The organism is Pseudogemmobacter sonorensis, assembly GCF_042762395.1.
In the GTDB taxonomy this organism is placed as follows: domain Bacteria; phylum Pseudomonadota; class Alphaproteobacteria; order Rhodobacterales; family Rhodobacteraceae; genus Pseudogemmobacter; species Pseudogemmobacter sonorensis.
Map to the genome: position 1 here is coordinate 1 of NZ_JBEFZE010000012.1, position 57671 is coordinate 57671.

The 57671-nt window shown below is 61.8% G+C and carries 48 protein-coding genes and 3 pseudogenes (1 of these 51 running past the window's edge); 34 read left to right on the forward strand and 17 right to left on the reverse strand.

The window, feature by feature from the left end; genetic code table 11:
• Nucleotides 1–191 (forward strand): hypothetical protein (locus ABNX41_RS10790; RefSeq protein WP_438669825.1); only part of this gene is annotated, 191 nt, incomplete at its 5' end.
• Here ABNX41_RS10790 and ABNX41_RS10795 read toward each other — a convergent pair.
• The 7 genes and pseudogenes from ABNX41_RS10795 to ABNX41_RS10825 all read right to left on the reverse strand — a co-directional run.
• A pseudogene (locus tag ABNX41_RS10795) lies at nucleotides 133–321 on the reverse strand (hypothetical protein); the annotation flags it as partial. The gene ABNX41_RS10790 and the pseudogene ABNX41_RS10795 sit on opposite strands and share 59 nt — an antisense overlap.
• A gap of 342 nt (nucleotides 322–663) precedes the next feature.
• A complete protein-coding gene (locus tag ABNX41_RS10800) occupies nucleotides 664–2139 on the reverse strand; it encodes a TniQ family protein (protein WP_438669738.1) in 1476 nt (491 codons plus the stop codon).
• Nucleotides 2136–3101 (reverse strand): AAA family ATPase, encoded by a 966-nt coding sequence (locus ABNX41_RS10805; RefSeq protein WP_438669739.1) that lies wholly within the window; start codon nucleotides 3099–3101, stop codon nucleotides 2136–2138. Before ABNX41_RS10805 ends, ABNX41_RS10800 begins: the two co-directional genes overlap by 4 nt.
• A gap of 2 nt (nucleotides 3102–3103) precedes the next feature.
• Nucleotides 3104–5284 carry a TnsB C-terminal domain-containing protein gene (locus ABNX41_RS10810; protein ID WP_438669740.1) on the reverse strand — a complete coding sequence of 727 codons (2181 nt, stop codon included), beginning with the start codon at nucleotides 5282–5284 and terminating at the stop codon, nucleotides 3104–3106.
• Nucleotides 5285–6067, reverse strand: coding sequence for a hypothetical protein (locus ABNX41_RS10815; protein ID WP_438669741.1), 783 nt, complete (start codon nucleotides 6065–6067; stop codon nucleotides 5285–5287).
• 246 nt (nucleotides 6068–6313) lie between these two features.
• The gene (locus ABNX41_RS10820) at nucleotides 6314–6904 is read right to left on the reverse strand and encodes a transposase (protein ID WP_438669742.1); all 591 of its coding nucleotides are present in this window, start codon (nucleotides 6902–6904) and stop codon (nucleotides 6314–6316) included.
• A gap of 95 nt (nucleotides 6905–6999) precedes the next feature.
• The gene (locus ABNX41_RS10825) at nucleotides 7000–8157 is read right to left on the reverse strand and encodes an AAA family ATPase (RefSeq protein ID WP_438669743.1); all 1158 of its coding nucleotides are present in this window, start codon (nucleotides 8155–8157) and stop codon (nucleotides 7000–7002) included.
• 856 nt (nucleotides 8158–9013) lie between these two features.
• Between ABNX41_RS10825 and ABNX41_RS10830 the strand changes: the two genes are divergently transcribed.
• The 4 genes from ABNX41_RS10830 (at nucleotide 9014) to ABNX41_RS10845 (ending at nucleotide 19220) form a co-directional block, all read left to right on the forward strand.
• On the forward strand, nucleotides 9014–11884 hold the full coding sequence (locus ABNX41_RS10830) for an SNF2-related protein (RefSeq protein WP_438669744.1): 2871 nt from the start codon (nucleotides 9014–9016) through the stop codon (nucleotides 11882–11884).
• Nucleotides 11884–13587, forward strand: a complete 1704-nt coding sequence (locus tag ABNX41_RS10835) for a site-specific DNA-methyltransferase (protein ID WP_438669745.1) — start codon at nucleotides 11884–11886, stop codon at nucleotides 13585–13587. The genes ABNX41_RS10830 and ABNX41_RS10835 overlap by 1 nt, the downstream gene beginning before the upstream one ends.
• A complete protein-coding gene (locus ABNX41_RS10840) occupies nucleotides 13584–16406 on the forward strand; it encodes a DEAD/DEAH box helicase family protein (protein ID WP_438669746.1) in 2823 nt (940 codons plus the stop codon). The genes ABNX41_RS10835 and ABNX41_RS10840 overlap by 4 nt, the downstream gene beginning before the upstream one ends.
• Before the next feature lie 174 nt (nucleotides 16407–16580).
• Complete coding sequence (locus tag ABNX41_RS10845) at nucleotides 16581–19220, forward strand: S1 RNA-binding domain-containing protein (RefSeq protein WP_438669747.1); 2640 nt, start codon at nucleotides 16581–16583, stop codon at nucleotides 19218–19220.
• Nucleotides 19221–19682: 462 nt separating this feature from the next.
• Here ABNX41_RS10845 and ABNX41_RS10850 read toward each other — a convergent pair whose 3' ends face one another.
• From ABNX41_RS10850 to ABNX41_RS10860, 3 genes are read right to left on the reverse strand one after another with little or no spacing between them, the layout of a single operon-like run.
• A complete protein-coding gene (locus ABNX41_RS10850; RefSeq protein WP_438669748.1) occupies nucleotides 19683–20468 on the reverse strand; it encodes an ImmA/IrrE family metallo-endopeptidase in 786 nt (261 codons plus the stop codon).
• Nucleotides 20468–20908, reverse strand: a complete 441-nt coding sequence (locus tag ABNX41_RS10855) for a hypothetical protein (protein WP_438669749.1) — start codon at nucleotides 20906–20908, stop codon at nucleotides 20468–20470. The genes ABNX41_RS10850 and ABNX41_RS10855 overlap by 1 nt, the downstream gene beginning before the upstream one ends.
• Entirely contained in the window at nucleotides 20905–21477 is a 573-nt protein-coding gene (locus ABNX41_RS10860; RefSeq protein WP_438669821.1) for a sigma-70 RNA polymerase sigma factor region 4 domain-containing protein, read from the reverse strand. Before ABNX41_RS10860 ends, ABNX41_RS10855 begins: the two co-directional genes overlap by 4 nt.
• Before the next feature lie 157 nt (nucleotides 21478–21634).
• Here ABNX41_RS10860 and ABNX41_RS10865 point away from each other — a divergent pair, with 157 nt between their 5' ends.
• From ABNX41_RS10865 to ABNX41_RS10895, 7 genes are all read left to right on the forward strand, one after another.
• Nucleotides 21635–21913, forward strand: coding sequence for a hypothetical protein (locus tag ABNX41_RS10865; RefSeq protein WP_438669750.1), 279 nt, complete (start codon nucleotides 21635–21637; stop codon nucleotides 21911–21913).
• 17 nt (nucleotides 21914–21930) lie between these two features.
• Complete coding sequence (locus ABNX41_RS10870) at nucleotides 21931–22188, forward strand: hypothetical protein (RefSeq protein ID WP_438669751.1); 258 nt, start codon at nucleotides 21931–21933, stop codon at nucleotides 22186–22188.
• Between the two features lie 121 nt (nucleotides 22189–22309).
• Nucleotides 22310–22447, forward strand: coding sequence for a hypothetical protein (locus tag ABNX41_RS10875; protein WP_438669752.1), 138 nt, complete (start codon nucleotides 22310–22312; stop codon nucleotides 22445–22447).
• Entirely contained in the window at nucleotides 22437–23678 is a 1242-nt protein-coding gene (locus tag ABNX41_RS10880) for a nucleotidyltransferase domain-containing protein (RefSeq protein WP_438669753.1), read from the forward strand. The genes ABNX41_RS10875 and ABNX41_RS10880 overlap by 11 nt, the downstream gene beginning before the upstream one ends.
• 44 nt (nucleotides 23679–23722) lie before the next feature.
• On the forward strand, nucleotides 23723–24172 hold the full coding sequence (locus ABNX41_RS10885; RefSeq protein ID WP_497883251.1) for a type II CBASS E2 protein: 450 nt from the start codon (nucleotides 23723–23725) through the stop codon (nucleotides 24170–24172).
• Nucleotides 24156–25319 carry an SAVED domain-containing protein gene (locus ABNX41_RS10890; RefSeq protein ID WP_438669755.1) on the forward strand — a complete coding sequence of 388 codons (1164 nt, stop codon included), beginning with the start codon at nucleotides 24156–24158 and terminating at the stop codon, nucleotides 25317–25319. Before ABNX41_RS10885 ends, ABNX41_RS10890 begins: the two co-directional genes overlap by 17 nt.
• 192 nt (nucleotides 25320–25511) lie before the next feature.
• Nucleotides 25512–26951, forward strand: coding sequence for an IS1182 family transposase (locus ABNX41_RS10895; RefSeq protein WP_438669756.1), 1440 nt, complete (start codon nucleotides 25512–25514; stop codon nucleotides 26949–26951).
• A 426-nt stretch (nucleotides 26952–27377) separates the two neighbouring features.
• Here ABNX41_RS10895 and ABNX41_RS10900 read toward each other — a convergent pair whose 3' ends face one another.
• Complete coding sequence (locus tag ABNX41_RS10900; protein ID WP_438669822.1) at nucleotides 27378–27689, reverse strand: ETC complex I subunit; 312 nt, start codon at nucleotides 27687–27689, stop codon at nucleotides 27378–27380.
• Between the two features lie 148 nt (nucleotides 27690–27837).
• Here ABNX41_RS10900 and uvrB point away from each other — a divergent pair, with 148 nt between their 5' ends.
• The 4 genes and pseudogenes from uvrB to ABNX41_RS10920 all read left to right on the forward strand — a co-directional run bounded on the left by uvrB (nucleotide 27838) and on the right by ABNX41_RS10920 (nucleotide 32693).
• Nucleotides 27838–30030, forward strand: coding sequence for an excinuclease ABC subunit UvrB (gene uvrB / locus ABNX41_RS10905; RefSeq protein ID WP_438669757.1), 2193 nt, complete (start codon nucleotides 27838–27840; stop codon nucleotides 30028–30030).
• Between the two features lie 244 nt (nucleotides 30031–30274).
• Nucleotides 30275–30618 (forward strand): annotated as a pseudogene (locus tag ABNX41_RS10910) (transposase); the annotation flags it as partial.
• 109 nt (nucleotides 30619–30727) lie between these two features.
• A complete protein-coding gene (locus ABNX41_RS10915) occupies nucleotides 30728–31369 on the forward strand; it encodes an NIPSNAP family protein (RefSeq protein ID WP_438669758.1) in 642 nt (213 codons plus the stop codon).
• Nucleotides 31370–31484: 115 nt separating this feature from the next.
• Nucleotides 31485–32693 (forward strand): urate hydroxylase PuuD, encoded by a 1209-nt coding sequence (locus ABNX41_RS10920; RefSeq protein ID WP_438669759.1) that lies wholly within the window; start codon nucleotides 31485–31487, stop codon nucleotides 32691–32693.
• Here ABNX41_RS10920 and ABNX41_RS10925 read toward each other — a convergent pair.
• A complete protein-coding gene (locus ABNX41_RS10925) occupies nucleotides 32675–33391 on the reverse strand; it encodes an aspartate/glutamate racemase family protein (protein WP_438669760.1) in 717 nt (238 codons plus the stop codon). The two genes, ABNX41_RS10920 and ABNX41_RS10925, sit on opposite strands and share 19 nt — an antisense overlap.
• Before the next feature lie 326 nt (nucleotides 33392–33717).
• Here ABNX41_RS10925 and ABNX41_RS10930 point away from each other — a divergent pair, with 326 nt between their 5' ends.
• The 11 genes and pseudogenes from ABNX41_RS10930 to ABNX41_RS10980 all read left to right on the forward strand — a co-directional run bounded on the left by ABNX41_RS10930 (nucleotide 33718) and on the right by ABNX41_RS10980 (nucleotide 47074).
• Nucleotides 33718–34407 (forward strand): GntR family transcriptional regulator, encoded by a 690-nt coding sequence (locus tag ABNX41_RS10930; RefSeq protein ID WP_438669761.1) that lies wholly within the window; start codon nucleotides 33718–33720, stop codon nucleotides 34405–34407.
• A gap of 233 nt (nucleotides 34408–34640) precedes the next feature.
• On the forward strand, nucleotides 34641–36086 hold the full coding sequence (xdhA, locus tag ABNX41_RS10935) for a xanthine dehydrogenase small subunit (protein ID WP_438669762.1): 1446 nt from the start codon (nucleotides 34641–34643) through the stop codon (nucleotides 36084–36086).
• A complete protein-coding gene (gene xdhB, locus ABNX41_RS10940; RefSeq protein WP_438669763.1) occupies nucleotides 36079–38463 on the forward strand; it encodes a xanthine dehydrogenase molybdopterin binding subunit in 2385 nt (794 codons plus the stop codon). The genes xdhA and xdhB overlap by 8 nt, the downstream gene beginning before the upstream one ends.
• A 390-nt stretch (nucleotides 38464–38853) precedes the next feature.
• Nucleotides 38854–39870, forward strand: coding sequence for an extracellular solute-binding protein (locus ABNX41_RS10945; RefSeq protein ID WP_438669764.1), 1017 nt, complete (start codon nucleotides 38854–38856; stop codon nucleotides 39868–39870).
• Nucleotides 39870–40955, forward strand: coding sequence for an ABC transporter ATP-binding protein (locus tag ABNX41_RS10950; protein ID WP_438669765.1), 1086 nt, complete (start codon nucleotides 39870–39872; stop codon nucleotides 40953–40955). The genes ABNX41_RS10945 and ABNX41_RS10950 overlap by 1 nt, the downstream gene beginning before the upstream one ends.
• A gap of 37 nt (nucleotides 40956–40992) precedes the next feature.
• Nucleotides 40993–41844 carry an ABC transporter permease gene (locus ABNX41_RS10955; RefSeq protein ID WP_438669766.1) on the forward strand — a complete coding sequence of 284 codons (852 nt, stop codon included), beginning with the start codon at nucleotides 40993–40995 and terminating at the stop codon, nucleotides 41842–41844.
• The gene (locus ABNX41_RS10960; protein WP_438669767.1) at nucleotides 41841–42686 is read left to right on the forward strand and encodes an ABC transporter permease; all 846 of its coding nucleotides are present in this window, start codon (nucleotides 41841–41843) and stop codon (nucleotides 42684–42686) included. The genes ABNX41_RS10955 and ABNX41_RS10960 overlap by 4 nt, the downstream gene beginning before the upstream one ends.
• Before the next feature lie 106 nt (nucleotides 42687–42792).
• Entirely contained in the window at nucleotides 42793–44112 is a 1320-nt protein-coding gene (locus tag ABNX41_RS10965) for an LLM class flavin-dependent oxidoreductase (protein ID WP_438669768.1), read from the forward strand.
• A gap of 150 nt (nucleotides 44113–44262) precedes the next feature.
• Nucleotides 44263–45723, forward strand: a complete 1461-nt coding sequence (hydA, locus tag ABNX41_RS10970; protein ID WP_438669769.1) for a dihydropyrimidinase — start codon at nucleotides 44263–44265, stop codon at nucleotides 45721–45723.
• Nucleotides 45720–46220, forward strand: coding sequence for a flavin reductase family protein (locus ABNX41_RS10975; protein ID WP_438669770.1), 501 nt, complete (start codon nucleotides 45720–45722; stop codon nucleotides 46218–46220). The genes hydA and ABNX41_RS10975 overlap by 4 nt, the downstream gene beginning before the upstream one ends.
• A 69-nt stretch (nucleotides 46221–46289) precedes the next feature.
• A pseudogene (locus tag ABNX41_RS10980) lies at nucleotides 46290–47074 on the forward strand (MFS transporter).
• On the opposite strand, the gene ABNX41_RS10985 reads toward ABNX41_RS10980, so the two are convergent.
• Both ABNX41_RS10985 and ABNX41_RS10990 read right to left on the reverse strand, forming a co-directional pair.
• Complete coding sequence (locus ABNX41_RS10985; protein WP_438669771.1) at nucleotides 47004–47684, reverse strand: SDR family NAD(P)-dependent oxidoreductase; 681 nt, start codon at nucleotides 47682–47684, stop codon at nucleotides 47004–47006. The pseudogene ABNX41_RS10980 and the gene ABNX41_RS10985 overlap by 71 nt on opposite strands.
• Before the next feature lie 16 nt (nucleotides 47685–47700).
• On the reverse strand, nucleotides 47701–48378 hold the full coding sequence (locus ABNX41_RS10990) for an SDR family oxidoreductase (RefSeq protein WP_438669772.1): 678 nt from the start codon (nucleotides 48376–48378) through the stop codon (nucleotides 47701–47703).
• A 403-nt stretch (nucleotides 48379–48781) separates the two neighbouring features.
• Between ABNX41_RS10990 and ABNX41_RS10995 the strand changes: the two genes are divergently transcribed.
• Entirely contained in the window at nucleotides 48782–49711 is a 930-nt protein-coding gene (locus tag ABNX41_RS10995) for a dihydrodipicolinate synthase family protein (protein ID WP_438669773.1), read from the forward strand.
• Nucleotides 49712–49768: 57 nt separating this feature from the next.
• On the opposite strand, the gene ABNX41_RS11000 is transcribed toward ABNX41_RS10995, so the two are convergent.
• A complete protein-coding gene (locus ABNX41_RS11000; protein ID WP_438669774.1) occupies nucleotides 49769–51181 on the reverse strand; it encodes an MFS transporter in 1413 nt (470 codons plus the stop codon).
• A gap of 250 nt (nucleotides 51182–51431) precedes the next feature.
• Here ABNX41_RS11000 and ABNX41_RS11005 point away from each other — a divergent pair, with 250 nt between their 5' ends.
• Nucleotides 51432–52451, forward strand: coding sequence for a nitrilase-related carbon-nitrogen hydrolase (locus ABNX41_RS11005; protein WP_438669775.1), 1020 nt, complete (start codon nucleotides 51432–51434; stop codon nucleotides 52449–52451).
• A 130-nt stretch (nucleotides 52452–52581) separates the two neighbouring features.
• On the opposite strand, the gene ABNX41_RS11010 is transcribed toward ABNX41_RS11005, so the two are convergent.
• Nucleotides 52582–52764 carry a hypothetical protein gene (locus ABNX41_RS11010; RefSeq protein WP_438669776.1) on the reverse strand — a complete coding sequence of 61 codons (183 nt, stop codon included), beginning with the start codon at nucleotides 52762–52764 and terminating at the stop codon, nucleotides 52582–52584.
• Between ABNX41_RS11010 and ABNX41_RS11015 the strand changes: the two genes are divergently transcribed.
• The 5 genes from ABNX41_RS11015 (at nucleotide 52763) to ABNX41_RS11035 (ending at nucleotide 56601) form a co-directional block, all read left to right on the forward strand.
• Nucleotides 52763–53746: an ABC transporter substrate-binding protein gene (locus ABNX41_RS11015; RefSeq protein ID WP_438669777.1), complete on the forward strand. Its 984-nt coding sequence runs from the start codon at nucleotides 52763–52765 to the stop codon at nucleotides 53744–53746. The genes ABNX41_RS11010 and ABNX41_RS11015 overlap by 2 nt on opposite strands.
• Before the next feature lie 89 nt (nucleotides 53747–53835).
• Nucleotides 53836–54624 carry an SDR family oxidoreductase gene (locus tag ABNX41_RS11020; protein WP_438669778.1) on the forward strand — a complete coding sequence of 263 codons (789 nt, stop codon included), beginning with the start codon at nucleotides 53836–53838 and terminating at the stop codon, nucleotides 54622–54624.
• A 72-nt stretch (nucleotides 54625–54696) separates the two neighbouring features.
• Entirely contained in the window at nucleotides 54697–55506 is an 810-nt protein-coding gene (locus tag ABNX41_RS11025; RefSeq protein WP_438669779.1) for an ABC transporter ATP-binding protein, read from the forward strand.
• A gap of 14 nt (nucleotides 55507–55520) precedes the next feature.
• Nucleotides 55521–56336, forward strand: coding sequence for an ABC transporter permease (locus ABNX41_RS11030; protein ID WP_438669780.1), 816 nt, complete (start codon nucleotides 55521–55523; stop codon nucleotides 56334–56336).
• Nucleotides 56337–56355: 19 nt separating this feature from the next.
• Entirely contained in the window at nucleotides 56356–56601 is a 246-nt protein-coding gene (locus ABNX41_RS11035; RefSeq protein WP_438669781.1) for a hypothetical protein, read from the forward strand.
• A gap of 200 nt (nucleotides 56602–56801) precedes the next feature.
• Here ABNX41_RS11035 and ABNX41_RS11040 read toward each other — a convergent pair whose 3' ends face one another.
• Nucleotides 56802–57671, reverse strand: partial view of a PDR/VanB family oxidoreductase gene (locus ABNX41_RS11040; RefSeq protein ID WP_438669782.1) — the 3' portion only. Its footprint extends 129 nt past the window's final position; 870 of the gene's 999 nt are visible here — the last part of the coding sequence; the start codon falls outside the window, past its right edge; it ends in the stop codon at nucleotides 56802–56804.

Sequence of the window (57671 nt, forward strand, 5' to 3'; positions counted from 1 at the left end):
CCCCGCTCGGTGATCTGAGCGACCGCGTCACGCTTGAAGTCGTCGCTGAAAAAGCCTGTGCCCATCATGGCCTCCTTGCCTCAAAATTAGCAAAAAAGGCGGCCAAAAAACATGGGGCTATTAAAACTAGGCGGCCGGTTTGCCGGGCCAGTCGAAATGTTCAATCGCCCAATGAACGAAGTCGCGTTTGAAGGCTTTGGTCGTGGTGAGGCCGATACTGCCGTGTTCAAGGCCTTAATCGAGCGTCGACTTCGCCGCCCGCAGCAGGGGCGACAAGGCGAGGCCGGGATGATCATCGGGCAGGATGCGGAACTCTATCATGGCCCCGAATGTAAGCTGGAACTCAACATCCGTGCCAGAGAGGAGTCAGGCTCCCAAAGGGGTTCAGAGCGGCGAAACGAACACTTGGCGAAACCTTTGCCCCAGTTCCGGCGAAACCAGTCCGGAGCCGACGATAACTATGCCCGATTTACAACTGAAAATCCGGATCAAGTTAGGGCGAACATGCTGATAAACTAAAGCGATATCAGTGGGTTGAAAACACCCATTTTGAACGCGGGATCAAGATCCAGCGAAATCCGGCACAAGATGCGGCGGAACTGGGGACCGGGCAAAGGAAAAGCCCGCCGAGGCGGGCTGGATCAGGATGGTCTTTGTGCAGGATCAGGCCGGGAGAGGGCCGCCCAGAACATCGTCAAGTCGGACGATCAAAGCCTCGATTCCGCGCTTTCCGGGATCGCGGTGGCACGGAATATCGCCTGACATGATCTTGGGAAAAACGGTCTCGAACGGTCCCGCGCCGCGTTGGCAGGCATGGGGGGCTGAGTGATATTTGTCCCGATCGGCGTCGAGGACGGTGGGAAGGGCGGCAATCTTCGCGAGCAACTCATCAAGATGATCACGCGCGAACACGACGTTGCGGACGGCCCCGGCTGAGACCATGGGCACCAGAGGTCTTAGCAGGCCTGCCCTGTAAAGCGTCTCGATCTGCCGCCTGCTCGCTCCGAGGTATTCGGGTAGGTCATGAAGGCGGATCGCGGATTGAAAAGCCTCGATCAGCGGGAGCGTCTCGGCCGCATCGAAGATCAGGTTGCCACTCTCTCGGTCCGTCGCCCCCGAGGGAACCTTTCCGATCTTCTGCAGCAACCGCGACAGCCGTCTGCGATCCATGCGGAGTTCGTCGCTCAGGCTCTGCAGGGTATAGGACGTCCGGACGGTGACCTCCTCCCCCAGGACTTTTGTGCCTGGCTCGATGGCGAAATGCTTCACAATATGAGCGCGCAGGATGTCCCGGATCGGACCGGGATCGATGGCGTTGCTTCGACGATCCAGCCAGTCGAACAGGCGACCATAATAGGCCAGCGGACCTGCCTGCACCGCAGCAGCCTTCGAGGCGCCATGGATGGTGTCGAGAGCTTCGGTCACCGCCTCCGGCCCCTCGCGATAGATGGAAAAGCCGATGTCGGTCGCCTGCTCGTCGGTCGTGGGCGGCAACTTCGTTACCCGCACATCGTGGCCATGCTCGAGAATAGCCCCCAGCATTTCCGAGGCGTTGAGCACCTGCTCCAGGGTCTGGCCTTTCAGCCAGTCGTCATCGGGCAACGGCTCGCCCTCGAGACGCGCCCTGAGCCAGCTCAGGTATTCGGGATGCGGGTCACCGACCTCGGCGTGCTGCGCGATCCCCTCTGGCGCCAGAACTGCATGCAAGCTCGTTGCCGATGCATCCGCGGTGGGGGTCAACCAGAGAGCATGACGGTCGCACCGATGGACATGTCGGAAACCCCAGATCAGGCGGTGGCGCCAAGATCCCACGTCGCCGTCCTCGGCAAGGCAGGCGCGACAATAGCGCGCGGCACGCGGGGAGAGGAACGCCTTGGCCAGGCGCTCGCCCCGGAACCAGCTGTGTGTCTGCCTGACGTCGATGCGGTTCGCGAGCAGCCCATCCGGCGGGATGGCCGCAGCGGCGGCCAGGGCAGCGGTTTCGGCCGAGCGCCCGGAAACCAGGCCTGGCATGTCAATCTTGAGATCGCGGAGCAGCCGCTGCATTCCGCGCCCCGTGTGCAGGACCGCAAGCCGGCTGGCAAAGGAAAGCGTGGTTTCCTCCGGGTCGAAGGGAAGATGGGGCTGCAGGACGATCATCGTGCCCACCCCATTGCGGTCAACTCGGCTTTCACCGTGCTCCAGTCCCCGGGGTGGAACGGGGTCATCGGCTTGAACCCGGTGTTCTTCAGGAAGAGACGCTCGGCATCCGCCAGGCTCAAGTGGGACCGCTTCTGCACCAGGGCTTGGCGGAGGGTATCTTTGGCCAGTTTCACGGCGCGACCGGCCTCTCCCTGATCGGCGAACAGGAAACGCTCCGCAAAGGCCTCATCCGGATCCATCTCGACACCGATGGCCCGGGCCGAGGATGCCAGGCAGCGCGCAAACACCTCTGCCTCGTGGGAACCGGCAGCGATCCGCGGCAGGTAGAATTCATCGAACCGCCGGTAGGTTTCGCCCGACTTTTCCTTCAGTATGGCGTCCCGCAGGTCGGGTACGCCGATGATGATCAGGGCCACGGCATGGTCGGACTGAAGCATGTGCTTGAGGGCCTGAATGGCGCCAGGGATATCCCGCCCGGGGCCAGGCCGGAAAATGTGATGGCACTCGTCGATGATCAGGGTCTTGATGCCCTTCAGGACGAGACGATGGCGGGCGATTTCCCAACGCTCGGCGGCGCCGGCGCGACTGTCGAACTTGGGATAGCCGGTGGCGGTGGCGATCTCCTCGGCAAGGCTCTTGATCGTTGCCTCGGGGGGCACCTCGATGAACAGCGTGTTGCCGCCTTCGATCTCGCGGGCATCGGTAAGCGCAGGCAGCATGCGGAGAGCACGCCGCATGGCGGCGGATTTGCCACTGCCGGAATCGGCTAGAAGCATCAGCCCGCGGGTCTCGCCGGTAAGGCTGTCGCGACGGGGGCAACCCGTCATTTGTCCATCGTCGTCGACCTCATACAGGTCTGCCAGCGCCTCCTCGAAGCGTGTATCATGGCCGAATTTCCAATACCGGCCCTCAAGCCATTCGAGCTTCTCGGTCAAGGTGGTCAGGGTCGTTCTGGTCATGGTCACTCCATCAGATCATCGTCCGAGACCGTGGGCGCGGTCTTCGGTTGGGCCGGGTTGGGCTGAGACAGCGCGAGCGCCTCGTCCGCCGCATCGACGTCAGCCAGAATGTCGCGGTACTCTCCGAAGCTGCGCCGGCGCTCGGCCGTATCGGTGTGGCGCGAGAAGCGAACGACGTCGCGCTCGAGTTCCTCCTCCGTGCGCGGCAGGGAGATCAGGCCCGCGAGCTTCTTGAGCCGATAAGCCTCGGTATTGGCATCGATGACGAAATCCCTGCGCGCCCGGGCTTCTTCCGCGTCCTCGATCTGGCGGTGGGCCAGCCAGATATCGAGATCGACATCGGTCTTGCCGATCCACCGGGGATCTGTCGCCGTCACGTTGATCCAGGGGCCATCACCTGCACGAAGCCCGATCGTGCCGATGTCCCCATGCCAGCGCAGAACTTCGACATCCTTGACGCCTGGCAGGTTTTTCAGGGCGATGGCGGCATCGTTCTGATAGTCGATATGCTTTACCCGAACGCCATGGACGCCGATCCTCCTCCCGGTCCGCACCCCGAATGCCTCGCGCATTTCGGCGCTGGTCAGCGATCGCGGGCGGCATTCGCTGATGGCCTTCTTCCATGCCTGGTTTGGCGACATGCCGAGGGCGCTGTGGTGCTTGTTGTGATAGGCATCCACTGTCCAGCGCACGAGCCAGGTGAGAAAGGCCTCCAGTGTCAGCGTGGCGCGTTGCTCCGGATCGTTGTCGCCCTTCTTTTCAACGCTGCCGAAGGTGCGACCGGAGAACCGCAGGAGAAGATCTTCGTGAATTATGCGAAAGACGCGCTCGATGAATGGCTTGAGCCATGGCTTGCCGGCCGGCGCCCCCATGTTCGTGATGCCCAGCGATGCGAGCACCGCATAGGCCTCATCCGTGATGTATTTGCTCCCGCGATCAAGAACGATCATCTCGGGGGCACCGCCCTGCTCCCAGGCAAAACGACATCTGGCGGCGTCCGAGATCGGCACCTTGTTCATATAGATCATCTCGATCGTGTCGCGCAGCGGGCTCGTATGCGCCTGAGGAACGATCTGAAGCGCCAGAAGGCATCGCGTATGAACATCGATGGCCGCCGAAAGCGTAACCCGGCAGGGCTTTCCGTCGAGGCCGATAAAGGCCTTCACCGACGGCGGGAGATGATCGAACAAACCCGTGTCACGCATCAGGACCATCAGGTCAACGGTGTACTCATCGACCTCGACGCGCTCGAGCGCCCGAGACGTTTCCACGCCGAGACCGAGGGAGTGCAGGTCCTTGTAAGCGTTGTCCCAGCCTTTCTTGCGAATGGCATGGTCGATCGGAGCCCGCTCCATGACGAGCTTGCGTACGTAGTCGTAGCCAACCAGCGGGAGCTTCTCTTCCGGAATTGGCAGCCGTTCCCGGCGCTCGTTCTCCGCGCTGATAATGCTGCTCACCGACTCGTGGTAGGCCTTGAGCGTCGGGCGCTCTTCATCAAGCAGTTTATCGATGATGGCGCCGACATAGGCCTCAACCTGGTCTGAATACCGTGAATGACCGCCGCATTTGCGGTAATCATCGAGCAGACCGTCTTCGCCATAAGCACGCCACTGTTCGTACCATTTCCAGAAGGTGCGGCCGTTTCGGACACCCTGACTGAACTCGAACTCGCTGTTGCGCTCGACCGTGGTTTTCCTGATCCTGGCCCCTGCGCGCTTTGGGGCACGAATAGCCTTTGCGGCGAGGAATTCTTCATATCGTGCCTTGCCCCGAGCAAGGATCTTGACGACCCTGGCTTCGAAATCTTCACGAACAAGCTTGAGATCACCGGCATCGAGCATACCTTGGATCGCGAGTACGTATTGCTTGCGGAACTGCGCTCGGGCGATTTCGACAGCCACCCGTTCGGAGCGGCGAATTCGGTCGCGCTGGCATGGCTTGGCTAGCGGACGATGCAGGACTACGAGCTTGCCGTGGTTGTTCTCGGTCAGAACCGCACTGAACGAGATGACTCCCGCAGTGCTTTCGTGGTATTCGCCGGTCTGTTCATCGGTCCAGGGCTCCCAGAAGGCGAAGTATCCCTCGGCACGAAGCTCGAGCACCTTTCCCTTGCGGACGCCGATCTGGAACTCGCAATCCTTTTCCAACAGGATTGGTACGGTTTTGTTCAGCCGGACCGCCATTTACGCAGCCTTCGCCGTGATCAGGGTGTTGGACGTGATCTTCTCCAGCCCCAACAGCACGGCGTGACCGAACCGGATCGCCCGGGCCATGCCGAAGAAGCCTGCACCGCCGAGACCGATGCCGGCGAGGAATTCGCAGATCGGGGTCGGCCCTGTGCAATCACGAAGCCCTCTCTCGATCAGCGCGTCGATTTCGGGCTGGGGATCCCGCGCGGCATGGAAGAGCTTGGCGTTGTGCAAGACGACAGGATCTCGGTGGCGCTCCGTGACGGTGATCGCCGCATCGCAAATGTTGCCGATCGCCGCGCGCTTCACGCATTCGAACATTGCCCGATAATCGGCCCTTTCGGCGATCCGCTCCGGCTTGACCGAGATGCAGATGCGGCGGCCGCTCGTCTGCGTCAGGCGAAAATCGAAGAAATGGTGGCTCGGTTTCCCGTTGGGCCTGCTAAAGGTGAGCGCGGCCAGTTGCTCCTCGAGATCCGCGAAGTCGGGCCGATAGATCAGGCAGAGTGCCGTATCGTGCTCGCCCTTGCTGCCGAAGCCCAACCGCTGCGGCTGGTTGCCACGATTGAAGACGAGTTCGCCGACGAAATGTCCCTTGGACGATTTCGGGATGCGGCGGACCGCGCGGCTCGTGGCGGGCGTTTTCCGCAGACGGGGCCTTCCTCCGTCAAGGGTGATGCGGTCGGTTGTCGGGTATTGAGGTGACCTTGATGGTTGGATCGGGGGGACCGGATCGCCGCCTTTTTGCGCGGCTTTCGTGCCGTGGGTTTCAAACATGACTTCTCCATTCGCTGGATTCCAGGAATCCCGCGGTCATTGGCCCGGGCCGGCTCTTGCGGCGTCAGGTTGTGTTTCGATTGAGGGCTAATGCCCTGATTTTCTGAACATCTGCGCGGGATGCTCGACTAGTCTCACCGCTGGTGTCCACGTTCGCTGGCTCAGCGTGAACGGGAGATGTCTCCAGGCTCGCCAAATACCAAGGGCAGCACAGCAACATGCATGTGTACAGAATAGGACTGATTTTCAGCAGCGCCGCGAAACCGCGTGAGCCGCGGCTTCTGCCAACAGCCATGCCTTGAACTCGACGGTGCCCGGCGGCGCGGCATCCGGCCATTGCGGCAGCCGTGTCAGAACCAGACCTGCGAGAAAGCAATGCCCTCCGTCCCGGCGCAGGTCATTGAAGACCTTCCTCCGCAGCCGGCCTGCGGCCTTCCGCTCCAGCTTGGTCAGCACCACGAATTCGCTTACCGATGGCATGAGATCGTGTACGAAAACAGGCGTATGCCGGATCATGTGCTCGGTCGCCAGGAACCATGGCCGGAGTTCCAGGTTCGTGCTCTTCAGCACTGTTTCCGACGTGTAGGAGAATTGCCGACGGCACTCTCGGCATTGCCACACTTTGTGCACCCTCAGCCAGAGCAGATTCTGGCAGAGACATCGCGGACAAGTCACGCCTGCCGCCCACCGGACTGTGATCATGCGGGACAGGCAGCTTTCCTCGTTAGGAAATGCCTTGGCCACCTCAACCTCAGGCAGGTGCGACCTGAGCCAGTCCCAATAAGCACGTTCCCGCTCGAAGTCGATTTTATCCGTCGCCCAGGTTTTCCGTGGCATGTCCCGGCCCCCATTTCGGGTACGGAACCACGTGAACACGGGCTTGTGAAGCCGCAGGCAGGGTCGAAACCTCGCCAAAATCGGGAAAAGAACACTCATTGCCGGATCGGCTCCGCTTCGAGGCGCTCGGCGAGATCGAGCATCCGGATCACCGACCGCAGACTCAGTCGGTGCACGTGGCGCGACATCTGAAGCAGCGCCTCGGCCACCGCCTCGACCGAAGGCGCCGACAAGCCGCGTTTCTGCCCTTCGCGCCGGGCAAAGTCGATCAGTTGCTCCAGGGTCGGATCAGGCAAGCGGATCGGGGGGCAACGGCTGATGAGCGGGTCGGGTAGCTTGCGCCAGTCGTTCGATGTCAGCACCCAGCAGATCCAGCCCATGTCGAAGCCGATCTCGTAAAACGGGCAGGTCCAGTGCCCGGCCGTTGCCGGCTCCAGCAACGGCAGGAGCGATGAGGCGAGATCAAAGCTGCGGCCCTTGTTCGACTCGGCCGTGCCGGCCTTTTCGACCTCGTCGACGATAACGACCGGGTTCCCGACCCTTTCCTGCAAGATGGTCTGCAGCAGACGACCCGGTGCCGCATTGCTCCAGCCGCGCTGTGAGCCAACCAGACCGAAGCTCGCATTCTCGCTGGTGGCCTCGAAGACCATCGACGCCGTCCCGATCAACCCGCCGAGCCGCCTGGCCCAAACGGATTTGCCGATGCCAGGATTACCATCGAGGAGCAGGGGTGGCAGCCGCAGGCCGGGCCAGCCCTCGCGCACAGAGCGGCGCATCGCATGCCAGACCACCTCTGTCGCCGCGCCAAGCCATCGGAACTCGTCGTGCAGCTCCGCCGCCAACTCGTCGGCCCGATGCTCCGACGGGATCACCGCGAGCCGGACGCCGTCCTTCAGCACCTCCAACCGCTCTCGATCCTCCTTCTTCAAATGACTGAGGCCTGTCGCGGCCATTCGCGCCTTATGCAGACGTGCCGCGCGGCGGTTGATCCGCTGGCTGTCCCGGCTCGTCAGCTCGGCCCGGGCGCGCAGATCTATCTTGAGGTCGAAAGCGTCCATATCGGAATCGGTGTCCGGATCGTCCTCCGCTTCGCCTGCCTCCTCCGGCGCCTCCTCGGCCGGACGCGCGGCCTCCTGCTGACGCAGCGCCTCGACGCGCAGGTTACGGAGATGGTCGCGCAGGCGGTGGACGAGCGCGCTCTCGGTCTCGGACGGAGCCGGGAAGCGGGCGTGGATGAACGGGATGCGGGACATCGGTTTCCTTCAAGCATGGCTCCGCCATTCGAAGAAACAGGGTTTCTCCGTCGGCGGTTTGTTTCGATTTCATCTGTGCCAGGGCGGGACGATCATCGCCGCCGGTCCTGACGACCTGAGCCATTCATTTTCGGTTGAGGGTGGTCAACAGCGCAGTTTCCGGCCATCTGTAACGCCCAGACGGGAAAAACAAAGGACTCCTGTTTTTTCCCGTCGCGGCCCTCGTCGATTACTCCACGCAGGAAGGCGGAGCGCCGTATTCCCAATTTTTCACATAACTACCAATTTCATGCAAAAATGATCCAGGTCAACTATTCTGCTCAACACTGTTTTTCCTGTACCGAGGAAATCAGTTCAAATTTCGCGCTGGATAGGGGAATAAGGTCGTGGAGATGCCCCAACTAGTGCATGTGCATTTCCGAATCGCTCCTCATTGACGATCTTCAGATTGAAGATCCGAAGGTTGACAGGAGCGGGTGGTAAACCGTCTTTCGGCACCATCAGACAGGACCAGGGGGACCCTTCGTTTGTGATCTCCCGCGATCTCCATTGGGAAAATGGATCAACGGTTTGTTTTTCCCGCTGGCCACCTGTAGCTTCCGATCTTGGCCGGCATCAGCGCTGTATCAGTAAAATTGGCACCCGCTCATGACACGGGTGCATTCTCATAGAAATCATGAACGGTCACTCATTTTTTCTGTCGAATCAAGGCGCCTATACTTGGCAATTATTTCGTTTCTCCCGCCGGGCTTCTCGAACCAGCAGCGCCGAGCTGACGCGATCACGCATTTTCGCTCAAGGTCCCGCTCCGCACCTTTCCTCTGGACGTCTTTACTGCCGCTGCTAGAAAAGACCCATGGCAGAACCATCCTACTCCGCGCATCAGTCCAAATACTTCGCCCATTTTCTGACCCGTGAAGGCATCAGCGAAAACGACGCTCTGACTCAGTCCTTGTCGTCTGCCCGCGTCGACCTCAACCCGCATCAGGTCGATGCGGCGATGTTCGCCCTGCGTTCACCGCTCTCGAAAGGCGTGTTGCTGGCAGACGAGGTTGGTCTGGGCAAGACGATCGAGGCCGCGCTGATCCTGAGCCAGCGGTGGTGGGAGCAACAGCGCAATCTGCTCCTCATCGTTCCCGCTTCGCTCAGGAAGCAATGGGCGACCGAGCTCCGCGAGAAGTTTTCGCTGTCCTCCGTCATCCTGGACGCCAAGAAGCTCAAGGATATTGTGGCGGCAGGTCAATCCAACCCGATCGGCAGGCGGGAAGGCATCATCATCCTGTCCTATGAGTTTGCTGCGCGTATCGCCGATACGCTACGCGCCGTGCGTTGGGACCTCGTCGTGTTCGACGAAGCGCATAAGCTGCGGAATGTCTACAAGGCGGCGGAAAACTCCCGCGCTGCCGTCCTGCGCGACGCCTTGGCCGGGCGCCAGAAACTGCTGCTGACCGCCACGCCGCTCCAGAACAACCTGATGGAACTCTACGGCCTCGTCACCATCATCGACCAGACCTACTTCGGATCGGAACAGGCTTTTCGGGCAGAGTTCGGCGGGCGCGAGGATGTAGCTGCGCGTGCCTTGCTGGCCCGGCGTCTCGATCCGATCTGCAAGCGGACCCTGCGGCGGCAGGTGCAGAAGGCTGGCCTGATCAACTACACCAACCGCCTGCCGAAGACCTTCGATTTCACTCCAGACCGGCTGGAGGTCGATCTCTACAACTCGGTTTCCGCCTACCTGCAGAACCCCGACACCATCGCCCTGGGTCAGAACGGGCGGCATCTCGTCACCCTGATGCTGCGCAAGATCCTGGGATCCTCATCCTTCGCCATCGCGCAGACGCTCGACAAGATGGTCCATCGCCTTGAGGGAAAGCTAATCGTCGACGACGAGACGCTTGATGACATCGATGGCTTCGCGGAAGAGGCCGAAGAATGGCGGGATTCAGGGACCGGAGCGGGTGCCGAGGCCGACGCCGTCGAGGATCATTCCGACGACGCCATCGAACAGATCGATCCCAGGAAACTGCGGGCCGAGATCGAAGAGTTGACGCGATATCGCGATCTGGCCCGATCGATCGGTGACAATGCCAAGGGCAAGGCGCTTCTCGACTGCCTCCCCGTCGTCTTGACCGAGATCGAGGGCAAGGGTGGCCAGCGCAAGGCGGTGGTCTTCACCGAATCCGTGCGCACCCAAACCTACCTGCGCGATCTGCTGGAGGCGAACGGCTTCGCTGGGCAGACCGTCATCCTGAACGGATCCAATTCGGACAAGGACAGCGCCGCGCTCTACAAGGACTGGATCGCGAAACATCGCGGCACCGAGGCCGTGTCCGGCTCCAAGACCGCCGACATGAAGGCCGCCATCGTCGATGCCTTCCGCAACGACCGCAGCATCCTCATCGCCACCGAATCCGGCGCCGAGGGCATCAACCTTCAGTTCTGTTCGCTACTCATCAACTACGACCTGCCGTGGAACCCGCAGCGGGTCGAGCAGCGGATCGGCCGCTGCCACCGCTACGGCCAGAAGATCGATGTCACCGTCATCAACTTCCTGAATCGCAAGAACCAGGCCGAGGAGCGCATCCACCAGTTGCTCGAACAGAAGTTCAAGCTGTTCGACGGGGTCTTCGGCTCGTCCGACGAGGTTCTGGGCGCCATCGAATCCGGCGTCGACATCGAGCGCCGCATCCTGGAGATCGTCCAGCAAAGCCGCAGCGATGCCGAGATCAACGCCGCCTTCGACCGCCTGCAGGAGGAATTCAGCGTCGAAATCGACGAGGCCAAGCAGGATGCCCGCAACAAGCTTCTGGCCGAGATGGACGACAAGGTCATCGAACGCCTGCTGGGCCGCAAGGAAAGCGTGAACTCCGCCATCGGCGAGTTCAAACGCGCGCTCCTCGGTCTGGCACGGGCCGAACTGCCCGCGGCGCGGTTCCATGAAGACCACGCCCAACGGTTCGATCACGCGGGCGAAACCTGGTCCACCGAATGGCCCGAGGCCGACGAGCGGGGCTGGCGGTTCTTCCGGTTGGCCGATGACGGGCTGGCGGATCGGCTTGTCGAACAGGCCAAGGCGCGCCACCTGCCCCCCGCCGCGCTCGAATTCGACTATCCCGCCTATGACGGCAACCTTGGCGATGTCGCCCTGCTTCGGGGGCGGTCGGGCTGGATGCGTGTCGCGCGGCTGACGCTGGAAACCCCGGCGCGCACCTGGGATGAGATCATCTGCGCGGCCTTCACCGATGACGGCGCGCCGGTCGATCCTGGAACGGCGGAACGGATGTTGCAGGTGCCGGCGCGGGTGGCCGGCGCCATCACCGGCCTGCCCGACGCCGATCTGGCGGTGATCGTCTCGGAACGGCAGACCGCGCTTGTCGGCATCGCGCAGGAGCGGCTGGGGGAATTCCTCAACGAGGAGGAAGACCGGCTCGACGCCTGGCGCAACGATGCGCGGGTGGCCTATGACCAGCAGATGAAGGCGCTGAACAAGGAAGCCGCCGAGAAGAACAAGCTGGCCCGCGCCACGGTCAATCTGCAAACCAAACTCGAGTTGCAGCGCGAGGCCAAGGCGCTGAAGCGGCAGGTCGACGATCTGCAACACCAGCTCTATACCCGGCTGCGCGAGATCGACGAGGAGCGCGAGCGGATGCTCGACGCCATCGCCGAGCAGTTGAATTTGACACCACAGGTCGAAGACCTGTTCACGATACGATGGAGCCTGATCTGATGGCCGGAAAGACCAAGCTGGAACTGACCTGGATCGGCAAGGACATCCGCCCCCGGCTGGAACCGCGCATCCTGATCGAAGACCCGGAGTTTTCGCATCACGCCGAGACCCGGCGCGAGGGGGACATCTTCGACAACGTGCTGATCCATGGCGACAACCTGCTGGCGCTGAAGGCGCTGGAGACCGACCCGAATGTGCGGGGCAAGGTGAAATGCGTGTTCATCGATCCACCGTATAATACGGGATCGGCTTTCGAACATTACGACGACGGGCTTGAGCATTCTCTTTGGCTGGGGATGATGCGAGATCGGCTGGAAATTTTGCGGAATTTGTTGTCGGAAGATGGGTCGATCTGGATTACCGTCGACGACAATGAATCCCACTATTTGAAGGTTGTGTGTGATGGCGTTTTTGGGCGAACGAATTTCGTTGCAAACGCCGTCTGGCAGAAAAAGTATACCGTCGCAAATGACGCTAAATGGCTGTCTGATAATCATGATCATGTTTTAATATACGCACTTGACAAGCCGTCATGGCGCCCAAATAGACTGGATCGAAGCGCGGAAATGGACGCGCGCTATAGAAATCCCGACAATCACCCCAAGGGGCCTTGGAAGGCAACGCCGCTGCATGCAAAAAGTGGATCGGCCAAAGCAGAGAAGTTCACCTACACCTTCAAGAACGGAAGAACTTGGTCCCCGCCACCAGGAACCTATCCAAGGTTTTCCCCCGAGACATTAGAAAGACTCGACCAAGATGACGCTATCTGGTTTGGAGTGAATGGCGATGCTGCGCCGTCAAGGAAGACATTCCTGTCCGAATTGACCACGTCTGGCCCTCCGTCGCCAACTGTCTGGCTTCATTCAGATGCAGGAAACAATCATGAGGCGCGTGAAGAGGTTAAGAAATTCAACCCGGCTGACCCATTTGCAACCCCAAAACCTGAACGGTTAATTTCTCGCATTATTGACCTCGCCACCAACCCCGGCGATCTCGTCCTCGACTCCTTCGCCGGCTCCGGCACCACCGGCGCCGTGGCCCACAAGATGGGCCGCCGCTGGATCATGGTGGAACTGGGCGAGCACGCCAAAACCCATATCGTGCCCCGGATGACCAAGGTCATCGATGGGCAGGACAAGGGCGGCGTGACCGAAGCGGCAGGCTGGAAGGGCGGCGGCGGCTATCGCTTCTTCCGCCTGGCGCCCTCGCTGCTGGAAAAGGACCAATGGGACAACTGGGTCATCCGCAAGGAATACAACCCCGCCATGCTGGCCGAGGCGATGTGCAAGCATTTCGGCTACATCTACGCCCCCTCGGCCGAGCATTACTGGATGCACGGCCAGTCCTCGGAAACCTCGTTCATCTATGTCACCACCAACAGCCTGACCTTCGACCAGCTTCGCGCGATTTCCGACGAGGTGGGCGAGACCCGCAGCCTGCTGATCTGCTGCACGGCTTACGAATCCGGCGCCGACCGTCTGGCCAACCTGACCGTCCGCAAGATCCCGCAGGCGGTGCTGGCGGCCTGCGAATGGGGCAAGGACGACTATTCGCTGAAGATCGAATCCCTGCCGATGATGGCGGAGGATGAGGAAGACGACCTTCCCGCGACGAAAGCCTCGGGCAAGGCTCGGCGGGACGATGCCACCCCCGACCTCTTCGCCCCCGATCCCTCTGATGACGACGGGGAGGCGCAGGAATGAAGGCCTTCGATCCGAAACGCGCCGTCACCCAGATCACGCAACGCCTTTCTCTGCGCAAACCCCAGGCCGAGGCTCTGCGGCGGCTCGACGACATCGTGGACCTGATCGCCCCGACCAAGGATACCGATGTCGAGGCTGCACGCGATGCTGTGCGCGCGGCCTATGGCAATCTGCCCGACGCGGCCTTCGAGGATTTCGAACGCGATTTCCCCTCGGTCTGCTTCGCGCTGGCCACCGGCGTCGGCAAGACCCGGCTGATGGGGGCCTTCATCAGCTACCTCTACATGATCGGCAAAAGCCGGAACTTCTTTGTCCTGGCGCCGAACCTGACGATCTATGAAAAGCTGCTGTCCGATTTCCAGCCGAACAGCCCGAAATACGTCTTCCGGGGCATCGAGGCCTTTGCCCATAACGCGCCGCTGATCGTCAATGCCGAGAACTATGAAGAAGGGCGCGGTGTGCGCGGAACCGATTTCTTCGGCCGCGAAGGCGCGATCGTCAACATCTTCAACATCTCGAAGATCAATTCCGAGGTGCGAGGCGGGAAGTCTCCCCGGATCAAACGGTTGCAGGAATATATCGGCGACAGCTACTTCACCTATCTGTCGGAACTGGATGATCTGGTCCTGCTGATGGACGAGGCGCACCGCTATCGCGGTTCCGCCGGCGCGAAGGCGATTGCCGAACTGAAGCCGATCCTGGGGCTGGAGGTCACGGCCACCCCGAAGACCGTCGGCGCGCGGTCGCAGGAGTTCAGGAACGTCGTCTACCGCTACGACCTGCCTGATGCGATGGAAGACGGCTACGTCAAGGAACCCGCCGTCGGCACGAGGGCCAACTTCAACCCGAAGTCGGTGGATGAGGCCGCGCTTGAACGGATCAAGCTGGAAGACGGCATCAACTACCACGAGCATGTGAAGGTCGCGCTGGAAACCTATGCCCGGCAGCACGATGTACGGGTTGTGCGGCCCTTCATGCTGGTGGTGACCCAGGACACCACCCATGCCCGGCAGGTGCGGGATTTCATCGAATCCGAGGCGTTCTTCGACGGCCGTTACAAGGGCCGCGTGATTGAGATCCACTCGAGGCTGACCGGCGAGGAAAGCGACGAGAACGCACAACGCCTGCTGAATATTGAAAAGGGCGGCGACACGGATATCGTCATCCACGTCAACAAGCTGAAAGAGGGTTGGGACGTTTCCAACCTGTTCACCATCGTGCCGCTACGCGCCTCGGCCTCGGACATCCTGACCGAGCAGACCCTCGGACGCGGTCTGCGGCTACCCTATGGCAAGCGCACCGGCGTTGCGGTGGTGGATCAGTTGACCGTCATCGCTCACGACCGCTTCAACGATCTGATCGAGCGGGCGAAAGAGGACAACGGGGTCACCCGCAAGCTGAAGACGGTCATGATAGGCGATGGTGGCGATATTCCGGCCTCGAAGCCTGTGGTCGTGGTCGCTCCTTCCGTGATTGAGCAAATGATCCTTCAGGCCGAGGCTCAGGCGGGCGTCGCGCCAGCGGCGGATACCCCTGCGGGAGGCTATGAACAGCCTGCTGCGGCCACCGGCGCAGGGTTCGCGGCTCCGGCCGCCCCGCCATTTCGCTTCAACAAGCCCGAAGAGGTCAATCTGGCCAAGACCGTGTTGAGCGTCGTGATGCCGGAGGTGAGCAGGCAGGTCTCGTCGATCAGGGATCTGCAGGACCCCAAGGTCGTGCAGCGCATCACGGAAACTGCCCTTGCCGCCCAGAAGATGCAGGATGGGCTCTTCCCTTCGGTGACGCCGGAACAGGCGGTCGCGGTCGTGGAAGAGGTCTGCAAGCAGATCGCCGAGCGGACCATCGCCATTCCCACCCTGACTATTACGCCCAGGGATCAGGTGTCGTTCGGCTTCAGGGCGTTCCAGCTTGACCTGAAGACCTGGAACTATCAGCCCCTGTCCCGCGAGTTGCTGATCCAGGTCCTGCGCACGGAGAAGCGGGACATCATCTCCGGCGAATCCGATCACGAAATGCCCGCGCGGCTGGAAGACTACCTCGTCGCCAAGTTGATGGACTTTCCGGAGGTCGATTACGACGCCCATGCCGCGACCCTCTATGACCTGGCCGGCCAGGTCGTGACCCACTTCCAGGAAAAATACCCGGACGAGGAAAAGTTGCGCGCGGTCATCCAGGGCCATGCGCGTGCGATGGCCGATGCGATCTTTGCCCAGATGAAGCAGAACATGTGGCGCGGACAAACCAGCTACCGCGTCACGGTCAACTCCGCGTTCGACCCGCTGCGGCCGCAGACCTTCGACGGCAGCAACAAAGGCGCCATACGGGATTACCGCAATCCGCCCGATCAGCTGAACCAAATCAGGCGCTTCATCTTCACAGGATTCCAGAAGGGCTGTTACCAGCTGGCGAAGTTCGATTCTGACACCGAACGGAAGATGGCCGTTCTCCTTGAGCGGGATCCGACGGTCCGCCTATGGATGAAGCCCGGTCCCAACCAGTTCAAGATCTTCGACACTGACGGCAATCCTTACCAGCCGGACTTTGTGGTGGAGACCGCAACCGAGAAGCTGATCGTCGAAACCAAGCGCGCGAGCGACATGAGCGATCCGGTCGTCCTACGAAAGGCCGAGGCCGCCGCTCTCTGGGCGTTCATCGCCACCCAAGCGCAGGCTAACCAGCTGGGCGAGAAGCCTTGGTCGTACCTTCTGGTCCCCGAAACCGCAGTCATCGAAAACGCGACGGTCGTCGGCTTGGCGTCAGCGCATGCACGTATCGCGGACACGGATCTGCGGGGGAGATACGAACTGGGGAAGGCGTAGGGGCGGAGAGCGGACGCTCGCTTCACCCGCCGGGTGTGACGGCCCAAGACTAAAGCGGACACTGAAGGTGTTGCAAACGCAGAGCTTACCACTCATCGTGAGGTCGGGACGAGTAGCGGGGGATGCTTCGTATGCGACCAAAGCCTACGTAGGCGTATGGAGCAAGGCAGAGATATGATTATTGATCCTAGCATGTTGTTGAACGAAAGTGATGTCGAGCAAAAGCTCCTAATGCCTCTTATGACTGCCAACACGCCCTACGGGCTCATGCTACCGCCAAGCAATATTTACACAAAGCAAAGCATCCGCTCGGTGACGATAGATAAGGGCGGTAGCAAGAAGAACTATTATCCTGACTACCTCTACGTGCATCGCGGTATACCAATTATGGCGGTTGAGGCCAAGACGCCGGGGGAAGACCTCGTGGAGGCGCTGCGCGAAGCCCGGTTGTACGCGTCGGAAATTAATTCCAAGCACTCAGGGGATGTCGATCCAGTCAAGTTCGTGGTGGCCTGTGATGGCACACGACTCCTGGCGGGATACAACAACGATGAAACCCCTCTTTTTGATATTCTAGCAGAGAACTTCAGTAGCGAGAACGTAGATTTCTCCAAGTTCATTACTCAGTTTGGCTTTGCTTCCTTGGATCGTTGGGGGGAGAAGATAGTCAAAAAACTGCGTCCAATCCGGTATTTCAAACCACGAAAGATGGTGGGCGGTGGCGCTGCGCAGAGCGAAGAAATAGGGCTCAATTCCTTCGGATCGACTATAAAGACGGACTTCAGGGGCCTGTTTGATCCAGGGAATATCGCAGAACGCGACGTTATCGCTGCCGAGTGCTATATTCCATCGAAACGCCGGAATAGATACGTAGATTCGATTGACAGAACCTTTGCGGCAATCATTTCACCATCAGAGAAGATTGCATCGCAGCTTGATGACAGTAGTAATCCACTCCCCATCATCAAGAAACTTAGACAGGGTCAAACCCTCGCCAACCAGGTGATGCTTCTGATTGGCTCCGCCGGTGCCGGGAAGACGACCTTCGTTGACCATCTAAGAGTTTCGGCGCTGCCGACTGACGTTCGCCGCAGTACTCGGTGGCTGCACATCAATTTAAATGTAGCGCCTGTCTCGCGCGATGAAATATATAAGTGGCTCAGGAAGGAAATTATAGCTGGTGTCAAGGCGCAACTCCCCAAAGTTGACTTCGAAGAGCTGGAGACAATTAAGCAAATTTTCCGCGCGGACGTTGAAAGCTATAGGAAGGGAACCGGCAGGCTGCATGAGGGCAACAAAGACAAGTGGAACGAAAAACTTGCGGATAAGTTGGACGAGAGCCTCGCAAACGAGCACAAAGTCGCAACCTGCTACTGCAAGTACCTGTCGAGCCGCGAGTCTGCACTTATCGTAATTGTGCTGGACAACTGCGACAAGAGGGAGCTAACTGAGCAACTCCTAATGTTCGAAGCTGCTCAGTGGTTGCGAACCGAATTTGATGCCATGATCTTCCTCCCTATACGGGAAGAGACATACGATAAGAACCATGATCGTCCGCCACTTGACACTGCGCTTAAAGACTTGGCGTTTCGGATAGAGCCACCAAGGTTTGACCTCATTCTCAAGAAACGCGTTGATGTGGCCGTCGCGCGGCTCAAGGAGAACCCAACTCAGCGTTTTTCCTATGACCTTCCGAACTCAATGAAGGCAACCTATACGGCCTCTGACAAGGTTTCCTATCTTACGTCTATTCTGCGTTCGGTGTTTGACAGCGAGGAACATATTCGTCGACTATTGATTGGGCTAGCCGGGAGAAATATGCGACGTGCGATGGAGATTTTTCTGGAGTTTTGCTCTAGTGGACACATTTCAGAAGATCACATCCTCAAAATGGTTTCTTCGGGAGGCAGCTATGCGTTGCCGTTGGAACTTGTCAGTAGGGTCATCCTTCGCCCCAAACGTCGGTACTATGACAGCGATCACTCATACGTTGTCAATCTCATGGCAGCGGACATCGCCGACAAGAAGCCGTCGTTTTTTTGTCGCGTGGCTATCCTTCGGTCACTTGCTGGTATCGCACATGACGGGCAGAGCGCGCGGAAGGATGGCTACATGCGTGGTGAGGACATGCTCCCACAGCTCGAGAAATTTGGCATAACTCAGGACATCCTGCTTCGAGAAATCAACTATCTCGTGGGGAAGCACTGTGTAGTTAGCGAAGACTTCAGCTTGTCTGGGATTGAGCTGAACACACTTATCGCGATTTCACCAGCAGGACGGACGCATCTGTTCCTACTCAATAATCCGCACTATGTTTCTGCGATGGCTGAGGATACGTGGTTTCGTCAAGAGGCAGTCGCAAATGCGATTAAAGAGCGCATCAAGAATCCGGCCATTCACTTTGAAAACCGTTCCGCGTTGATGAACGCGAAGAATTTAGTCAGCTTCCTGGAGCGCGAGCGCGCTTTGGCGCTAGAGGACTACAACATGGTCTTCCCTGACAGCGATGGTCCCGAGCTAATCTCGGTGAGCTCACTTCGCAAGACGGTCGATCTTCGTGAAAAGCAGATGGTAGGAAACTGGGCGGGCGTCGATGAGGTGTTCCCTGTTGGTAAGAAAGTCTCTGGTATCGTCTCTGCGGTGAAAGGTTTCGGCATCTTTGTAAAGTTTGAAAATGAAGTGTCAGGACTACTTCATGCAAATCAAGCGAGCGCCGCTGATCTGACCAAGAAGAGTGGCGATGCTATCGAGGTGATAGTGACTAATGTTGATCAATACAACGAGAAGCTAGGGCTGAAGAGTATTCCCACATAGTGAAGTGACGCTGCTCGCCATCCTCGGTGAAGCTACAACGCTGCACCACTCCCTGCGATGAAAGTCCGCTTTGGGGCGAAAAAGCCTTGTCGATGTCCGCCCCATTGCTTCGGAGACCGAGTTAATATGCAAACGAGACAAAGGGATTCTCTGGTTCGGTCCGAGTTTGTGTCGGTCCCTTACTTCTTCGGTTTCATCTGCGACCGATTGGTCTCTGCCTTCTCCTTGTCGCTCTTGAAGTCAGCGATCAACGTCTCGAGCTCGGCAAGATGGGTAGCGAATGCCGTGGGCGTAGGCACCGGCACAGTACCAGCAGCCGGATTGTCGTGGCTACCGGAGAGCCAGCCGCACAACTATGGCTGCGAATTGATTCGTTCTTGTCAGCAAGCAGCAGCGTCTCATGATGTGCCACGATGAAGCAGGAGCCACCAAGCCCCCGAAAAATCAATTTTTATGAGCCGGTTATCGACTATACCGTCGAATATCCGGATCTTCAAGCATGCGCTCGTCACAAAATGCCAACAGAGTCAGAGTCTCGTTGGGGCCGGTCCGAATGGTCTGCTCCTGAATCTCAAAGTGGTCTGCGCCTGCACGGTCGAACCAGGCATCCGCCCCAATTTTCCGAAGGAGCGGGCCATCCGGCTCGGCACCAAACTGGATACCAAAGGCGTAGCTCTCCGCGTCTAGATTATCCTGCGGGAACCACCGATCAGGCACGCTGCGGGATCGAACGAACCATTTCCGACCTTGCGGCTCATGGCAAACCAGCATCGCCGGGGCGAAGTCGGCTTCGACCAAGCGGATGGCTGTTGCCGTCTGGCTAGCATTGAAAGCGTCGGCAAGAGCCTTGATCGAAGCAAAGTTCAGATTCTTCTGTGCCTTGGCCAACGGGCGGAACAGATAGTTCGGCAAGAGAAGATCGGCCGCGTACCCGTCAGCGGTTCGTTCGGGAGAAACCGCAGATCGCGGGCGATACTCATCTACCCGGCAGGCAAGGCAACGTCCCCTATGGTGGTGCCAGTGACCCAGTTCATGCGCGATCGAGAATCGTTTTCGGCGCCACTGACTGTTAGAGTTTACGGTGATGATGGCGCGATCCGCCGTCCCGACGATCCGGGCCTCACAACCATCGAGAGGCCGGTATCGGACATGTGCATGCACATGATAGGCGATTGCCTCAAGGTCGATCTCGGCCGGGTCAGTTACACCCAGTTCCTGAAGGAGTAATTCGGCAGGAGACAGCCGCATTAGGATTTTCCGGCATCATCGTTGTCTTCCAGCAGGCCCAGTTCGGCCAGCTCTTCCAGCATCCCCAGAACATCAGCATCCGAAAGCTCGTTCTCCTTGCGCGCTGCCAAAGTCAGGCCAGGAATAGTATCAGCGCGTGCTAAAACGGCTCGAAGGCGCGTTCGCGCATCTGCAATATTCACGACGTTTGCGGTCTGCTCCTTTGGAACGTGACGGCTTGTGGCAGCCCCAGCCTTCGCAGATGCCATCCGGGCTTTATTCACCGTAAGCAGGCTCTTCTCGAACAACGCCCGCATCTCCACCGCATTCTGATCTGGGTCTCCACCGTCCTCTCGGAACTCGGCAAGAATCTGCTCGTCAGACACGTTGAAAATGTCCTCGGCGAGAGAATCTGCCAGCCGACCGAGCGGCCGGGCGGCCTTGTCGTTCTTACCGGTCATGGCTGCCATCCTTCAGGGTATCTCTTGTCGATCCGGCGGCGGATCAGTTTCCGTTTGGAATCGTAGGTGGTCCTGTCGAGACCAGTCAGCTCTCGCAGTTCCTCCGCCGTCATGCCCTCCATAGTGCCTTCCACAATGTCCTTCGCGGCCGGATCGTCTGCGAAAAGCGCGAGCACATCTGCGCGCATTCGCGCGTCCTGCTCCGCATGCACGATCCGGTCCTCCACGCCCGGCTCGGGGTCCGGGCAATTCATGGCCGCCGCGCCGCTGCTTCCGCCCTCGATGGAAACGAGGGCCGGGCGGCGCGAGGCCTTTTCCCGTTCGCCGTCGGAAATGCTGCGCACGGCCTCTGCCAGAAACCGCACCGCATCCACATGGGCCGGGCAGACCCGGCTGCCATCGAGCGCGCGGGCGAACGCCTCCTGCAGCAGGTCTTGGGCCGGAACGGCGGGGCGCGCATAGTAGGCGGCGACCTTTTTCAGCCGCACCCAATCGGCGACCGAAAGGCCTCGGATCGCCTCGACGATCTCGGCTCTGCTCTTGGCGGTCGCGGCTTCCTGCAAACTCACACCTTCCGTTCCCCTTCGCTCTCCTATGCGGGAGAGCGGCCCCTGCGCGGACATGAGACGGTGGATGTCCGAGACGCCCCTCGATGTCCGCATAGGGAGTCGAGGCGCATCAGGGCCGGTTTCCGGTCCGCGTCGCGACACAGACAGGAGAACAAAAATGATCTACGCGATCAACTACGACCTGAAGCGGCCGGGTCAGAATTACGACGAGCTGCACAAGGCCATCAAGAACCTCGGGGACTGGTGGCACTACCTCGGATCGACCTGGCTGGTCGATACCAATCTGAACGCCAAGGGCGTCTGGGACCGGCTGGCCCCCCACGTCGACAAGAACGACCGCGTCCTCGTGATCGGCGTTACCCGCGACTATTCGGGCTGGCTGACCCACGAGGCCTGGGAATGGATCAACAGCCGCCTCAACAGGCTGGCGGCCTGAGAGAAGGAGCGAGGCAGATGCGTGTGCAAGGTGCGGTGATCCGCGAGCAGGGTCAGACCTTCGCCGTCGTGGTGGTGAAACCCCATGTGGTGCAGAACAGCGGGGCGGCCGCCGACGCGATCCGGGGCTTCGCCCCGGTCTTCGGCGTGCCAGTCGTGCTGATGGCGCAGGACGGGCGCGGCCGGCCGACCTATTACGGCCGGCCGGACATCGCCCGCTTCATGTCGCGGGTGCCGCTGCGGTCGATCCCCTGGCGGGAGTATACGATCAACTGAGAAGTGCCCTGCACTGTCGGCAAACAAGCGTGCGGATGTTTGTTCGTCGTACTCGTAGTGAACAGGCTCGTGGCAGAGCGGAGAGGCTCCCCTGCCGTCACCACGAAGTCGAGAAGATAGAATGGATCAAATCAAGAACAAAAAACAAGGCATGGTGTTGATCGATGATATCGATGCCTATATATTGACGTACGGCGCGGCGATTGAGGGAGGCAGTCGAACGAGCTCGGCAACAGGAGGAGTTCTCGATGCCCCTTGATACAACCGCACCCGGACTGGACGCCCTGCTTCTTGCCACGGTTCTCGAAATGGAGCTTAGCCCACGCGACCATCAAGTCGCGGGCAAACGCTACCAGTTGATCCCCGAGTTTCTACAGAGGCCCACGGGCCGGATGCGCTTCCACCTCGAAACTGCCTTGGTCTACCCCCAAGGATCTCGAGCGATTGGCGCTACCATCGTCCATGGTGCGGAGGACGACCGGTTCGATCTCGATGCCATTCTGGAATTCGGCACACCGTTTGGGTGGACGCCCCGGAAGGTCCTAGATGAGCTTCACGAAGCGTTCCAAGGCTTTCCAGACGTCCGCAAGATCGAACGTTGCACCCGCTGCATCCAACTTCAGTTTGCGTTCATGCACCTTGATGTGACCCCGATGGACCCGGCGAAGGCCCCTCGCGCCGAGCGCGTCGGCGACATCTATCACAGCCCTGATGATGGACCAGATGCAAGATTTGCCGTGAACCCCTACGGTTTTGGAGGCTGGTTCCGGAGGCGGGTCTCGATGCCGACGATTGTATTCCGGAATCAGGTCAGTGATCTGCGCGCTCGTCTACAGATCAAGGATCGATTGGTGTCGGGTACCGTCATGATGGCCGCAGAAATAGACGAGCTGCCCGAGCCCATTGATCCGATCCGCGATGCACCGCAGGTTATCGCGCTCAAGCTGATGAAGCGCTACTTGAACCTGCGATACGCCAATCGGGATATGAGGCGTCCGGTCTCGATTTATCTCTCCAAGATTGCCGTCGAAGTGCCCCCGAGCGCTTTTGGAGTTTGCGCTCAGCTAGAGGCGTTTGCTCAAGAGCTTGATCGCCGGATGGCTATTGCCTTGGAAACTGGCCGCAGACCCGAAGAGCGTAACCCGGTATTCTTGGAAGAGAACTTCAACGATCGCTGGCCCAAATCTGATCACGAAATGAGGGTATTCCGCACTGATCTCCAGCATCTTCTGGCAGAGTTGGCAAAAGCCAGGAGTTCCGAACTTGCCGATATTCGGAAAATCTTTGACGGGCTGTTCGGCGAAAAGGTAAGCGAACAGGCAGTTCGCTCCTACATCGATAGTTTGCCGACCATTGCTGCCCCAGGCGCATATGAACGCGGCAAGGGGTTCGTCGCCACACCTGCTCTTCTGGCACCGACTGCAACGAAGGCCGCAGAGGTATCGAGAGCGCCAGCTCACCATTTTCACCCGGGCCGGTTGAAGCGATGATCAAGCGCACGAAGCCTAGGTCAGTCCAATCTCAGCTTGGACGGATGGAGAAACGGTGGCCTGAACTCAGGCCACGTCTCGCCCATAGCAATCAGCTCCTTGCCTGGGTTGGGCCGCTTCGTGGTTTCCAGATGAGCTACACAGTACAGATCCAGTGGGAATGGCAGAATTCCAAGGCTGTTCCCCTCGCCTTCATCTGTGAGCCGAAGCTGCGGCCGCGCGAAGGGGAGGACTTCATCGACCTCCCGCATCTTCGCTACAATAGCGACAAGCCTGAGGACTCCGCGCTCTGCCTGTACGACCCTGATACCGGGGAATGGAAAAACACCATGCTGATCGCTGATACCACAGTCCCATGGGTCTCAGAATGGCTCCATCACTACGAAATCTGGCACTTGGACGGAACTTGGCATGGAGCTAATGCACCAGGCCCTATTTCTATTCGCGAAATGATGGCACTTGAACTGGACGAGACTGATGACGCGAGGACGTAGCCCTTCACCGGTCACACGGATGGTTGTTTGGGGGCGCGCTGCTGGTAGGTGCCAGTATCCCGGCTGTGGAAAACGCCTCGACGGTGATCTGATTACGGGGGATCTCAACAAGAACCACGCTTACCTCGCGCACATTATTGCATCCGACCCGGCGTTTTTGCGGGGGGATCCGGTTCTTTCCCATCAGTTTTCAGACGATCCTGACAATCTGATGCTGATATGTGATACTCACCACAAAGAGATCGATGACCCCAGAAAAATCCACCGATACACGGTCGCAGCCTTGCGTGAGATGAAGCGGGCTCATGAAGAACATGTTCATCGCCTTATGTCGAATCCAACGGCTTCGGCCGCACACATACTTCGCATCAGCGCTGCGATTGGTGACAACGAGACTGCTGTACCTCTCAAGGCTTGCATTGAAGCAATAACGCCTGACTTTGTGTTGGCAGATCGGCACCCGATCGACATCAAGATCAGGGGGATGGATCACAAGGATAGTGACCCAGCATACTACCCAACCGAGATCAATAACCTCAGGACAAGATTTGAACGTGAAATCCGAGGCCGTTATCGGGAGGGTGATCTTGAGCATCTCGCAATTTTTGGGTTCGCACCGATCCCGATCCTGATGGAGTTAGGTCGCCTGCTTTCAGACCTTTCGGAGGCCACTGTCTACGGGCGGCATCGTGAACCAAAGCCTGGCTGGGCCTGGCCAAACGATGTCAAACAGCTCAGCTTTGACCGGACCGCTGGACGATCAGGTCCGAAGAAGGTGGCGCTCAAGTTGTCTGTTACCGCCAAAATTTCTGATGACCGTGTTCTCGCAGCATTTCCTGGACAGGACGTATCGATCTGGGAGATTCATAGTAGCCGTTTTGGTGCGAATGAACTGCGGAATCAGGCCGATTTGACAGGATATCGGATACTGTTAGGAAGGGTATTTGATGAAATACAGATCCAGCATGGATCAGATGTCGACCTTGCTATTTTTCCGGCGGTACCGACGACTTGCGCCATTGAGTTCGGTCGTGTCTGGCAACCCAAAGCGCATCCAGCCTTCGATATCTATGATCAGACCCAGGCTCAAGGCTTTGTTCTCCGGCACAGAGTAGGGATGGAACGGGAAGCTCTCACAATAACATGATTGCCAGAAACTAACCGATTGAGGCGCGTTTCAAGCGAAGTAATCGAATACCCTATATATATTATTGCTGCGCACAAGTTGAACGGCGGCTTTGGAGCGGGCTGCCTCGCAGCATCGACCGTCCGGTAAGGGCCGAGGCTGTGTGGAAACTCTGCTCTATGGTAGAGTTTGTCATAGCTGCGGGGGATCGAGATGTCGGGTTTCATCGAAGGCGTTGCGCGCGGGCAGACGGTCCTGTTTCCCGATCGCCTTGAGGACTGGATCCATGAGGATCATCTGGTTCGGGTGGTCGATCTCTTTGTAGATGAGCTGGATCTGGCGGGCCTTGGTTTCGTGCGCTCGGCAGCGGCACGCACGGGCCGCCCCGGCTATCATCCTGCTGTTATGCTCAAGCTGTTCATCTACGGCTATTTGAACCGCATTCCGTCGAGCCGCAGGTTGGAACGGGAGGCTGGACGAAATGTCGAACTGATGTGGCTGACCGGCCGCCTCGTTCCCGATCACAAGACCATCGCCGACTTCCGCCGCGACAATGGGCCCGGCATCCACCGCACCTGCGCCCAGTTTGTGGAACTGTGCCGCCGCATCGGTGTTCTGAAGGGCACATGCGTAGCGATCGACGGCAGCAAATTTCGGGCGGTGAACTCCCGTGACCGAAACTTCACCAAGGGCAAGATCGCGAACCGCATCGCCCATCTGGAGGCAGACGTCGAGCGCTACATCGCCGAGATGGTCCGCGTCGATCGGCAGGAGGACGGCGAGGTTCGGGCCGAGAAGGTTGCGCACCTGGCCAAGCGTTACGGGCTGGTCCGGCAGCACATCCAGTATCTGCAAGCGATGGATCGGGCGCTGGCCGATGCGCCGGACGGACAGATCTCCCTGACCGATCCCGATGCTCGCGCTATGGCGACCAGCGCCCGCAACAGCGGCATGGTCGGCTACAACGTCCAGACTGTCGTCGATACCGAAACGCATCTGATCGTCGCGCATGATGTCACCAATCAGAGCCATGACCGCGATCTGCTGGTGCCGATGGCTCTGGCTGCGCAGGAAGCGCTTCATCGTGACACGATGCACGTGCTGGCCGACAAAGGCTACTTCAGCGGGCGGCAGATCCTGACCTGCGACGCGGCGGGCATCACCACCACGATCCCGCGCCCCGAGACATCAGGCAACCGGATCAAGGGCATGTATGTGAAGCCCGACTTCGCCTTTGAGGCCGAAGCGGACATCTACCGCTGCCCGACCGGGGAGGCGTTGACCTACCGCTACACCACCGAGGAAGACGGGCTGGAACTACGCCGCTACTGGACCGGGGAATGCGGCGGATGCCCCATGAAGGCCCGCTGCACAACCGGCAAGGAACGCCGGATCACCCGGTGGGCGCACGAGCATCTGATCGAGGCGGCGCGGGCCAGGCTGATCGGACCAGCTGAGCCGATGACGATCCGCCGCGGCACGGTCGAACATCCCTTCGGCACCATCAAGGCCTGGATGGGCACGACCCACTTCCTGACCCGCAGGCTGAGGAACGTGAGGACCGAGATTGCGCTGAACGTCCTCGCCTACAACATCAAGCGGATGGTGGCGCTGATCGGGATCCGCGGCATGATGGAGGCAGTGAGGGCCTGAAAGAGAGCGTCGAACCACGTCCTGTCGAAATCCGCCCCGCAGCGGGTCATCCACATCCTCGACGCAGTGTGAAAGGTCATCGACGATGAGTTTCCACACAGCCTCGGCCGAGTTCGACGATGGCGCCCCTTTGTGGTTGCCGCTCCCGGCTGCCTCATGGCTGCGGGAGGCGGCCATAGGTCCTAAGAGGCGAAACGCGGCAAATTGGTTTTGGTGTCTGGCACATATCCCGGCGCCGAGGTCAGGAATGTTTTGAGTTGCCTGACTTCGCTGCGGTCGCTGGCAGGCTCGGCGAGCACCACGGCGGCGCAAATCAAAATGTAGAGATGGCGCCCGATCAAAGCCCTACACGTTGATCCTTGGAAGGGCTTCGCCGGATCTTGACTCCGATTCCGCCCTAACTTGATCCCGATTTACAACAACGGCCTAATGCGTCCAGGCCCCCCTGCGGCCATTGGCGAAATTCTCGCCATAGCCGCCGGGGCGGATGTTGGGCTTGCGGGCCTGCGGTTCGACCACGGTGAAGTCGATGCCCCTGGCCTTCGCATAGGCCTCGGCCTCTTCGCGGGTCTCGAAGCGCAACCGCACCTGGGTCTGCGTCTCGCCGGTCGAGGTCCAGCCCATCAGCGGATCGACCTCGCGCGCCGAGGTCTGGGGAAATTCCAGCACCCAATGGTGGGTCTTGGCGGTTCCCGATTGCATCGCGGTCTTGGCGGGCTGATAGATGCGGGCGGGCATGGCGTTCTCCGGGAAGCTTGCCTTTTCCATATCGGACAATCCGCCCGGCGTTGCAAGCGCGGGAATGCCGCGCCGGCCCCCGCCGCACAGCCCCCCTTGAACCGGAACAAAAAAGGATCAAATCTGCCCCTGCCGCAGGAGAGCCTTCATGCACAACAACGCGCCCGACCAACTGCCCGACATCTCGCATATCCAGCGCGCGCGCCGCGAAAAGCTGGAGGGCGGGCGGCGTTTCGTCATGCAGACGCCGTTCACGGCGGCGGGCGACCAGCCCACCGCCATCGCCGAGCTGACGCAGGGCGTGCTGGCGGGCGAGCACGACCAGGTGCTTCTGGGCGCCACCGGCACCGGCAAGACCTTCACCATGGCCAAGGTGATCGAAGAGACGCAGCGCCCCGCGATCATCCTTGCCCCCAACAAGACCCTGGCCGCGCAGCTTTACGGCGAGTTCAAGGGCTTCTTCCCGGAAAACGCCGTCGAATATTTCGTAAGCTATTACGATTACTACCAGCCCGAGGCCTATGTGCCGCGCTCGGACACCTATATTGAGAAGGAAAGCCAGATCAACGAGGCCATCGACCGCATGCGCCACTCGGCCACGCGCGCGCTTCTGGAGCGCGACGACGTAATCATCGTGGCCTCGGTCTCCTGCATCTACGGCATCGGCTCGGTCGAGACCTATTCGGCGATGACCCAGGATCTGGTCACCGGCCAGCTTTACGACCAGCGCAAGGTGATCAACGAATTGGTCGCCCAGCAATACCGCCGCATGGAGGCGAGCTTCCAGCGCGGCTCGTTCCGGGTGAAGGGCGATGTGGTCGATGTCTGGCCCGCCCACCTGGAAGACCGGGCCTGGCGGTTTTCCTTCTTCGGGGAAGAGCTTGAAAGCATCATCGAATTCGATCCGCTGACCGGCGCCAGGACCGACACGTTCAAGCAGATCCGCATCTATGCCAACAGCCATTACGTCACGCCGCGCCCGACCATGGCCCAGGCCATCAAGGGCATCCGCGAGGAATTGTTCCAGCGCCTCAAGCAGTTCAACGCCGAGGGCAAGCTTCTGGAGGCGCAGCGGCTGGAGCAGCGCACCAATTTCGACCTTGAGATGCTGGAGGCGACCGGCGTCTGCAACGGGATCGAGAATTACTCGCGCTATCTGACCGGCCGCGCCCCGGGCGAGCCGCCGCCGACGCTTTTCGAATTCATCCCCGACAATGCCATCGTCTTCGCCGATGAATCCCATGTCTCGGTGCCGCAGATCGGCGGCATGTATCGCGGCGACTTCCGGCGCAAGTCCGTGCTGGCCGAACACGGCTTCCGGCTGCCCTCATGCATGGACAACCGGCCGCTGAAGTTCGAGGAATGGGACGCGATGCGGCCGCAATCCGTCTTCGTCTCGGCGACCCCCGCGGCCTGGGAGATGGAACAGGCGGGCGGCGTCTTCGCCGAACAGGTCATCCGCCCCACCGGCCTTCTGGACCCCGTGATCGAGATCCGCCCGGTCGAGATGCAGGTCGACGACCTTCTCGACGAGGTGCGCCGCGTGGCGGCGGCGGGGCTGCGGGTGCTGGTCACCACGCTGACCAAGCGCATGGCCGAGGATCTGACCGAATATCTGCACGAGCAGGGCATCCGCATCCGTTACATGCATTCCGACATCGACACGATCGAACGGATCGAGATCCTGCGCGACCTGCGGCTTGGCGCCTTCGACGTGCTGGTGGGCATCAACCTCTTGCGCGAGGGGCTGGACATTCCCGAATGCGGGCTGGTCGCGATCCTGGACGCCGACAAGGAGGGGTTCCTGCGCTCGGAAACCTCGCTGATCCAGACCATCGGGCGGGCGGCCCGCAATGCCGACGGCCGGGTGATCATGTATGCCGACCGCATCACCGGCAGCATGGCCCGCGCCATGGCCGAGACCGAGCGGCGGCGCGAGAAACAGATCGCCTACAACCGCGAACACGGCATCACGCCCCAGACGGTCAGGAAGAATGTCGAGGATGTGCTGGCGGGCCTGTGGCAGGGCGACACCGACCAGAGCCGCGTCATGGCCAAGGTCGAAAAGGCCAATGTCGGCCAGAACCTTGCCGCCCATCTTGAGGCCCTGCGCGCGCAGATGCGCAAGGCGGCGGAGAACCTGGAATTCGAAGAGGCCGCGCGGCTGCGCGACGAGGTGAAGCGGCTTGAGGCCGTGGAGCTCGCGGTTTCCGACGATCCCCTCGCGCGTCAGGCCGCCGTCGAGGAGGCGGTCGAGGATGCGGTCAAGGCCTCGGGCCGTTCGACCGCCGGGCGCGCGGGCCAGCGCGGCGGCAACAAGAAAAGCAAGCGCCGCAGATAGGCCGGGCCTGCGGGGGGCGAACGGGGTTTGTGACCTTCGGGCGTATCCGACCCTCCGTGTTCCATGCCTCCTGAGAGGCGCGAGGGCGAACCAATTCGAAGGTCCGCTGGACGAGCTGCCAGGGTCAGGACCCATTGATTGCGTTTCGTTGTGGTGATTCAGGACGGGCACGGAGACCCTTCTGATGAGCGATCCTTTCTGGCTGACAGATGCGCAGATGGAGCGGCTCCAGCCCGATTTTCCCAAGACCCATGCCGATGCGCAAGGCCGCCCGATCACCCTGTTCGTCACTGCGGGCCCTGTCCGCGATTGCAGCGAAGCCGCCGCCCTCTTGCGCGGCCTTCGAAGGGCAGGCCGGGTGCTGGCGGATCGGGATGGGACGCCGACTGGTTCAGGGATGCGTTGAAAGACAATAGGATAAAGGCCTGCGTCCCCGGTCGGAAGAGCCGCAGGAAAGCTGTCAGGCATGACAAGCGGCAACCGCATCGAGATCATTTTCGGCAGGTTCAAGGACTGGCGGCGCGTTGCTGCCCGATCCGACAGGCACCCTAGGTCTTCCTCTCGGCAACCGCCCTCTTCCGGCTTTGAAGGTTAATGAGGCTGGAGCCCGGTGCGCCAACGCCATTTCGTCTTGCCAACCCTGGCCAGCTATGGAACACTGATTGCATGCCAATCGTGTGCATATTGTGTTTATCATATGCGCCAAACCACTACCGAGGCCCGGATGCTCTATGATCTGACTGTACTTGCACTCTTGCCCGGCACGCTGGGGCAGGTGCTGCCCCTGCTGCCCGCCACCTATGCGAACTACACGCGAAATGGCCGCGTCCTTGGCGCGTTCTCTTGCGAATTCGGCGCGTTGAACCGCTTTGCCTTCCTGTCGGCCTATGACGATGCCAGGGCGCTCGCCGCCGAACGCGCCCGCCTGATGGATACCGAAGACCCCTATGGGATCGGCAAGTATCTGGCTTCGGTCACCTCGACCGCCGCCAAGCCGTTGAACTTCACCAAGCCGATCGAGCCCGGCGAATACGGCCCGTTCTACGAGATCCGCACCTATTCGATGTCGCCCTTCGGCCTGCCGGAAACGGAAGAGGCCTGGGGCAGGGTCGTGCCGCGCCGCTCGGAAATCTCTCCGATCCTGACGGTGATGGCGACAGTGGAAGAAGGCCCGCAGAAGCTGATCCACATCTATCCCTACCATTCGATCGAACAGCGCCAGAAGGCGCGTGCCCAGGCCGGCAAGGAAGGCATCTGGCCGCCGCCGGGGGGGTCGAACCACCTGACAGGCCTTGCCAATGAACTTTGGGTTGCCCAGCCTTATTCCGACCTGAAGTGAAATTTCTTTCGGTCTGAGGGCCCGCTTCGGCGGGCCCTTTTGCATAGCGGCCCTGCCTGCCGGCAAGAACCATGACGGCCCGGGCGGGACGGGGCGCGAACAGGGAGGGCCCGTGATGACGGATTTCGCGGTTATAATTGACTGGCTGTCGCTGGTCGCGCGCTGGTCGCATATTGCGGCGGCGATGGCCTGGTTCGGGGCGGCCTTCTTCTTCCGTTCAAGAGAGTTGCGCCTGCGTCCGGCGCCGGATCTGCCCGCGGATGCGATCGGTTCCAGTTGGATGTTCCATGGCGGCGGCTATATCCGGTCGGTCAAATATCATGGTCAGCCCGAATATGCGCCGACGGACGCGCCGTTGTTCAAATGGGAAAGCTATTTCACCTGGCTGACCGGGTTTCTGTTGCTGGCGCTGATCTACTACACCCAGGCACGGCTGTTCCTGATCGACGAGGACAAGGCCGCGCTAAGCCCGGGGGCAGCCATCGCCATCTCTGTCGGCTCTTTGATCGGGGGGTGGATCCTTTACGACCTGATCTGCAAGGTGGCGATCAACTGGCGCGGACCCTGGCTGGATCTGCTGGTCTTTGCGCTTATGATGCTGGCCTCCTGGGGGTATCACCAACTCTTCACCGGGCGCGCGGCGACGCTGCATCTGGGGGCGCTGCTGGCCACGATCATGGTGGGCAATGTCTTCTTCGTGGTGATCCGCAACGGCAAGCGGGCCATGGCGGCGCTGCGGGCGGGTGAGACGCCCGACCCCGCAGACCGGAACCGCCTGCAGCAGCGCGGGCGGCACACGCGCTATCTGCACCTGCCGATCCTTTTCCTGATGGTGTCTGTCCATTACCCGCTGGCCTTTGGCACCGAATGGTCCTGGGTGCTGCCGGGTCTGGTTCTGGTGATCGGCCATGCCATCGGCAACGGGTTCGAGACCTATTACAGCGCGGGCCGGATGCCCGCCTGGCCCTGGGCCGCCGCGGCCATTCTGACCATCGTGATGATGTGGATCACCTCCGATTCGCGCTTTGTGCTGCCGCGCGCGGCGGCGGTCGAAGCGCTGTCCGAAAATGCGCGCTTTGCCGAAGTGGCGGATGTTGTCGCCGGGCGCTGCTCGATGTGCCATGGGGCAGAGCCCGCCTGGGGCGGTGTCGGCACGGCGCCCAAGCATGTGCTGCTGGACAGCCCGGCCGGGGTTTTGGCCAATGCCCGCGAGATCTATCTGCAGGCGGGGCTTTCGACCGCCATGCCGCCCGGCAATGTCACATGGATGACAGCGGATGAACGCGCGCTCATCCTCGACTGGTATCAGGATGCCGCTCGCTGAGTGAAGGGCACAGTCGCCAGTGCTATCGCCGCCCCGGCGAGAACCGGGTCGATCACCGGCACGCCCAGATCCCTTTGCAGTCGCAGGCGGCGGGGGCCAAAGCCCGCGCAACCCAGAACGACGGCGCCAGCTCCGGCGGCCGTGATGCATTGGCCCGCGGCAAGGATTTCGGGGTAGAGATCCTCGCGGTGGCCGACGTCATGGGCCGAGGCGCCCGAGAGCCCGACCTCAAGCGCCAGCCGGTCGAGGATGCCCATCTGCTGCATCTTGCGGGTGTGCCGCGGGATCGGCGTTGCGGAAAGCGCGATGATGCCAAAGCGCGGCGCCACCGCCATCGCCGCCAGCATCGCGGCCTCTTGCACCCCGATCACCGGGCAGGACATCTGCTGGCGCGTCGCGGCGAGTCCGGGATCGGAAAAGCACGCGATGATCACCGCCGCAGGCGCGACCAGCGACGCGGCCAGGGCCGCGACCTGTGTTCCGGCGGAATGGACATCCAGATCGGTGATGATAGTGGCTGGGCCAAGGGCGAGGGTGCGGCAGTCAAACTCGGGTGCGAGAGGGCCGCCAAAGCCTGCCAGAGATCGCGAAATGGCGTTGGTGACGCTGGTTGAACTGTTGGGATTGATGACAACGATTCGTCCCGGCTTCGCGGGGGCCGGGGCGATATCGGGGTGCCTGTCGGGTTCGTCACGCATCTTTGTCCTGCTGTCATGCGCTACATGGTCGCCATACGTATACCGCTTGGATACCTGATTTGTTCATGCTTGCAGCAGAAATCGGTGCAATTCATCCAAATTTCGCGATCGGACCATAAGTCTGACATACCGGGGTGGATTGAACTGCATATTGTGCGCATGTATTATGCATTGCAAATATTTTGCATTGGCCGCGCAGCATATCCTGCACCGTGAATGTCATTGCGGGATAGCCTTGGGGCCTGTGTCGGGCAGAATTGACCGGGCCCTGTGCCGTGTTTATGACGGCGGAACCCGGCGCCAAGGCTGCGTCAAGGAGGAAGGCCATGGAGTCCAGTGAAACCGACATCGTCCCGGCGCGTGCCGAGGAATATGGTCGCGAACCCAACCAGTCCTTGGCCCAGCAGGTCTATCGCGCTGTGCTGAACAAGATCCTGGACGGCACGCTTTCCCCCAAATCGGTGGTCCATGAGGGCAAGCTCGCCACGCTGCTGGGCCTGTCCCGCACCCCGGTGCGCGAAGCCATCGGCAAGCTGGAGGGCGAAGGCTTTCTGGTCCGCAACGGACGCACCGTCATGGTGCAGGAGCTGACGCTGTCGGATTATCTGGAAATCCTTCACATGCGTCGCCTGCTTGAATGCGAGGCCGCGGGCCTTGCGGCCGAACAGGGCAGCATCGCCGGTGCCGAACTGCGCCGCCTGCGTGGCGAAATCGAGAAGCTGGACGAAGGCGCCGGGGCCGAGGCGCATTGGGTTCTCGACAGCGAATTGCACGATATGATCGCACGCGGCTCGGGCAGCCGCCTTTTGGCACAGCAAGTGGCTGATCTGCGCCGCCGCACGCTGCTGTTCGGGCTGGACCGTCTGCCGGGACGCCTGCGCAATGGCCGGGCCGAGCACCTCGCCATCATTGATGCGATTGTGGCGGGTGACCGGGCCGAGGCTTCTGCCGCCATGCGCCGCCATCTGGACAGCACCCGGACCGAGGTGTTGCGCGGGCTGCATCTGTTCGAATAAACGGCCGCGATGCCTGAAATTTCACCCCGCCGCTCACTCGGATCGGCGGGGTTTTGTGTTTTCGGTTCAGCCGCAGGTTCGGGTGTTGACTTGTGGTGTGTCTAACGTATACCAAATTTATAACCTTGGCGAAGCCGCCGCCCGACCTCCGCCGCGAAGGGGTGTGGAAGCGGGTGCCCGACCAGCGCCAGCCGCCCCCCCCTTGCCAACACCTCGCAGGGAAAGCCCGACCGATGGCCCTACGCAAGCGATTGTCCTTCCTGCTGAACGACGATCTCGTCGGCCTCGATACGGTTGCCACCGACCGGACGCTTCTGGACCATCTGCGGCTGGACCGCGGGATGACCGGCACCAAGGAAGGTTGCGCCGAGGGGGATTGCGGCGCCTGCACCGTGCTTGTGGGCAGCCTGCGCGACGGGGGGGGGGATTATGTGCCGGTGAATGCCTGCATCCGCCTTCTGGCCTCTGTCGATGGCTGCCATGTCGTCACCGTCGAGCATCTGGGCGGCCGTCAGGGCGGCCATCCGGTGCAAAAGGCGATGGTCGACTGTCACGGCTCGCAATGCGGGTTTTGCACGCCGGGGATCGTGATGGCGCTTCAGGCCGACCGGCTGGCCGGGGGGCAGGATGCGGCGGCGGCGCTGCAAGGCAATCTCTGTCGCTGCACCGGCTACGGCGCGATCCTTGCGGCCGCAGAGCAGGCGGCGGCAACGCCGATCGCCGAGGATCCGCTGGTGCGCGACAATGCGCAGCTTGCGGCACGGCTGGCCGAGATCTCTGACGATGCCGATGTCGAACTGACCGGCCCGGGCGGCACAAGTTGGCTTCCCGCCGACGCCGACAGTTTTGCTGAAACGCTGGCGGCCCATCCGCAGGCGCGCATCGTGGCCGGGGCGACCGATTTCGCGCTTGGCCTGACAAAGCGTCTTGACGTGCCCGAGGCCCTGATCTTTGCCACCCGCGTGGCAGGGTTTGATCGGGTCGAACTGCGGGACGGGCAGTTGCACATTGGTCCGGGCGTCAGCTTCGCCCGTGCGATGCCGGTTCTGGATCGGCTTTTGCCGCAGCTTTCCGCGCTCTGGCCCCGGATTGGCGGGCCGCAGGTGCGGGCGGCGGGCACTTTGGTCGGCAATATCGCGAATGGTTCGCCCATCGGGGACGGGCCGCCGGTCTGGATCGCGTTGAATGCCCGGCTGGTCTTGCGCCGTGGTGCCGCACGGCGTGAGATCGCGCTGCAGGATTACTTCGTCGCCTATGGCAAGCAGGACCGTCGACCCGGTGAGTTTATCGAGACGCTGATCGTGCCCTTGCCCGCTCCGGGCGCGCTGATTGCGGCGCATAAAGTGTCCAAGCGGTTTGACGAGGATATCTCGGCCGTGATGGGTGCATTCCACATCACGCTGGCCGCCGACCGCGTCACCGATGCCCGCATCGCCTTTGGCGGGATGGCGGGCACACCGATGCGCGCCGCCGGTGCCGAAGCCGCGCTGATCGGCGCGCTTTGGGATGCGCCCGCTGTCGAGGCTGCGATGGCGGCGCTTCGGGCCGATTTCACGCCGCTGTCGGATATGCGTGCCAGCGCAGCCTATCGCCAAGAGGTGGCGGCGAACCTTCTGATGCGGGTTTGGCTGGAAAGCGGGGGGCATCGGACCGATGTGCGGCGGCTGGCCCATGTCTGAAACGCAGAAGACCGCCGTCAAGACGATCTCGGCGCATGAGCTGAACGGGACCGAGCCTGTCCATCAGATCGGTGCTATCGCCCATGAATCCGCGCGCGGCCATGTGACGGGTGGGGCGGAATATATTGACGACATGCCCGAACCGGCTGGCACGCTCCATGCCGCGATCGGCATGGCAACGATCGCCAGCGGTCGGATCCTGTCGATGGATCTGTCGGCTGTCCGCGCCGCGGCCGGTGTCGTTGCGGTGCTCACGGCGCAGGATATCCCCGGGACGAACACCGTCTCGGCGGCGGGGAAGGGGATTGATCCGCTGCTGGCCGAGGGGCGCGTCGACTACCACGGCCAGCCGATCTTTCTGGTGGTGGCGACGGAGCGGGCGCTGGCCCGCCGCGCGGCCCGTCTGGCGCGGGTAGAGTATCAGGTTGAACCGCCGATCCTTGATATTGCTGCCGCGCGCGCGGCGGGGGCACGCACCATTGCCGCCGGGCTGACCGTTGCGCGTGGCGATGTGGAAGCGGCGCTGGCGGCCGCGCCGCACCGGATTTCAGGGACCTCTTCGGTGGGCGGCCAGGAGCATTTCTACCTTGAGGGTCAGGTCGCGCTTGCTTTGCCGCGCGAGGAAGACGAGATCCTTGTCTACAGCGCCACGCAAGACCCCAGCGAGGTGCAGTTCGTCATCGCCCACATGCTGCACCGCCCGGCGAATGCGGTGGCGGTCAACGTGCGGCGGATGGGGGGGGCCTTTGGCGGCAAGGAAAGCCAACCCGCGATCTTTGCGGCCATGGCGGCGCTTGCGGCGGACCGTCTGAAGCGGCCGGTCAAGATGCGGCCCGACCGCGACGACGATATGGTGATCACCGGCAAGCGTCATGATTTCAGCGTGGATTATCAGGTCGGTTTCGATGATGAGGGCAGGATTCTGGCGCTCGATGCGGTCCTGTTCCAGCGCGCGGGCCATTCCGAGGACCTCTCGCGCGGGGTTGCCGACCGGGCCGTCCTGCATGTCGACAACGCCTATTTCCTGCCCGCGGCCCGGGCGGAATCGCGGTGTCTGTTCACCAATACCGTCTCGAACACCGCGTTTCGGGGCTATGGCGGGCCGCAGGGCATCGCCTCGGCGGAGCGCTGGATCGACGATATCGCCTATACGCTGGGGATGGACCCGCTGGAGGTGCGGCGGCGCAATTTCTATGCCGATGGCGAGCGGAGCGTGACCCATTATGGCCAGCCCGTCACCGATAATATTCTGGCGCGGCTGGTCGATGAGCTTGCCGAAACCAGCGAATATGCGCGCCGCCGCGCAGAGATCGTCGCGCTGAACCGCCAGCCCGGGCCGATCCGGCGCGGCATCGCGCTGGTGCCGGTGAAATTCGGCATCAGCTATTCGGCCAAGTTCATGAACCAGGGCGCGGCGCTGCTTTCGGTCTACCGCGACGGCTCGGTGCATCTGTCACATGCCGGCACCGAAATGGGGCAGGGCATCCACACCAAGATGCTGCAGATCCTTGCCAGCGAATTTGGCCTGCCGCTGAACCGGGTGCGTGTCACTGCGACGGCGACGGACAAGGTGCCGAACACGGTTCCAACCTCGGGATCTCTTGGGACCGATCTGAACGGGATGGCGGTGGTCGATGCCGCGCGGCGGATCAAGGTGCGTCTGGCCGATGTGGCCGGGGCATCGGTCGAAGAGCTGCGGTTCGAGGGTGGACGGGTCATCACGCCTGCTGGCGAGATGGCCTTTGCCGATCTGGTCGAGCAGGCGTTCAAGGCGCGGGTGCCGTTGTCGGCGACGGGCTATTACCGCACGCCGCATGTCCACTGGGACCGCGCTGCCGGTCGGGGCAGCCCTTATCTCTACTTCACCTATGGGGCGTCCTGCTCTGAGGTGGCGGTCGATACGCTGACCGGCGAATACCGGGTCTTGCGCACCGACATCCTTCAGGACGTGGGCCATTCGATCAACCGGGACATAGATCTGGGTCAGGTCGAGGGCGGCTTCATGCAAGGCCTTGGCTGGGCCACGACCGAAGAGCTGGTCTGGGATGCCCAAGGTCGTCTGCGCACCCATGCGCCTTCGACCTACAAGATTCCGCTGGCATCGGACCGTCCGGCGGTTCTGAACCTGCGGCTGGCCGAATGGTCGGTGAATGCGGCCCCGACCGTGATGCGGTCGAAGGCGGTCGGAGAGCCCCCGGTGATGCTGGGCCTTTCCGTGCCCGCCGCATTGGCCATGGCGGCGGCATCGGTGTCCGAATACGCCCATCCGCCGCGTCTTGATTTGCCCGCAACGCCCGAAAAGGTGCTGGCCGAGATCGCGCGTCAGCGAGCATTGGCCGCGACAGTGATTCCCGCTGTCCAGAGCGCGGCGGAATAAGAACGCTCTCTCCCGGGCGACTGCCCTGCCGACCTTCGGGTCGGCGGGGCTTTTTCTTGCCTGGATCGCAGGAAGAAGCCGCCGATTCGACGAGGCCACCCTTTTGTTGTATGCTGATTGCATAATTTATAGACGTTACAAATTTATATTTAAATCAGTATGTTAAATGTAATGTTCAACAGGATTCAGGCTGTGTCGCGAAATATTCCCGGCGATGGTGGCCGACGGTATTGCGCGCCGGAAGGGCTGATGTGCAAATGGTATGCATACGGCATTTATAAAGGATGCCGATACATAAGCCGAAGCGGTCGCTGACCTCTTGCAGCCCCAGAACCATCGGGACGGCAAGAGGCCGGATGGGCGCAAAGGCAATCAACAGCGGAGAAACAGATGAAGCTTTCCATGACGTCATGGCTGTTCGGCGGTATTGCCTGGGTGACCCTGTCGCTGGCTGGCGCCGTGTCGGCACAACAGGCCGAGCTGGTCGTCGGTTCGTTCGGGGGCGCCTATGACGAGGCTCTGGCCGAAGTCACCAAGATTTTTGAAGCCGAGAACAACGTCAAGGTCACCCTGCTGCCCGGCGGCGCGAATGCCTCGATGCCGCGCGCCCGCAACGGCGAAATCGATATGACCGTCATCGGCATGACCGACCTGATGCGTCTGCAGGCCGAAGGCCTGCTGGCTCCGTTGGACCCGTTGATCGTCACGAACATCGACAAGCTGTATCCCCAGGCGCTGATCTCGGATTACGGCGTCGTGGCGAATTTTGGCGCCCGCGCCATGGCCTACAATACCGATCACGTCACCGATGTCCCCACCTCGTGGGAAGAGATGGCGGATCCGAAATACAAGGGCCGCGTCATCTTGCGCCCCTTCACCGTCGAAAGCGCTGACCTGATCGTCATGCTGGCCCGCAACGCAGGCGGTGACGAGCGCAACCCCGACGCGGGCTTTGCCAAGATGGCCGAAATCGCCGCCAATGTCGGTGTCTGGGAGGGCGAGCACGCCGGTATCCTGGAGCTTTTCCGCAGCGACGAAGCCGATTTCGCCGTCTGGTCGGATGGCCGCATCCTCTGGGCCGCTGAAGAGGGCGCCCCGGTCGCCGGCACCATCCCGAAGGAAGGCTTCTCGCCTCTGGCGTCCTCGATCGCCATCGTCAAGACCACCAAGAACATGGAGCTGGCGCAGAAATACGCGAACTTCATGCTTGACGATGCCGCGGGCATCAAGCTGGCAACTGACCTTCACTACTTCCCCTCGAAGGTCGACACAGTGCTTCCCGAAGGCGTGACCACCGGGTTCCTGGATGCGGACACCATCGGCTCCCTGGTCATGAACGACTGGGCCTACATCGTGACGGTCTATGGCGAGTGGGAAGAGCGCTTCAACAAGGAAGTCGTGCAATAATGCCTGCTTCCGCAAACGCTTCGGCCATAGAGCTTCGGGGTTGCTCGAAGTTCTATGGTGAGAACACGATCCTAGACGACGTTTCGTTGACGGTCGAGAACGGTGAGTTCGTGACCATCCTCGGGCCGAGCGGTTGCGGAAAGACGACCACGCTAAGGATCATCGGGGGGTTCATTACCCCCGATGTCGGCACCGTCACCATCCGCGGCCGCGATGTCACCGAGACGCCGCCCTATCTGCGCAACATCGGGGTTGTGTTCCAGAACTACGCGCTTTGGCCGCATATGACGGTTCATGAGATTCTTGCCTTCGGGCTGAAGATCCGCAAGCTGGACCGCGCCGAGATGGACCGCCGCATCAAGCGAGCGCTTGAGATGGTGCACCTCGAAGGCCTGCAAGACCGCTATCCGCGCGAACTGTCGGGCGGCCAGCAACAGCGGGTCGCCATGGCGCGCGCGCTGGTGATCGACCCCGAGGTCATCATCCTTGACGAGCCGTTGTCGAACCTTGACCGCAAGCTGCGCGAAGAGATGCGGCTGGAGCTCAAGCGGCTGCAACGCTCGCTTGGTGTGACGATGCTTCTGGTCACGCATGACCAGGAGGAGGCTCTGTCGATGTCCGACAAGGTCGTCGTCATGCACAAGTCGCGCATCCAGCAGGTTGCCAACCCGCGCGACAGCTATGAGCGTCCGGCAAACAGCTTTGTCGCAAGCTTTCTTGGTTCGGCCAATCTGCTGCCCGGCAAAGTGGTTGAAACCCTTGCCGATGGTCAGGCGGTCTTTGCGCTGTCCAACGGCAAGACGATCAGCTCCAGCCATTCCGCGTCCCTGTCCAGGGGGCAGGATGCCTCGCTGGTGGTGCGGCCCGAATGGCTGTCGGTCGACCGCAGCGCGGATGCCGCCAACGCCCTGTTGCAGGGCGACATACGCGAGGTGACCTACGAGGGGTTGTCGCTGCGCTATGAGGTCGCTTTGCCCGGCACCGACCGCATGCTTTCCGTCCACGAGCTGTCCAGCACACCGGCGATGAACGTCGGCCAGAGGGTGTCGTTGAATGTCCGCAATTCCGTCGTCGTCGCAGACTAGCGCCGCCCTCCCCGGCCTGGGCGAGGACAGCGGCGCCGTGGTCCGCCGCATCGCGGGCTGGATTTCCGTCGCGATTCCGGTCGCCTTCGTCTTCTGCTTCTTCTTCGTGCCGATGGTATGGCTGTTCGTGACCAGCCTGTCCGAAAACGTGCTGGGGGAGGGCATGCGCTTCACGGGTACGTTCCAGCAATATGCCCGCTATTGGACGGATGCTTTCTATCTGACCAAGAGCTTCTGGCCGACGATCTGGCTGTCTGTTGTGGCCACATTGGTCACGATGGTGATCGGCTATATGTTGGCGGCCTTCATCGCCAATCTTCCCGCAAACCGCCGCGGCTTTTTCATGATGCTGGTCATCGTGACGCTGTCGGTCAGCACGGTCATCCGGCTCTTCGGTCTGAACGTCCTGATCGGCAACAAGGGCGTGTTGAACTCGGCCCTTGCCGCGCTTGGCCTGCCGGGATTTCGGGTGATGCACTCGGAATTCGGGGTGTTGATCGGCCTGATCCAGATTGCGATCCCCTATGCGGTGGTGCCGCTGATCGGCGTGCTTGCCGCGATCAACCCGGCCTTGAAAGAGGCTGCGGCGAGCGTCGGTGCCGGCAGGTTCCGCACCTTTGTGAATGTCACGCTGCCCCTGTCGATGCCCGGTGTGATCGCCGGAGGGGTGATCGTGCTGTCGAACAATCTCTCGGCCATGGTCGTTCCGGCCATGATGGGCGGCGGCCGGGTGCGGATGATCGGTATTCTCGCCTATAACCAGGCCACGTCGGTCGGCAACATGCCCTTTGCCGCCGCGATTGGCATCAGCCTGTCCGTGGTCACCATTCTCGTCTCGGCGGTCATCCTCTGGATGCTTGGCCGCAGCATGAAGGCAGCCCGAAAATGACCTCTGTTCCCGCATCGGGCGCGCGGCCCGCGCGTCGCCCCAACCGTGGGCTGCGCCGGTATCTGCCAAGCGCGCTTACCGTTGCCGCCTATGTGATCCTGATCATCGCCGTGGCCCCGCTGATCATCGTGTTCGGCACCGCCTTGAACGCCGAGACCATGGCATTCCCGCCCAGGATCTGGACGCTGGACTGGATGGTTGCCGCCATCACCGACGAGAGATTCGTCGTCGGCGCGCTGAACAGCGCCGTGGTCGCAGGTGTGGCGGCTGCGCTGTCGACGGGCTTTGCGCTTCCGATCGCGCTGCTCGTCAACCGCCTGCCGGTGCGTTACGCGCGCATCGTCAGCCTTGCCTTCCTTGGGCCGCTGCTGGTGCCCTCCATCATCTTCGCTCTGGCGCTTTATCAGGTGATGGTCTTCACCGTCGGTTCGGCCAATCCTTTGGCGCTGATGATCGGCCATGTGATCATCACGCTGCCCTTCCCGGTCCGCACCGTGACGGCTGCGACCGAGGATCTGGATCCGGCATTGCATGATGCCGCTGCCAGCGTGGGCGCCAGGCCGCTTTACGCCTTTTGGAGGATCACCTTCCCGCTGTTGAAGCCTGGCATCGTGGCCGGGTTCCTCTTCGCTTTCCTGGTGTCCTGGAACGACTTCAACATCTCGATCTTCCTGTCGCCCTACAGCTACCAACTGTTGCCGATCAAGATCTACGAATACCTGCTTTACGACTACAAGCCCGTCGTCGCCGCTGTCGCCGCATGGTCCGTCATCGGGACCGGCGCGCTGATCATGCTGATCGACAGGCTCGTCGGGCTGAACGTCTTCATCGGCAAGAGATGACGCGCGAACCGCAGTCGGCCCCGACCCCGCCATCAGCCGACTGGAGCCGAACCGAAAGACCGCCGCCCGCATACCGGGCCGGTGACAGAACGAAAGGACCTTTACCATGGCTGCGGCCAGCAAGAAGATGATGCGACTTGGCCTGTCGATGCGCTATCACGGCTATCACAAGATGGCTTGGCGCCATCCCGATGTGCCCGCCAGCGCCGTTTGCGACATCAACTACTTCATCCAGGATGCCAAGCGCGCCGAGGCTGCGAAGTTCGACATGATCTTCTTTGCCGACGGTCTGGCGGTGCGCGCGAATGATACGCCGAAGGGCTTTCTTTCCCGCGATGGCCACATCATCGACCTTGAGCCCCTGACGATGCTGAGTGCGATCTCTCAGCACACGTCGAAGATCGGTCTCGTCGCCACGGCCTCGACCACCTATAACGAGCCCTTCCACATCGCGCGCAAGTTCAACTCGCTTGACCATATCTCGGGCGGTCGCGCGGGCTGGAACGTGGTGACGTCCTGGTCGGAGCAAGAGGCGTGGAACTTCAACCGCGACAGGCATCTCGATTATGACACCCGCTATGAGCGCGCCGACGAATTCGTCGAAGTGGTCAAGGGGCTGTGGCATTCGTGGGAAGAGGATACCTTCCTCTTTGACCAGGAGGCCGGCGTCTATTTCGACGATGCCAGGATGCATGTGCTGAACCATGTGGGTAAGCACTTCAAGGTGCGCGGTCCGCTGACCAGCCCGCGTTCGCCCCAGGGCTATCCGGTCATCGTTCAGGCCGGCGCGTCCAAGGGCGGTCTGCACCTGGCGGGCAAATATGCCGAGGTGATCTACGCCAACCACGACACGATCCCGGATGCGGTGAATGCCTACAATGCCACCAAGTCGCATCTGGACAAGTTCGGCCGCGATTGGGACAGCCAGGCGATCCTGCCCGGTATCGCCGTCTACGTCGCCAAGACCCGCGCCGAGGCGCAGGCGAAATATGACGCCATGCTGGAACTGGTGGACGAGATCTCGGGTCGTGGCAACCTGTCGATCTATATGGGCGACATGTCGAATGTCGATCTGGACGCGCCCTTGCCCGACGACATCTCGCCCACTTTGCGCAGCTATGCCAGCCTCCACCAGAACATGGCCAAGCGCGAGAAGATGACCGTTCGCGAACTCTACAGGCATATGGCGGGTTCGGGCGGCTCTTATCTGATCATCGGCACCGCCGAGGATGTGGCCGACAAGATGCAGGAATGGTTCGAGGCCGGTGGTGCTGACGGTTTCAACGTCTGCCCGCCCTACAAGCCCGGCAGCATCGAAGACTTCTGCGAATTCGTCGTGCCGGAGCTGCAACGTCGGGGTCTGTTCAAGACCGAATACCAGGGCGCGACCTTCCGCGAGCGCCTGCATCTGCCGCCCGTCGCCTGAGGCCGGGAGTGGTTGCGGGGGTGGGTGAAGCCTGACCTCGCGGCATCTTTGCCCGGCTTGCATTCGTCGGCAAGATTGAAATACGATTAGTATTCAATTGGTGTGCGTTTCTTCGCGCAACGATAAACCGCAGAAATAAGGACGAAAGACATGACAGCATCCGAAGGTTTCGACCTTGTCCTGCGCGGCGGACGTGCGGTGGTCGGCAAGGATGTCGTCGAAACCGATATCGGCATCCGTGACGGGCGGATTGCCGCGATTGGTTCCGCGATCGGGGCGGGTCGGCAAGAGCGGGTCGTCAAGGACCGGATCATCCTTCCGGGCGCTGTCGACGGCCATTGCCATGTCGAACAGATGACCGCCGCCGGGATCATGAATGCCGATAGCTGGGAATCCGCCAGCCGCGCCGCCGCTCTGGGGGGCACGACCACGATCATTCCCTTTGCCGCGCAGCATCGCGGCCATGATCTGGCCGAGGTGGTCGCCGATTACCACGCCCGCGCCGAACGTGGCGCGATGGTCGATTACGGCTTCCACATGATCGTGACGGACCCGACCGAAAAGGTGCTGAAGCAGGATCTGCCGAGGCTGATCGCGGCGGGCCATGGGTCGATCAAGATCTTCATGACCTATGATCCGCTGATCGTGGATGATGCAGGGGTTCTGGCGCTTTTGGAAGTGGCGCGCGACCATAATGCGATGGTCTGCGTTCATGCCGAAAACCATGCGATGATCCGCTGGGAAACCGAGCTGTTGCTGGCCGAGGGCAAGACCGCGCCGAAATGGCAGGCCGTCGCCCATCCGCGACTGGCCGAGACGGAGGCGGTGAACCGCCTGATCGCGCTGGCCGAACTGGTGCGCCAGCCGGTGACGGTGTTCCACGTCACCCAGGCCGAGGCCCTGGCCGAACTGCGCGCCGCCCGCGAACGCGGCCTGCCGATCTGGGCCGAAACCTGCCCGCATTATCTGTATTTGACCGCGGAGGATATGGACCGTCCGGGCAGCGAGGGGGCCAAGTGGATGTGCTCTCCGCCCCTGCGGACAAAGGAAGACCAGAAGGTGCTGTGGCAGGCGCTGAGCTCTGGCGATCTGGACATGCTGACCTCCGATCATGCGCCTTTTCGCTATGACGAGACGGGCAAGCTGTCGAAGGGCCCGAATGCCAGCTTCAAGCAGATGGCGAACGGGATGCCCGGCATCGGCCAGCGCATGCCGCTGATGTTCGACGCTGCGATGCGCGGGCTTTTGACACTGCCGCAACTGGTTGAACTGACCTCGGCCGCAACGGCGCGGATCTACAATCTTGCCTCCAAGGGGCGGATCGAAGTGGGCGCCGATGCCGATCTGGCGATCTGGAACCCCGAAACCCGCAGTGTCATGTGCGATGAGACGGTTGCCGATGGCACCGGCTACACGCCCTATCCGGGCAAAGAGGTGATCGGCGCGCTTGAAACGCTGTATCTGCGGGGCACGGCTATCGTCGACGACGGCGCTTTCCTTGCGCAGCCCGGCTCGGGGCTGTTCCTGCCCCGTCCGGGCGGTGCGCCGGCACGCTGGGATGATGCGATTGCCTTGCGTCAGGGCAGCGTGAAGGTGGGCGCCGCGGCATGAGCGTCACGGTTGACGCCTTTCGCGCGGCCACCTCTGCCCGCGCCAGCGCGATTGCCATTGTCGCCACGCTTGACGGTGAGGGGCGGCCGGTGGGGCTGGCCGCCGCTCTGGTCCTGCCGGTGTCAAACGATCCGCCGCAGTTGATGGTTGCGTTGAACCGGTCGTCGCAGACCTGTGCGCCGCTGTTGGCGTCGGGTGCCTTTACGGTCAATCTGCTGGCAGATCACCATGAGGCGCTCTGCCGTCGGTTTGCCAGCCCGGACGACCGCGATGCCCGCTTTGCGGACCCTGTCTGGACCACGCTTGAGACCGGCATGCCGGTGCTGGAGGATGCGCTGGCCGCCTTTGACTGCCGTTTGGCGGAACGCTCGCGCAGCGGCACCCATCTTTTGGTAACGGGCACTGTCCTGGCGCTGAGGATGGCAGACCAGCCCGGTACGCCCCTGGTGCAATATCTGGGCCGATACCGCCACCTGACCCCGCTGGCAGGCGCATAGGTGGCAAGAGATGGCGGCTCGATCTTTGGTCCGCTGACGAACCGGATGTTCCGTCGGCTCTGGTCGGCGATGATCTTTGCCAACCTTGGCAATCTGGTCCAGACGGTTGCGGCGGGCTGGACGATGATGCAACTGACCGAGAGCCCCACCATGGTGGCCCTGGTCCAGACCGCAAGCTCTTTGCCGGTCATGCTCTTTTCGGTTGCCGCCGGGGTTTGGCCGACAGCCATGACCGCCGCCGCGTCCTGCTGGCCGCGCAGATGGTGATGATGACGGCCTCGGCCGTGCTGGTGGCCTTTGGGCTGGCGGGTTGGTTGCAGCCGTGGTCGCTCTTGACGTTCACCTTCCTGATCGGCTGCGGAACCGCGCTGTTCGATCCGGGCTGGCAAGCCGCCGTGGGCGATCTGGTCCCCCGAGAGGACATCACCGCTGCCGTCAGCCTGAACTCGGTCGGCTTCAACTTGATGCGCTCGATCGGGCCTGCGGTTGGCGGGGTGATCGTCGCCTTCGTCGGATCGGTCGCGGCCTTCGCGCTGAATGCGGTCAGCTATGCGCCGATGATCCTTGGCGTGATGTCCTGGCGGCGCGCGGTCGAGACCTCGATCCTGCCCAAAGAGCGGTTCGGCAGCGCGATGCGGGCCGGGCTGCGTTACACGATGGTCTCAGGGCGCGTGCTGAATGTGATGCGGCGCAGCTTGTCGCCAATCGCGCGGGCCAGCACATGGCGTTCCCGCACGATCATGTCGGGCCGACCCCCAAGGTCCGGCCGATCCGGCGTCGCGCTCACCACGGAACGACGACACCGTCATAGCCCCAATGCAGGCCGCTGGCATCGGGGGTGGCATTGTCGATGATCCGGCGCATGCCGGTGACCGATTCCCTGGCCGAGAGGATTCCCGCGGGGTTCATCCGTGTCTTGACCCGGCCCGGCCGCAGCATCAGGGAAATGCAGCCCCAGCTCTTCCATTCGACCGAGAGGTTGCGCATCATCTGGTTCAGCGCCGCCTTCGAGGACCGATAGGCGAACTGGCGCGGCACGTCATAAAGCGTGGCCGATGCGGCAAGGCTGGAGACGGCGGCAACCGTCTTCTTTCCGCCCGCGCGCAGGTTCGGCTCCAGCAATGCCGCCAGATGCAGGGGGGCGTAGGTGTTGGTCAACAGCACCTCTTCCCATTGCTCGGGCGACATTTCTTCGGGTGCGCGCCCCTCATCGGGGCTGATCCCGGCGTTCAGGATCAAAACGTCGATGGCGTGCCCCCTGAGCCGCGTGGCCAGTTCGGCGGCGCTGGCGTCATTCGTCGCATCATAGCGGATTTCGCGCAGGCCAAACCCCAGATCGACGAAATCCATCGGTTTCAGCGGGGTGCGGTTCGCGGCGATGACCTCCCAACCCGCATCGGCATATTGGCGGGCGAATTCCAGTCCGATCCCACGGTTGGCTCCCGTGATCAATACGGTCGGCATGAGCTGCGTCCTTTCGTTACCACGGCACATCAAACCCGTCGTAGCCGATGATCCGCCCGGCATCCGCCGTGCCGAGACCCTCGACCACTTTCTTCATCCCGGCAACGGACAGGGTCACATCGATGCCCTGACCCTCGGTCATGTCGGTGGCGACCATTCCGGGGCGCAGCAAAAAGGCGGTGATGCCTTCGGGAGCCCATTCCCGGGCCAAGGCCTTCCAACTGGCGTTCAGCGCCGTTTTCGAGGCGCGGTAGGTGTATTGTGTGCCCCAGTCGTTCGCGCCGATCGAGCTCATCAGGCTGGACATGGCGCTGACGACCTTCCGCCCGGAGGCAAGGATATTGGGCTTGAGCGCCGTTGCCAGCATGAAGGGCGCGATGGTGTTGGTGCGGATCACCTTGACGAAATCGGCGCGGGTGACCTGCGCCGGGGGGGCGCCAAGATTGAAGGCGATGCCGGCATTGGCGATCAGAACGTCAATCGGCTGGCCCGCAAGCTGTGAGGTCAGCGCCGCGATCGAAGCCGGGTCGGTCGCCTCGAGCGGCATGACGGTGGCGCCGGTTTCGCGCAAGGCGGAGGCGCCAGCGGGGTCACGGGCCGTGCCGATCACCTGCCAGCCGCCTTCGGCGAACTGGCGGGCCAGCTCCAGCCCGATACCGCGGTTGGCGCCCGAGATCAGGATGGTGGATGTCATGGGTCGGCTGCCTTCTGGGCCAGGGACTGATTCGTCTCGACATGAGTTTGTGTTCAACTGGTATTCTTTTGGTGTCCAGTCGAGCAAGCAAATGCCCATGGGCCATCGCCGTGCCGGGCGGAATCTCCGACTTTGCCTCTGCTTTGCTAAAAAAACATGCACCGCATCCGTCAAGTCGGCAGGGTCAAGGGCTTATGCGGCTTGGAAAATCGTCTTTTCGGCGTCCCTCGACGGGCGATTCCGATGCTCCCCACGCCCACCGGGGTCTGGACCGCATATCAAATGTGTCCTAACCGTATACCGATGATGCCGAGCCATCGGCGGGGTCCGCAGGGCCATGAGGTCGGGGCCTGTTCAGGCCCCCCTCGCCGCCGTGACTGTCCGACCAAAGGGAAGCCATCCGATGCCGCTGATCTCCACCACGACCAAGGGCGTTTTCGTCATTGCCGTCACCCCGTTCACATCCGATGGGGCCATCGATTTCGACAGCCTTGACCGGGTGACCGATTTCTACTTCGAAAGCGGGGCCGACGGGCTGACCATCCTTGGCATGATGGGCGAGGCGCCCAAGCTGACCCAGGCGGAATCGCGCGAGGTGGCCAGGCGCGTCATCGCCCGCGCAGGGGGCAAGCCGGTGGTCGTCGGCGTCTCGGCCGGCGGTCTGGCCGCCTTGGGCGAGTTGTCTGATGCGGTGATGGACATGGGCGCGGCGGGGGTCATGGTTGCCCCCCCGACCAGCTTGAACACCAATGAAAGCATCGAGGGTTACTATGCCCAGGTGACGAACCGTCTGGGCAAGGACGTGCCGGTCGTTCTGCAAGACTTCCCTCTGTCGACCAAGGTTGTGATCTCGAACCCATGCCTTGGCAAGATCATCGAGGCTAACCCTTCGATCGTCATGCTCAAGCATGAAGACTGGCCGGGTCTGGCCAAGATCTCCTATCTGCGCGATGCCGAGGCCAAGGGCCGCCGCCGTATCTCGATCCTTTGCGGCAATGGCGGCATCTTCCTGCCCGAAGAAATGGCGCGCGGCGCCGATGGCGCGATGACCGGCTTTGGCTTCCCGGAAATGATGGTGCAGGTCTGCAAACTGATGGAAGCGGGCGAAACCGAGCGCGCGCAGGACATTTTCGACGCCTATCTGCCGCTGGTGCGCTATGAGCAGCAGCCCGGCGCCGGGCTTGCGGTGCGCAAATATGTGCTGGCCAAGCGCGGTGCGATTGCCAGCGCGGCGATGCGTGCCCCGGCTGCGCCGCTGGCCCCTGCCGCCGTCGCCGAGGTTGAAACGCTCCTCCGCCGTCTGGCGGCCCGTCTGGCCGCGATTGGCGCGTAAAGCGCCAACCAGGCCATTGTTCCAAAAGGCCGGGCAACGTGCCCGGCTTTTATCGTTTCACGGCGTTGCCTTGAAGCCTGTCAGCTCTCGGTTCGGCATCGCGAGCGCGGCGATCAGACAGCCCGCCATCAGAACCATGGCGGGCACGGTCAGCAACCAGTGAGGCCAATCCGTCGCCGCCGATGCGGCGGCGCTGCCCGTCCGGCCAAGCCCGCCGCCGATGGCGATAATCCCTGCGGCAGAGGCGCCAAGCGTTCCCCCCATCGCGCGCATGAAGGCAAGCACACCGATCGATGCCCCCATTGTGGCAGGTGTCGCGGCGTTCTGCGTTGCCAGCGTAAAGTTCGGATAGAGCATGCCGATGGTCAGGCCCAGACAGAAGGCCAGCGAGATCTGTCCGCCAAGCGGCATCCCCATCGCAATCGCCAGCCCCAGCCCGATCGAGGCCATAAGTCCGACCATCGCCGCGCCAAGAATGATCGGACGGTAAAACGGGCGCCGACGCAAAAGGCGCGGCGGCACATAGGCCCCCAGCATGATCCCGCAGAGCAGCCCCAAAAGCGCCAGGCCCGCTTGGCCCGGGCTTAGCCCGAACCTTTGCTGCCAATAGAGCGGCAGATAGATCGCTAGCCCGATATTCGTGCCCTGGGCGCACATCAACCCTAGCGAATTCAACAGGATGGTTCTCTCGGTCATGACGCGGATCGGCACCAGGGGATCGGCCGCCCGCGCCATGCGCCGCACGAAAAGCGGAAAGAGCGACAACCCAAGTATCAGAAGCGCAACCCCAAAGCCGCGCGTGCCGGCGGTCACCAGATCGATCCCGGTAATGGTCGACGCGGTTGCCACGGCCAAAAGCGCGGCCCCGGGGGCATCGATGCGCCGCGCCCGACGGGCCGCGCCGATGGGGGGGGTCATCAGGACGGCCAGCGCGGCCAAAAGACCAAGCGGCAGGTTCATCCAGAAGATCACGCTCCAATCCAGCCGCTCGACCAGCAGGCCGCCGACAAGGGGGCCAAGCACGCTTGCCAGGGCATAGATCGTCGAGGTCCAGGCCGCCACGGTCGCGCGTCGGCTCATGGGAACGACATCGGCGATGATGACGAAGGGCAGGGCCGTCAACCCGCCCGCCCCCGCGCCTTGGATCGCACGGGCAAGCACCAGAACGGGCAGTGACGGCGCCAGCGCCGCCAGAGCCGAACCGCCGGTGAACAGCGCGATCGAGATCAGCAGCGCCTTGCGCCGCCCGATGATATCGGCAAGCGCACCCAGGATCGGCGCGGTCGAAGTGGCGGCGACAAGATAGGCCGTCGCCACCCATGGCAAAAGCGCGCCGCCGCCCAGATCGGCAGTGATGCGGCCGATGGCGGGGCCCAGAATCGTCTGCTCCAGCGCCGCCAGAAACAGCGCGACCATGGCCGCCGCCAACATCAGCGGAGAGCGGATTCGGGCCTCGGCTTGGGGCGTCATTGTTGCGTGTTCCCGATGTGGATCCGGCGTGGGCCCGAAGAATGGGCATTGGGGCGGTGGTAGGTATGGGTCATCGGTCTTTCGATTGCGGAGGGGCGGAATGTGTCGGCGAGGGGGAACAGATGGGTTGACCAAGAATGTATTCAATTGGTATCCCAAAGGGACACGACAGGAAACCCCCTGCGCGCCGCCCCGGGTCAACCGGCCTTGGAGCGAGAGACTCTCCACCCCCTGACTGTCGGAGCCCCCCATGTCGATTGCCCCCTGGCGTGCCACCTGCGTCCAGATCGAAAGCAAGATTGCCGCCAATGCCACCTCACGCGAGGAAGCCTGGACGATCATCAAGGAAAACCTTGCCGCGGCCGTGGCCGGGATCGGGGCAGCCTGCGCCTCGGAGCTGCCACCCAAGCTGGTTGTGCTGCCCGAATTCGCGTTCCAGGGGCCGTCGCGCGCGAATCCGGTCAGCGTCTGGATCGAGCGCGCCTGCTCGACCATTCCCGGCGCAATCACCGATGTGCTGGCAGAGCAGGCGATCAAGCATGGAATCTACATCGCCGGCAATCAGTTCGAAGTCGATCCGCTCTGGCCGAACCGTTATTTCAACTCGTCTTTCCTGCTGAACCCCAAGGGCGAGGTGATCCTGCGATATCGCCGCATCAACACCGCAAGCTGGACCTCGCCGCATGATATTCTGGACGAATATCTGGAAGCTTACGGCGAAGATGGCCTCTATCCCGTGGCCGACACCGAGTTGGGCCGTCTGGCGATCTTCCCTTGCGGCGAGGCTGCGGTCCCCGAATTGTCGCGCGTGCTCATGCTGCGTGGCGCCGAAGTCCTTCTGCATCCGAACAATGAGCCGGTGACCTGGAAGTCCGATGCGCCGAAGATCTGCCGCGCCTCGGAAAACATGGCTTACATGATCTCGTGCAACGTCGGCGGTGTCGCGGGCTTCTCGGATACCGATGTCGGGGGGCGGTCTCAGATCCTTGACTTCCGCGGCGAACGTCTGGCCTTTCGCGAAACGGCGGAGCCCGGAAATTCCTGCACCGCAATGATCGATGTCGAGGCGCTGCGTGCGGCCCGCATCGATACCGGCATGGGCAACGGCCTCATGCGCACGCGTCTGGAAATGTATCGCAGATACTATGGCGACCTGACCGTCTATCCGGCGAACCAGTTGGCCGAATCGGCCGTCGAGACCATGGCAGATTTTGCCCCGGTTCACGCAATCGCACTGAACAACATGCGCAAGATCGGAATCATCGATTGATTTCTTGCTTTTTTGTAAAGACATTTCGGGCCCGAAGAGCAATCTTCGGGCCCGCTTCATTGGCTTGGTCGGGCCCCCGGTTGGCGCATCGCGCGCGCTTTTGCTTCCGGTTTGCGGCGTGAGTGTTATTTCACAACGATAGCTCGTTTTTTGTCCATTCTTTAGTCATTCGACGAATGACGACTTGCGCATGTCGGGTTTCGCTGGCCATTCCAAAATCTTGGCATACCATTTGAATGCGGACCAAAGACGAAATGTATGCGATCCGCAGCGAGCTAAAGAGAACAGCCACGGGGAAGATGATGAACGTCATGCTGAAATCCATCGCGGGGGCCGCCGTCGCGGGCCTTCTTTCCTTTGCTCCTGCCGTCGCGCAGGATCTGAAGGATGTTAAACTGCGCCTTGCCTTCATCCCGGGTGGTGTTGACGCGCCGTTCTTCGTGGCAGCCAAAAAGGGCTATTTCGCCGAAGAAGGCCTGAACGTCATCATCACCGACGGCGACGGTTCGACCGGCACGATCAAGGCGCTGGTCGCAGGTGATTTCGACATCGGTATCGCCAGTCTCGGCACCACCGCGAAGGCCGCCCAGGCCGCAGGTGCGACCAACCTGATCGGCACTGCGGCCCTGGTTCAAAAGGACCCGTCGTCCATCATCTCGCTGGAGGGTTCGGGCATCAAGACGCCTAAGGATATCGAGGGCAGGAAGTTCGGCACCGATGCCGGCAATCTTGAAGACGGCATGATCAAGGCCTTTGCCGAAGTGAATGGCGTCGACATGGACAAGGTCGAAATTGTCATCATCAACGGCGGTGCCGACCGTGTTGCCCTCTTGAACGGCGACGTGGACTTCATCAACGGCTGGGCCAACCCCGATGGGGACAAGGTCGGCGCCGTCAAGCCGATCGAGCCACCGATGCTGTTCGCCGATTACGGGGTGAACCTGACCGGCTCGACCGTGACGGCGCGCAAGGATTGGCTGGCCGCAAACGGCGACGTGATGAAGGGCTTCATCGCCGCCATCACCAAGGCCAAGGCCGATGTCGATGCCGACCCGGAATATGCGCTGGAAGCCATCATGGAAGCCCGCCCCGATCTGGACCCGGCCGTGATCGCGCTGGAAATCAGCGTGATGGATAACTACCGCCATACCGCGGCCTCCGCCGGTAAGGGCTTTGGTGTCCCGGCGGTCGAAGATATCGCGCTGACCATCTCGCTTCTGGAAGAATATGGCTCGATGCCTGCTGGCCTGAAGCCCGAAGACATCTTCAGCTTCGATTACCTGCCGACCGAATGATCCGACATGGGTTGCCAGGGGGCGGCCGCCATTCATGAGGCGGGGCGTCGCGGGCCGGTCCCGCGACGCCGTGTCAAGGAAAGCTTCGTATGGAACTTGATCTGAATGAACGGCACGCGCTGGTTCTGGGCGCCACCGGGGGGCTTGGCCTTGCCGTTGCCCGTGCGCTTTTGGCCGAGGGTGCGACGGTCACCCTTGCGGGACGTGACGCCGGGCGCCTGGCCGCCGCGGTTGCGGAGATGCCCGCCGAATGGCGGGGCCGTGCCGACACGGTGGTTGCCGATCTGGCCGACCCCGCGGCCGCTGCGGTTTTGGCCGAAGGCGGTCGTCGCCGGGCGGGTCATGTCGATATTCTGGTGAACAATTCCGGCGGACCGCCCACGGGCATGCCCTCGGCTGTCGATCCGGCCGTGATGCAGGCGCAATATGCGCAGATGGTAACACCGCTGGTCGCCCTGACGCTGCAGCTTTTGCCCGCCATGCGCGAAAAGGGCTGGGGTCGCATCCTGACCATTGCCTCGTCGGGCGTGCAGCAGCCGATCCCGCATTTGCCGATCTCGAACGCGCTGCGTTCTTCGCTGGTTGGCTTCATGAAGACCCTTGCGGGCGAGGTTGCGGGCGATGGCGTCACCGTAAATGTCATCGCCCCGGGCCGGATCGAGACCGACCGCGTGCGCGCCATCGACAAGGGCGTTTCGGACCGCAGCGGGAAAGATGTCGAGGAAGTGCGCAAGGCCTCGGCCGCGACGATCCCGGCAGGCCGCTATGGCGCCCCCGAGGAATTCGGCGCGGTTGCCGCATTCTTGGCGGGTGGCCCGGCAAGCTATGTCAATGGCAGCGTGATCCGCGTTGACGGTGGCGCGATCAAGTCGGTCTGAATGCAGAAACCGGCGCCCCAGGCGGGGCGTCGGCCCAACCAGCAGGGGGCGGCCCGTGGGCCGGACAGCCAGATGAATGCGATACCCAGGGGCGACAGCCTGACGACCAACAGCCACATCACCGTCTCGGACGTGACCAAGGTGTTTTCGGGCCGCAAGGGCCGTGTGCAGGCGCTGCAAAACATCGACCTTGATATCCGCCGGGGCGAGTTTGTCTCGGTCCTTGGCCCGTCGGGCTGTGGCAAGTCCACCCTGATGATGCTGATCTCGGGGCTGCTGCCGATGTCCTCGGGAGCCATCACCGTCGAAGGCAAGAAGATCAAGGGCCCGAACCCCGATGTCGGGATCGTATTCCAGCGCGACGTCTTGCTGGAATGGCGTTCGGCGCTGCAGAACATCATGATTCAGGCCGAGATCCGCGGCGACAACATGGCCCAGGCCAAGGCCCGAGCCCGCGAATTGCTGCGCATGGTCTCGCTGCAGGATTTCGAGGATGCCTATCCGAAAGAGCTGTCGGGCGGCATGCGGCAGCGGGTCTCGATCTGCCGGGCGCTGCTGCACAAGCCCAAGCTGATGCTGATGGATGAACCCTTTGGCGCGCTGGATGCAATGACACGCGACCAACTGCAGATTGACCTGATGAAGATCTGTCGCGACAACGACATGACCGTTCTGTTCATCACCCATTCGATCAGCGAAGCCATCTTCCTGTCGGACCGCGTCGTGGTGATGTCGCCGCGCCCCGGCCGAATTGAGAAGATCGTCGATATCGACCTGCCTCGCCCCCGGCGTCTGGCTGTGCGCGAGGATCCGCGTTTCGCGGAATATGCCCGCGACTTGACGGACATTTTCAAAGGCCTTGGCGTCTTCCGGGAGGAATAAGGAACATGGCAACCATGACCGAACCGAGCATCGAAACAACCAGGACGGGCTTTTCCGTGCTGCGCCTGCTGGCTGCCGTTCCGACCGCTATCTGGACGCTGGTCCTTGTCTTGATCCTGTGGGAGCTCGCGGTGTGGCTCCTTGATCTGCCGCCGATCATGCTGCCCGCCCCTAGCGCGATTGCGCAGGAATTCGTCAATTACGGCCACCGGCTTTGGCCCAACACGTTGTTCACCGCGTGGGAGGTTTTCCTTGGCTTTATCTGCGCCATTTTGGTGGGTGTGCCGCTGGCGACCGTTATCGTCTATTCACCGTTCTTGGAACGGGCGACCTATCCGCTGATCGTCTCCAGCCAGACGGTTCCGATGGTTGCGATCGCGCCCCTTCTGCTGACCTGGTTCGGCTACGGCATCGCGCCCAAGATCGTGATCGTGGTTTTGCAGGCCTTCTTCCCCATCGTGATCAACACGGTGATGGGTCTGAAGTCGGTCTCGGACGAGATGATCCATCTCGCCCGTTCGATGGGAGCGACGCCGTGGCAGCTATTTTGGAAATTCCGCCTGCCCGCCGCGCTGCCTTCGCTGTTCGCGGGCCTGAAGATGGCGACCGCCGCCTCTGTCGTCGGCGCGATCGTGGCGGAATTCGTTGGCTCCAGCGCGGGCCTGGGCTATGTGATCGTCGCTTCGGGTGCTGCGTTCAACGTCACGCGCCAGTTCGCCGCGATCATCTGCATCACCCTTCTGGGGATCGCCTTCTTCGCTTTCCTCGAATGGGCCGAGCGCATGGCGCTGCCGTGGAAAAAGGACCATGGAGCCAAGGGCGGCCATTAGCCCCCTGGGCGAAAATCCAATGGAAAAGGCCCCGCGGCGCTGCGGGGCCTTTTCACAATGGATAGCCAAACTGTGCGCAATCGAGGAGGCTGGGTGTATCTGCGATGGTCGAGAAGTAATTCGTGATGCCGAAGCGGTGCAGGAATGCGCGGATATGACGCCGCCAGAATCGTATGCGGTGAAAATTGAAGAGCGAAAGCTGCGAGGCGGATTTCTGAAAGACAGCCTGCGCGGGCGTCCCGATGTCTGGCCGCCAATTGCTTGACTAGCCGTGATTCACCGGCATTCTGCGCGACAAATCCACGGCGGAAACCCAGATCGACCGGCCTGCTCTTTTCACGCTCGGGGCAGGGGGCTGGAGATGGCGCGCAGGTCCTGGAGAAATCGAGCCATCGCCAGAGGCCACCATCCGCGCCGAGAGGCGGCATCGGGCCCGGGGAGACCTCGCCCCGGGCCCGATGGCGATCATATATCCAGAACCAGACGGTCGGATTTCGCGCTGGAACAGCAGATCATGATGACCTTGTTCGAGGCCTTTTCACGGTCGGACAATACGTTGTCCTTATGGTCGGGGACGCCGTCGATCACCCGCGTTTCGCAGGTGCCGCAGACGCCCTCGCGGCAGGAGTAGTTGACCCGCACGCCCGCCTCGACCAGCGCATCGATGATCGTCTTGCCCGCCGGGACAGTGACCTCCATCCCTTTGCGCCTGAGCACGACGGTGAAGGACTTGTCCGAGATCTCGAAGTCGTTCGAGAAGTGCTCGACATGGAGGGTTGCTTCGGGACGGCCCTCGGTGGCCTTCAGGAAGGCGGCGATCATCGGCGCGGGACCGCAGCAATAGAGATGCGCGCCCTCGGGCACGGCGGCGACGCGTGGGGCAATGTCCATCACGCCGCCCGCGGCCTTGTCCTCATGCAGATGGACAAGTCCGCCGGTGGCAGCGGCCAGCGCCGCCAGTTCGGGCAGATAGGCACCCGAGTCGCGGTCGCGCACGGCATAGTGCAGCTCCCAGTTCCGACCCCTGGCCGCAGCGGCGCGGATCATCGACAGAACCGGCGTGATGCCGATACCGCCGGCGAAGAAGACGCTCAGATCGGCATCCGCCATCGGGAAGGTGTTCAGCGGCGCCGAAACCTGCAGCATGTCGCCGACGCGCATCGTTTCGCAGATATGGGCGGAGCCTCCGCGCGAGGCGGCGTCACGGTTCACGGCGACCAGATAGCGCCGGTCGTCTCCGGGGGCGTTCACCAGCGAGTAGCTGCGCGAAAGGTCGCCCGGCAGGGAAAGGTCGATATGCGCACCCGCCGAGGGGGCGGGCAGAGGGCCGCCGTC

Bases quoted from the DNA above. Each gene is read 5' to 3' on its own strand.
- ABNX41_RS10850 (WP_438669748.1), bottom strand. From the start codon at position 20,468: ATGCGGCTGTCTCCTGCCGAATTACTCCTTCAGGAACTGGGTGTAACT.
- ABNX41_RS11015 (WP_438669777.1), top strand. From the start codon at position 52,763: ATGCTGAAATCCATCGCGGGGGCCGCCGTCGCGGGCCTTCTTTCCTTT.
- ABNX41_RS10800 (WP_438669738.1), bottom strand. From the start codon at position 2,139: ATGATCGTCCTGCAGCCCCATCTTCCCTTCGACCCGGAGGAAACCACG.
- xdhB (WP_438669763.1), top strand. From the start codon at position 36,079: ATGTCTGAAACGCAGAAGACCGCCGTCAAGACGATCTCGGCGCATGAG.
- ABNX41_RS10845 (WP_438669747.1), top strand. From the start codon at position 16,581: ATGATTATTGATCCTAGCATGTTGTTGAACGAAAGTGATGTCGAGCAA.
- ABNX41_RS10990 (WP_438669772.1), bottom strand. From the start codon at position 48,378: ATGACATCCACCATCCTGATCTCGGGCGCCAACCGCGGTATCGGGCTG.
- ABNX41_RS11025 (WP_438669779.1), top strand. From the start codon at position 54,697: ATGAATGCGATACCCAGGGGCGACAGCCTGACGACCAACAGCCACATC.
- ABNX41_RS10865 (WP_438669750.1), top strand. From the start codon at position 21,635: ATGATCTACGCGATCAACTACGACCTGAAGCGGCCGGGTCAGAATTAC.
- ABNX41_RS11020 (WP_438669778.1), top strand. From the start codon at position 53,836: ATGGAACTTGATCTGAATGAACGGCACGCGCTGGTTCTGGGCGCCACC.
- ABNX41_RS10885 (WP_497883251.1), top strand. From the start codon at position 23,723: ATGGAGAAACGGTGGCCTGAACTCAGGCCACGTCTCGCCCATAGCAAT.
- ABNX41_RS10890 (WP_438669755.1), top strand. From the start codon at position 24,156: ATGACGCGAGGACGTAGCCCTTCACCGGTCACACGGATGGTTGTTTGG.
- ABNX41_RS10960 (WP_438669767.1), top strand. From the start codon at position 41,841: ATGACCTCTGTTCCCGCATCGGGCGCGCGGCCCGCGCGTCGCCCCAAC.
- ABNX41_RS10965 (WP_438669768.1), top strand. From the start codon at position 42,793: ATGGCTGCGGCCAGCAAGAAGATGATGCGACTTGGCCTGTCGATGCGC.
- ABNX41_RS11030 (WP_438669780.1), top strand. From the start codon at position 55,521: ATGACCGAACCGAGCATCGAAACAACCAGGACGGGCTTTTCCGTGCTG.
- ABNX41_RS10840 (WP_438669746.1), top strand. From the start codon at position 13,584: ATGAAGGCCTTCGATCCGAAACGCGCCGTCACCCAGATCACGCAACGC.
- ABNX41_RS10900 (WP_438669822.1), bottom strand. From the start codon at position 27,689: ATGCCCGCCCGCATCTATCAGCCCGCCAAGACCGCGATGCAATCGGGA.
- ABNX41_RS10930 (WP_438669761.1), top strand. From the start codon at position 33,718: ATGGAGTCCAGTGAAACCGACATCGTCCCGGCGCGTGCCGAGGAATAT.
- ABNX41_RS10945 (WP_438669764.1), top strand. From the start codon at position 38,854: ATGAAGCTTTCCATGACGTCATGGCTGTTCGGCGGTATTGCCTGGGTG.
- ABNX41_RS10925 (WP_438669760.1), bottom strand. From the start codon at position 33,391: ATGCGTGACGAACCCGACAGGCACCCCGATATCGCCCCGGCCCCCGCG.
- ABNX41_RS10895 (WP_438669756.1), top strand. From the start codon at position 25,512: ATGTCGGGTTTCATCGAAGGCGTTGCGCGCGGGCAGACGGTCCTGTTT.
- ABNX41_RS11035 (WP_438669781.1), top strand. From the start codon at position 56,356: ATGGAAAAGGCCCCGCGGCGCTGCGGGGCCTTTTCACAATGGATAGCC.
- ABNX41_RS10950 (WP_438669765.1), top strand. From the start codon at position 39,870: ATGCCTGCTTCCGCAAACGCTTCGGCCATAGAGCTTCGGGGTTGCTCG.
- ABNX41_RS10835 (WP_438669745.1), top strand. From the start codon at position 11,884: ATGGCCGGAAAGACCAAGCTGGAACTGACCTGGATCGGCAAGGACATC.
- ABNX41_RS11010 (WP_438669776.1), bottom strand. From the start codon at position 52,764: ATGACGTTCATCATCTTCCCCGTGGCTGTTCTCTTTAGCTCGCTGCGG.
- ABNX41_RS10815 (WP_438669741.1), bottom strand. From the start codon at position 6,067: ATGTTTGAAACCCACGGCACGAAAGCCGCGCAAAAAGGCGGCGATCCG.
- ABNX41_RS11000 (WP_438669774.1), bottom strand. From the start codon at position 51,181: ATGACGCCCCAAGCCGAGGCCCGAATCCGCTCTCCGCTGATGTTGGCG.
- hydA (WP_438669769.1), top strand. From the start codon at position 44,263: ATGACAGCATCCGAAGGTTTCGACCTTGTCCTGCGCGGCGGACGTGCG.
- ABNX41_RS10875 (WP_438669752.1), top strand. From the start codon at position 22,310: ATGGATCAAATCAAGAACAAAAAACAAGGCATGGTGTTGATCGATGAT.
- ABNX41_RS10805 (WP_438669739.1), bottom strand. From the start codon at position 3,101: ATGACCAGAACGACCCTGACCACCTTGACCGAGAAGCTCGAATGGCTT.
- ABNX41_RS10825 (WP_438669743.1), bottom strand. From the start codon at position 8,157: ATGTCCCGCATCCCGTTCATCCACGCCCGCTTCCCGGCTCCGTCCGAG.
- xdhA (WP_438669762.1), top strand. From the start codon at position 34,641: ATGGCCCTACGCAAGCGATTGTCCTTCCTGCTGAACGACGATCTCGTC.
- ABNX41_RS10995 (WP_438669773.1), top strand. From the start codon at position 48,782: ATGCCGCTGATCTCCACCACGACCAAGGGCGTTTTCGTCATTGCCGTC.
- ABNX41_RS10915 (WP_438669758.1), top strand. From the start codon at position 30,728: ATGCGCCAAACCACTACCGAGGCCCGGATGCTCTATGATCTGACTGTA.
- ABNX41_RS10830 (WP_438669744.1), top strand. From the start codon at position 9,014: ATGGCAGAACCATCCTACTCCGCGCATCAGTCCAAATACTTCGCCCAT.
- ABNX41_RS10810 (WP_438669740.1), bottom strand. From the start codon at position 5,284: ATGGCGGTCCGGCTGAACAAAACCGTACCAATCCTGTTGGAAAAGGAT.
- ABNX41_RS10855 (WP_438669749.1), bottom strand. From the start codon at position 20,908: ATGACCGGTAAGAACGACAAGGCCGCCCGGCCGCTCGGTCGGCTGGCA.
- uvrB (WP_438669757.1), top strand. From the start codon at position 27,838: ATGCACAACAACGCGCCCGACCAACTGCCCGACATCTCGCATATCCAG.
- ABNX41_RS10870 (WP_438669751.1), top strand. From the start codon at position 21,931: ATGCGTGTGCAAGGTGCGGTGATCCGCGAGCAGGGTCAGACCTTCGCC.
- ABNX41_RS10985 (WP_438669771.1), bottom strand. From the start codon at position 47,684: ATGCCGACCGTATTGATCACGGGAGCCAACCGTGGGATCGGACTGGAA.
- ABNX41_RS10975 (WP_438669770.1), top strand. From the start codon at position 45,720: ATGAGCGTCACGGTTGACGCCTTTCGCGCGGCCACCTCTGCCCGCGCC.
- ABNX41_RS11005 (WP_438669775.1), top strand. From the start codon at position 51,432: ATGTCGATTGCCCCCTGGCGTGCCACCTGCGTCCAGATCGAAAGCAAG.
- ABNX41_RS10880 (WP_438669753.1), top strand. From the start codon at position 22,437: ATGCCCCTTGATACAACCGCACCCGGACTGGACGCCCTGCTTCTTGCC.
- ABNX41_RS10820 (WP_438669742.1), bottom strand. From the start codon at position 6,904: ATGCCACGGAAAACCTGGGCGACGGATAAAATCGACTTCGAGCGGGAA.
- ABNX41_RS10920 (WP_438669759.1), top strand. From the start codon at position 31,485: ATGACGGATTTCGCGGTTATAATTGACTGGCTGTCGCTGGTCGCGCGC.